Annotated in this window: 52 protein-coding genes and 2 pseudogenes (2 of these 54 running past the window's edge); 31 read left to right on the forward strand and 23 right to left on the reverse strand. The window is 57.8% G+C overall.

The genetic code is table 11. The annotated features are described in order from the left end of the window. Positions 1–630, reverse strand: the start of a protein-coding gene (locus RBB47_RS19635) for a malonyl-CoA synthase (RefSeq protein ID WP_305987576.1). The gene continues 888 nt to the left of window position 1, outside the view; only the first 630 of its 1,518 coding nucleotides appear in the window; the start codon lies at positions 628–630; its stop codon lies beyond the left edge, outside the window. 142 nt (positions 631–772) lie between these two features. Here RBB47_RS19635 and RBB47_RS19640 point away from each other — a divergent pair, with 142 nt between their 5' ends. The 12 genes from RBB47_RS19640 (at position 773) to ptsN (ending at position 11,484) form a co-directional block, all read left to right on the forward strand. Continuing rightward, positions 773–1,429, forward strand: coding sequence for a GntR family transcriptional regulator (locus RBB47_RS19640; protein WP_305987577.1), 657 nt, complete (start codon positions 773–775; stop codon positions 1,427–1,429). A 130-nt stretch (positions 1,430–1,559) separates the two neighbouring features. Next, on the forward strand, positions 1,560–3,917 hold the full coding sequence (locus RBB47_RS19645; RefSeq protein WP_305987578.1) for a heavy metal translocating P-type ATPase: 2,358 nt from the start codon (positions 1,560–1,562) through the stop codon (positions 3,915–3,917). A gap of 10 nt (positions 3,918–3,927) precedes the next feature. After that, a complete protein-coding gene (cueR, locus tag RBB47_RS19650; RefSeq protein ID WP_305987579.1) occupies positions 3,928–4,353 on the forward strand; it encodes a Cu(I)-responsive transcriptional regulator in 426 nt (141 codons plus the stop codon). Beyond that, positions 4,350–4,778 carry a c-type cytochrome gene (locus tag RBB47_RS19655; RefSeq protein ID WP_305987580.1) on the forward strand — a complete coding sequence of 143 codons (429 nt, stop codon included), beginning with the start codon at positions 4,350–4,352 and terminating at the stop codon, positions 4,776–4,778. The genes cueR and RBB47_RS19655 overlap by 4 nt, the downstream gene beginning before the upstream one ends. A 17-nt stretch (positions 4,779–4,795) precedes the next feature. Then, complete coding sequence (locus RBB47_RS19660; RefSeq protein ID WP_305987581.1) at positions 4,796–5,254, forward strand: cytochrome c; 459 nt, start codon at positions 4,796–4,798, stop codon at positions 5,252–5,254. A 142-nt stretch (positions 5,255–5,396) separates the two neighbouring features. Next, positions 5,397–6,017: a ribonuclease D gene (locus RBB47_RS19665; protein ID WP_305987582.1), complete on the forward strand. Its 621-nt coding sequence runs from the start codon at positions 5,397–5,399 to the stop codon at positions 6,015–6,017. 57 nt (positions 6,018–6,074) lie between these two features. Beyond that, positions 6,075–6,719, forward strand: a complete 645-nt coding sequence (gene lptC, locus RBB47_RS19670) for an LPS export ABC transporter periplasmic protein LptC (protein WP_305987671.1) — start codon at positions 6,075–6,077, stop codon at positions 6,717–6,719. A 3-nt stretch (positions 6,720–6,722) separates the two neighbouring features. Then, on the forward strand, positions 6,723–7,292 hold the full coding sequence (locus RBB47_RS19675) for an LptA/OstA family protein (protein WP_305987583.1): 570 nt from the start codon (positions 6,723–6,725) through the stop codon (positions 7,290–7,292). A 123-nt stretch (positions 7,293–7,415) separates the two neighbouring features. Continuing rightward, entirely contained in the window at positions 7,416–8,171 is a 756-nt protein-coding gene (gene lptB / locus RBB47_RS19680; protein ID WP_305987584.1) for an LPS export ABC transporter ATP-binding protein, read from the forward strand. An 89-nt stretch (positions 8,172–8,260) separates the two neighbouring features. After that, entirely contained in the window at positions 8,261–9,814 is a 1,554-nt protein-coding gene (gene rpoN / locus RBB47_RS19685; protein WP_305987585.1) for an RNA polymerase factor sigma-54, read from the forward strand. A gap of 551 nt (positions 9,815–10,365) precedes the next feature. Further along, a complete protein-coding gene (gene hpf, locus RBB47_RS19690) occupies positions 10,366–10,953 on the forward strand; it encodes a ribosome hibernation-promoting factor, HPF/YfiA family (protein ID WP_305987586.1) in 588 nt (195 codons plus the stop codon). A gap of 63 nt (positions 10,954–11,016) precedes the next feature. Beyond that, on the forward strand, positions 11,017–11,484 hold the full coding sequence (ptsN, locus tag RBB47_RS19695) for a PTS IIA-like nitrogen regulatory protein PtsN (RefSeq protein WP_305987587.1): 468 nt from the start codon (positions 11,017–11,019) through the stop codon (positions 11,482–11,484). Between the two features lie 116 nt (positions 11,485–11,600). Here the strand turns inward: ptsN and mdoH are convergent, their stop codons facing one another. Continuing rightward, the gene (gene mdoH / locus RBB47_RS19700) at positions 11,601–13,424 is read right to left on the reverse strand and encodes a glucans biosynthesis glucosyltransferase MdoH (protein WP_305987588.1); all 1,824 of its coding nucleotides are present in this window, start codon (positions 13,422–13,424) and stop codon (positions 11,601–11,603) included. A gap of 98 nt (positions 13,425–13,522) precedes the next feature. Between mdoH and RBB47_RS19705 the strand changes: the two genes are divergently transcribed. The 4 genes from RBB47_RS19705 to RBB47_RS19720 are packed head-to-tail and all read left to right on the forward strand — an operon-like array spanning position 13,523 to position 16,833. Further along, positions 13,523–14,536 carry a dehydrogenase gene (locus tag RBB47_RS19705; RefSeq protein ID WP_305987589.1) on the forward strand — a complete coding sequence of 338 codons (1,014 nt, stop codon included), beginning with the start codon at positions 13,523–13,525 and terminating at the stop codon, positions 14,534–14,536. Between the two features lie 45 nt (positions 14,537–14,581). Beyond that, on the forward strand, positions 14,582–14,980 hold the full coding sequence (locus RBB47_RS19710) for a 6-carboxytetrahydropterin synthase (RefSeq protein ID WP_305987590.1): 399 nt from the start codon (positions 14,582–14,584) through the stop codon (positions 14,978–14,980). A gap of 6 nt (positions 14,981–14,986) precedes the next feature. Then, positions 14,987–16,039 carry a glycosyltransferase family 4 protein gene (locus RBB47_RS19715; RefSeq protein ID WP_305987591.1) on the forward strand — a complete coding sequence of 351 codons (1,053 nt, stop codon included), beginning with the start codon at positions 14,987–14,989 and terminating at the stop codon, positions 16,037–16,039. Then, the gene (locus RBB47_RS19720; RefSeq protein ID WP_305987592.1) at positions 16,036–16,833 is read left to right on the forward strand and encodes a class I SAM-dependent methyltransferase; all 798 of its coding nucleotides are present in this window, start codon (positions 16,036–16,038) and stop codon (positions 16,831–16,833) included. Before RBB47_RS19715 ends, RBB47_RS19720 begins: the two co-directional genes overlap by 4 nt. Positions 16,834–16,882: 49 nt before the next feature. Here RBB47_RS19720 and RBB47_RS19725 read toward each other — a convergent pair whose 3' ends face one another. Both RBB47_RS19725 and RBB47_RS19730 read right to left on the reverse strand, forming a co-directional pair. Beyond that, the gene (locus RBB47_RS19725; protein ID WP_305987593.1) at positions 16,883–18,370 is read right to left on the reverse strand and encodes an oligosaccharide flippase family protein; all 1,488 of its coding nucleotides are present in this window, start codon (positions 18,368–18,370) and stop codon (positions 16,883–16,885) included. 127 nt (positions 18,371–18,497) lie between these two features. Further along, the gene (locus RBB47_RS19730) at positions 18,498–19,697 is read right to left on the reverse strand and encodes a glycosyltransferase (protein WP_305987594.1); all 1,200 of its coding nucleotides are present in this window, start codon (positions 19,695–19,697) and stop codon (positions 18,498–18,500) included. A gap of 211 nt (positions 19,698–19,908) precedes the next feature. Between RBB47_RS19730 and RBB47_RS19735 the strand changes: the two genes are divergently transcribed. The 8 genes from RBB47_RS19735 to RBB47_RS19770 all read left to right on the forward strand — a co-directional run bounded on the left by RBB47_RS19735 (position 19,909) and on the right by RBB47_RS19770 (position 29,745). Continuing rightward, on the forward strand, positions 19,909–21,015 hold the full coding sequence (locus RBB47_RS19735) for a polysaccharide deacetylase family protein (protein WP_305987595.1): 1,107 nt from the start codon (positions 19,909–19,911) through the stop codon (positions 21,013–21,015). Continuing rightward, a complete protein-coding gene (locus RBB47_RS19740; RefSeq protein ID WP_305987596.1) occupies positions 21,016–22,170 on the forward strand; it encodes a glycosyltransferase family 4 protein in 1,155 nt (384 codons plus the stop codon). It begins immediately after the preceding gene. Continuing rightward, positions 22,167–23,501: a hypothetical protein gene (locus tag RBB47_RS19745; RefSeq protein ID WP_305987597.1), complete on the forward strand. Its 1,335-nt coding sequence runs from the start codon at positions 22,167–22,169 to the stop codon at positions 23,499–23,501. The genes RBB47_RS19740 and RBB47_RS19745 overlap by 4 nt, the downstream gene beginning before the upstream one ends. Continuing rightward, a complete protein-coding gene (locus RBB47_RS19750) occupies positions 23,501–24,574 on the forward strand; it encodes an acyltransferase (protein ID WP_305987598.1) in 1,074 nt (357 codons plus the stop codon). Before RBB47_RS19745 ends, RBB47_RS19750 begins: the two co-directional genes overlap by 1 nt. Next, on the forward strand, positions 24,574–25,647 hold the full coding sequence (locus RBB47_RS19755; protein WP_305987599.1) for a glycoside hydrolase family 5 protein: 1,074 nt from the start codon (positions 24,574–24,576) through the stop codon (positions 25,645–25,647). Before RBB47_RS19750 ends, RBB47_RS19755 begins: the two co-directional genes overlap by 1 nt. Before the next feature lie 142 nt (positions 25,648–25,789). After that, on the forward strand, positions 25,790–27,493 hold the full coding sequence (locus RBB47_RS19760) for a GumC family protein (RefSeq protein WP_305987600.1): 1,704 nt from the start codon (positions 25,790–25,792) through the stop codon (positions 27,491–27,493). 232 nt (positions 27,494–27,725) lie between these two features. Continuing rightward, entirely contained in the window at positions 27,726–28,787 is a 1,062-nt protein-coding gene (locus tag RBB47_RS19765; protein WP_305987601.1) for a GNAT family N-acetyltransferase, read from the forward strand. A 184-nt stretch (positions 28,788–28,971) separates the two neighbouring features. Next, positions 28,972–29,745 carry a WecB/TagA/CpsF family glycosyltransferase gene (locus tag RBB47_RS19770; RefSeq protein WP_305987602.1) on the forward strand — a complete coding sequence of 258 codons (774 nt, stop codon included), beginning with the start codon at positions 28,972–28,974 and terminating at the stop codon, positions 29,743–29,745. Between the two features lie 16 nt (positions 29,746–29,761). On the opposite strand, the gene RBB47_RS19775 is transcribed toward RBB47_RS19770, so the two are convergent. Both RBB47_RS19775 and RBB47_RS19780 read right to left on the reverse strand, forming a co-directional pair. Beyond that, the gene (locus RBB47_RS19775; RefSeq protein WP_305987603.1) at positions 29,762–30,511 is read right to left on the reverse strand and encodes a cobalt-precorrin-6A reductase; all 750 of its coding nucleotides are present in this window, start codon (positions 30,509–30,511) and stop codon (positions 29,762–29,764) included. Further along, entirely contained in the window at positions 30,504–31,601 is a 1,098-nt protein-coding gene (locus RBB47_RS19780) for a cobalt-precorrin-5B (C(1))-methyltransferase (protein ID WP_305987604.1), read from the reverse strand. Before RBB47_RS19780 ends, RBB47_RS19775 begins: the two co-directional genes overlap by 8 nt. Before the next feature lie 143 nt (positions 31,602–31,744). Here RBB47_RS19780 and cobA point away from each other — a divergent pair, with 143 nt between their 5' ends. The 4 genes from cobA (at position 31,745) to bchE (ending at position 36,280) form a co-directional block, all read left to right on the forward strand. Then, a complete protein-coding gene (gene cobA, locus RBB47_RS19785; RefSeq protein WP_305987606.1) occupies positions 31,745–32,611 on the forward strand; it encodes a uroporphyrinogen-III C-methyltransferase in 867 nt (288 codons plus the stop codon). Then, a complete protein-coding gene (locus tag RBB47_RS19790; protein ID WP_305987607.1) occupies positions 32,601–33,923 on the forward strand; it encodes a cobyrinate a,c-diamide synthase in 1,323 nt (440 codons plus the stop codon). Before cobA ends, RBB47_RS19790 begins: the two co-directional genes overlap by 11 nt. Positions 33,924–33,970: 47 nt before the next feature. Then, on the forward strand, positions 33,971–34,543 hold the full coding sequence (locus tag RBB47_RS19795; protein WP_305987608.1) for a hypothetical protein: 573 nt from the start codon (positions 33,971–33,973) through the stop codon (positions 34,541–34,543). A 171-nt stretch (positions 34,544–34,714) separates the two neighbouring features. Continuing rightward, positions 34,715–36,280: a magnesium-protoporphyrin IX monomethyl ester anaerobic oxidative cyclase gene (bchE, locus tag RBB47_RS19800; protein ID WP_305987609.1), complete on the forward strand. Its 1,566-nt coding sequence runs from the start codon at positions 34,715–34,717 to the stop codon at positions 36,278–36,280. Here the strand turns inward: bchE and RBB47_RS19805 are convergent. The 9 genes from RBB47_RS19805 to RBB47_RS19845 all read right to left on the reverse strand — a co-directional run bounded on the left by RBB47_RS19805 (position 36,253) and on the right by RBB47_RS19845 (position 44,310). Continuing rightward, entirely contained in the window at positions 36,253–36,885 is a 633-nt protein-coding gene (locus RBB47_RS19805) for a class I SAM-dependent methyltransferase (RefSeq protein WP_305987610.1), read from the reverse strand. The genes bchE and RBB47_RS19805 overlap by 28 nt on opposite strands. A gap of 83 nt (positions 36,886–36,968) precedes the next feature. After that, positions 36,969–38,327 (reverse strand): MFS transporter, encoded by a 1,359-nt coding sequence (locus tag RBB47_RS19810; RefSeq protein WP_305987611.1) that lies wholly within the window; start codon positions 38,325–38,327, stop codon positions 36,969–36,971. Positions 38,328–38,575: 248 nt separating this feature from the next. After that, a complete protein-coding gene (cobM, locus tag RBB47_RS19815) occupies positions 38,576–39,358 on the reverse strand; it encodes a precorrin-4 C(11)-methyltransferase (protein WP_305987612.1) in 783 nt (260 codons plus the stop codon). Then, positions 39,355–41,250 (reverse strand): precorrin-3B C(17)-methyltransferase, encoded by a 1,896-nt coding sequence (cobJ, locus tag RBB47_RS19820; protein ID WP_305987613.1) that lies wholly within the window; start codon positions 41,248–41,250, stop codon positions 39,355–39,357. Before cobJ ends, cobM begins: the two co-directional genes overlap by 4 nt. After that, a complete protein-coding gene (gene cobI, locus RBB47_RS19825; RefSeq protein WP_305987614.1) occupies positions 41,220–41,945 on the reverse strand; it encodes a precorrin-2 C(20)-methyltransferase in 726 nt (241 codons plus the stop codon). The genes cobJ and cobI overlap by 31 nt, the downstream gene beginning before the upstream one ends. Further along, a complete protein-coding gene (gene cbiE / locus RBB47_RS19830) occupies positions 41,942–43,141 on the reverse strand; it encodes a precorrin-6y C5,15-methyltransferase (decarboxylating) subunit CbiE (RefSeq protein ID WP_305987615.1) in 1,200 nt (399 codons plus the stop codon). Before cbiE ends, cobI begins: the two co-directional genes overlap by 4 nt. Next, on the reverse strand, positions 43,138–43,383 hold the full coding sequence (locus RBB47_RS19835) for a hypothetical protein (RefSeq protein ID WP_305987616.1): 246 nt from the start codon (positions 43,381–43,383) through the stop codon (positions 43,138–43,140). The genes cbiE and RBB47_RS19835 overlap by 4 nt, the downstream gene beginning before the upstream one ends. A 1-nt stretch (position 43,384) precedes the next feature. After that, complete coding sequence (locus RBB47_RS19840; protein ID WP_305987617.1) at positions 43,385–44,041, reverse strand: precorrin-8X methylmutase; 657 nt, start codon at positions 44,039–44,041, stop codon at positions 43,385–43,387. A gap of 26 nt (positions 44,042–44,067) precedes the next feature. Further along, a complete protein-coding gene (locus tag RBB47_RS19845) occupies positions 44,068–44,310 on the reverse strand; it encodes a DUF6732 family protein (protein WP_305987618.1) in 243 nt (80 codons plus the stop codon). Positions 44,311–44,688: 378 nt separating this feature from the next. Between RBB47_RS19845 and RBB47_RS19850 the strand changes: the two genes are divergently transcribed. After that, positions 44,689–45,087, forward strand: coding sequence for a DUF2946 family protein (locus RBB47_RS19850; RefSeq protein ID WP_305987619.1), 399 nt, complete (start codon positions 44,689–44,691; stop codon positions 45,085–45,087). Positions 45,088–45,171: 84 nt separating this feature from the next. After that, entirely contained in the window at positions 45,172–46,572 is a 1,401-nt protein-coding gene (locus RBB47_RS19855; RefSeq protein ID WP_305987620.1) for a PepSY domain-containing protein, read from the forward strand. 52 nt (positions 46,573–46,624) lie between these two features. On the opposite strand, the pseudogene RBB47_RS19860 reads toward RBB47_RS19855, so the two are convergent. Next, positions 46,625–47,428 (reverse strand): annotated as a pseudogene (locus RBB47_RS19860) (PP2C family protein-serine/threonine phosphatase); the annotation flags it as partial. 144 nt (positions 47,429–47,572) lie between these two features. Next, positions 47,573–48,187: pseudogene (locus tag RBB47_RS19865) on the reverse strand (DUF3365 domain-containing protein); the annotation flags it as partial. Positions 48,188–48,440: 253 nt separating this feature from the next. Here RBB47_RS19865 and RBB47_RS19870 point away from each other — a divergent pair. Beyond that, entirely contained in the window at positions 48,441–48,809 is a 369-nt protein-coding gene (locus tag RBB47_RS19870) for a hypothetical protein (protein ID WP_305987621.1), read from the forward strand. Here the strand turns inward: RBB47_RS19870 and RBB47_RS19875 are convergent. From RBB47_RS19875 to RBB47_RS19900, 6 genes are all read right to left on the reverse strand, one after another. Then, positions 48,806–50,098 (reverse strand): Hsp70 family protein, encoded by a 1,293-nt coding sequence (locus tag RBB47_RS19875; protein WP_305987622.1) that lies wholly within the window; start codon positions 50,096–50,098, stop codon positions 48,806–48,808. The genes RBB47_RS19870 and RBB47_RS19875 overlap by 4 nt on opposite strands. 172 nt (positions 50,099–50,270) lie before the next feature. Next, positions 50,271–51,302, reverse strand: a complete 1,032-nt coding sequence (locus tag RBB47_RS19880; protein ID WP_305987623.1) for a GlxA family transcriptional regulator — start codon at positions 51,300–51,302, stop codon at positions 50,271–50,273. Between the two features lie 19 nt (positions 51,303–51,321). Further along, on the reverse strand, positions 51,322–52,233 hold the full coding sequence (locus RBB47_RS19885) for a DmsC/YnfH family molybdoenzyme membrane anchor subunit (RefSeq protein WP_305987624.1): 912 nt from the start codon (positions 52,231–52,233) through the stop codon (positions 51,322–51,324). Next, positions 52,233–52,982, reverse strand: a complete 750-nt coding sequence (locus tag RBB47_RS19890; protein ID WP_305987625.1) for a 4Fe-4S dicluster domain-containing protein — start codon at positions 52,980–52,982, stop codon at positions 52,233–52,235. Before RBB47_RS19890 ends, RBB47_RS19885 begins: the two co-directional genes overlap by 1 nt. Beyond that, positions 52,979–55,795, reverse strand: coding sequence for a molybdopterin oxidoreductase family protein (locus tag RBB47_RS19895; protein WP_305987672.1), 2,817 nt, complete (start codon positions 55,793–55,795; stop codon positions 52,979–52,981). Before RBB47_RS19895 ends, RBB47_RS19890 begins: the two co-directional genes overlap by 4 nt. After that, positions 55,792–56,871, reverse strand: partial view of an acetate/propionate family kinase gene (locus tag RBB47_RS19900; RefSeq protein ID WP_305987626.1) — the 3' portion only. Its footprint extends 69 nt past the window's final position; the window shows 1,080 of its 1,149 coding nt (coding positions 70–1,149); the start codon falls outside the window, past its right edge; the stop codon is at positions 55,792–55,794. Before RBB47_RS19900 ends, RBB47_RS19895 begins: the two co-directional genes overlap by 4 nt.

Genomic DNA, 56,871 nt, shown 5'->3' on the forward strand with positions numbered 1-56,871 from the left:
TCCGTGCGTGTGGAATATGGGAAGCGCGTGCAGAAGCACGTCCTTGTCGGTAAACCGCCATTCCTTGACAAGGGTCTCAGCGTTCGACAGCAGGTTGTCTTGCGTGAGCATCGCGCCCTTGGACCGGCCGGTCGTGCCAGACGTATACAGAAAGGCAGCGAGATCGTCGGCGCTTCGTTCAACCGTGGCGAAGACAGTTGGCATCCCGGCTGACCCGTCCATCAGGCTGCCGCCGCCGTCCGCGTTCAAGGTTTCCAGTTTTGCATTCAGACTTTGAGCAACGGGAGCAAGCTCGGCCTTGCTTTTCTCGTCGCAAACGATCAGCGATGCACCGCTGTTGTCGATGAAATAAGTCAATTCATCGACCGTGTAGGCTGTGTTTAGCGGCAGAAACACCAGCCCTGCCTGTGCGCAAGCCGCGTAGAGCGCGAGCGCTTCGGGCGACTTTTGAACCTGGACAGCGACACGGTCGCCGGTCACCAATCCTCTTTGCGTCAGAAAATTTGCAGTCTTTGCTGCAGTTTCCAGGAAATCCAGGTGCGTAATCGTGCTGCCATCCAGCAGATGAAGGAACGGTGTTGTCTTTCCGGCATGAACGCCAAAGAGGCTGTCATAGAGGGGATTGGACATCGGCGTTACCTTTTCTGGTCTTCTTCAGCACGAACGTTTCCGCTCGCGGCGTAAAAGACAGCAGTTGGTATTCCAAGTCAATATTTTTGTATACAAGACTTTGATTATTGCATTCCAAATGAGGCGGCGTTAGGTTGAAACCATGGAACAACGCCGTGCAGACAACATCGCCGAAGCGCTGGAAGAACATATTTTCAGCGGGACTTTTCTGGACGGAGACCGTCTTGACGAGGTCAGACTGGCGGAGCAGTTCGGCGTCTCGCGCACCCCTCTTCGAGAGGCATTTCAGCGTCTGGCACTGTCGGGACTTGTCGAGCTGGTTCCGCGCAGAGGTGCATTCGTTCGCCAGCCGGGTCCGATTGAACTCATGGAAATGTTCGAAGTCATGGCCGAGCTTGAGGCCGTGTGCGGCCGCCTCGCAGCGATTCGGATTTCGGAAGAAGCGCTCGAAGAGTTAAGGGACGCCAACGCCAAGTGCCACCAGGCCGTTGATGCCCATGACCCGGACGGTTACTACGCCGAGAACGAGCGATTCCATAAAACCATCTATCGTCAGTCGGGCAACGGTTTCCTGGAGCAGGAAGCGGCCAAGCTCAACAAGCGCCTCAAACCCTTTCGCCGCCAACAGCTGAGATTGCGTGGCCGTATGGCGCAATCCATGTCCGAGCATGAAGCAATCATGGACGCGCTCTCTAAGGGTTTACCCGAAGAAGCTGCGAATGCGTTGAGAGACCACGTCGCCGTTCAGGGTGAAAAATTTCACAGTCTCATGGCAAGTCTGAAAAGCAAGTCAGACTGACGGTGAGCGCAGCAGTCCGACGTGTGCCACGATCGCTTGTGACCCGAACTACGTGGTTTTTCAGATTGACCTTCCAGTTACTGGAAGCCCTAACTGACACCTGCACCCCGTCTTGAAAGAGCGTTCTATCATGCAGGAAACAGTCACCTCTCATATTACATCTGCCGAGCCCGGCGAGGCGACCGATCCGGTATGCGGCATGTCAGTGACGCTCGGCAAAGGCAAGCCGAGCCTGCGCTACAAGGGCCGCGAATACCACTTCTGCAATCCCAAATGTCACGACAAGTTCGACTCGGACCCGTACTTCTACCTGTCCGGCAACAGTCAAAAGAAAAAGGCAATGGAAGCCGAGCGGTCTGCTTCCGGGACGCTCTTCACCTGTCCGATGGATCCGGAGATCGTTCAGGAAGGTCCTGGAACCTGCCCGATCTGCGGCATGGCACTGGAGCCCATGAGCGGCATCTCAGATGAGCCAAACCACGAGCTGATTGATTTTACCCGCCGTCTGTGGGTTAGCGCTATTGCAGCTATTCCCCTCTTGATCCTGACGATGGGGCCGATGGTAGGGGTGCCAATCCGCCAATGGATCGGCGAAGGCGTCGCGATCTACCTGGAAGCACTTCTGGCAACACCTGTGGTTTTATGGGCAGCCCTTCCGTTTTTCCAACGGGGCTGGACTTCGCTTGTCACCCGGCATTTCAATATGTGGACCCTGATCATGATCGGGGTGGGAACAGCCTATCTTTATTCGATGGTTGCGGCTTTCTTGCCGTTTCTGTTTCCCGAAGCGCTCAGGGGACCGACCGGGCACATGCCGGTCTATTTCGAGGCGTCCGTCGTTATTGTGGCATTGGTTTTTGTCGGTCAGGTGCTTGAGCTGAACGCTCGCGAGCGAACCGGTGATGCCATCCGCGCCCTGCTTGACCTGGCGCCCAAAACAGCGCGGCGGATCAGCCCCGACGGCGACGAATACGATGCTCCGCTGGAGAACATTCTGGCAGGTGACAGGCTGCGCGTCCGGCCCGGCGAAGCAGTCCCTGTTGATGGGGTCGTCCTGGAAGGCGGATCCTCGGTAGATGAAAGCCTTGTGACCGGCGAGCCTGTTCCGGTTGAAAAAAATCCGGGCGACACGGTGACCGGAGGTACGCTCAACAAGACCGGTTCCTTCGTGATGGAAGCGCGATTGGTCGGTGAAGACACCATGCTCGCCAAGATCGTCGACATGGTCGCGTCTGCGCAGCGCTCGCGTGCACCGATCCAGGGTTTGGCCGATCGTGTTGCAAGTTACTTCGTGCCGGCAGTGGTCGGCGTCGCAATATTGGCGTTTTGCCTCTGGTCGATCTTCGGACCGAGCCCGTCCGTTGTGCATGCCATCGTGGCTGCGGTTTCCGTCCTGATCATCGCCTGCCCTTGCGCCCTCGGGCTGGCAACCCCGATGTCGATCATGACGGCGACAGGACGGGGCGCCCAGGCCGGTGTTCTCGTCAAGACGGCGGAAAGCCTGGAACGTCTTGCAGCGGTTGACACGATCGTCGTCGACAAGACCGGAACCTTGACGGAAGGCCGGCCGGCCGTCAGCGAAATAGTGCCGTCACCGGGTGTTTCGAAGGACCGGGTGTTGAAGCTGGCGGCAGCCCTTGAAAAAGGATCTGAACATCCGCTGGCGGAAGCAATTCTGGACGCCGCTGAGGCCGAACAACTGGACGTCCCGGCTGTTCACGCGTTTGAAGCTGTAACCGGCAAGGGCGTGACCGGAGAACTGGACGGCAGCCGGTTTTCGTTGGGTAACGCAGCATTCGCGCGGGAAACCGGCGCGTCTCTGGACGAACTTGAACAACGCGCAGAGGAGCTGTCCGAGCTCGGCAAAACGGTCATGTATCTCGTTGCGGACAATGAGGGCGGCGCCGTGCTACAGGGGTTGATAGCGGTTGCCGACCCGGTCAAGCCGAACGCGAAAGCGGCCATCGATGCCCTGCACAAGGACGGTGTCCGTATTGTCATGGCGACCGGCGACGCGCCGAGGACTGCCGAAGCTGTTGCCAAGACCCTCGGGATTGACGAGGTGAAGTCCGGAGTGCTTCCCGAAGGCAAACAAGCGCTGATCGAAAGCCTCAAATCCACGGGCCATACGGTTGCGATGGCGGGAGACGGTGTAAATGATGCGCCCGCGCTTGCAGCGGCCGATGTCGGTCTGGCTATGGGAACCGGCGCCGATGTTGCCGTTGAAAGCGCCGGCCTGACCTTGCTGAAAGGGGATCTGGAGGGGATCTTGCGTGCACGAACACTGGCACGCGAGACCGTGCGCAACATTCGTCAGAACCTCTTTTTTGCTTTCATTTACAACGGGGTCGGTGTCCCGATTGCTGCAGGTGTGCTTTATCCGGTTTTCGGAATTCTGCTGTCTCCAATGTTGGCCGCCGCAGCGATGAGCTTGTCTTCTGTTTCGGTCATCAGCAACGCGTTGCGATTGCGTACCCTGAAACTGTGAGGTCGAGGTGATGAATATTTCTGCTGCCGCTGAACTGAGCCACCTGCCGGTCAAAACCATCCGCTACTACGAGGAAATCGGGCTTGTCGAACCGACCCGGAGCAGCAACGGATATCGGGATTTCACGGACCAGGATGTTCAAACGCTGAAGTTCCTTCAGCGTGCCCGCGGCCTTGGATTTTCAATCGAGGAATGCCGGGACCTGCTCTCGCTCTATGAGGATCGCAATCGGGCGAGTTCGGACGTCAAGGCGCTGACGCGTGCCAAGATCGCAGAAGTGGAGCGCAAGATCGAAGAACTCGTGTCGTTGAAGCGGGTCCTGGAAACGCTGGCAGAGGCCTGTCACGGTGATGAGCGTCCCGAATGCCCGATTATTGACGACCTTGCCGGCAAGATTGCTCAAGATCCGGCACCAGAGGGGCAAGGCAGAAAGTGAATCCGATACGAGTGGCATCGATCATTGCCGCCCCGGTGGTGGTTGTGGTTGCCGGAACGATGTTTTGGCAAGCGCGGCAGTCCGCTGACGATGTTTTCGTCACACCAGCTGCTCTTGTTCAGGTGAAGGTACCTGAGCTCCCTATGCTGGCGCAGCAGGGCCTAAAGGTATTTGAGGCAAACTGCGCCGCGTGCCACGGTGATCTTGCGGATGGCCGCAGTGACCTCGGACCACCGCTCGTTCACAAAATCTATGAGCCGGGTCATCACGGCGATGCCGCCTTTTATTTGGCGGTGGCACAAGGGGTTCGCGCACATCATTGGCCGTTCGGCAACATGCCGCCGGTGGAAGGGGTCAGCGAGGAAGATGTCGCAAAGATCTTCTTCTTTGTCCGCACGCTTCAGCGGGCGAACGGAATCTATTGAGGGGATCGGTCAAGACCATGAAGACAGGCTTCACATTAACGGTTCTTCTGGCAAGCGGGCTGGGATTGGGAGCCGTCTGGGCGCACAGTGGTGCCACAGGCATCGTCAAGGAACGCATGGACGCAATGACGGAGATTGGCGACAGCGTCAAATCCGTCGGCCAAATGCTGAAAGGCGAGGCCCCCTACAACCGGGAAAAGATCGCGGATGCCGGACAAGCAATTGCAGGGCACGCCGGACAAGCGCTCACCGATCTGTTTCCCGAAGGAAGTCTGCATACGCCGTCAGAGGCGAGTCCGGAAATCTGGGCGGACTGGGCCGAGTTTTCCAAGATTGCCGGAACCTTGAAGGAATCGGCGGTCGCACTGAGCGATCTTGCCGAAGCAGGCGCGGGTGAAAAAGACATTGCTGCAGCTTTCGGTAATGTGGCCGGGACCTGCAAGGCCTGTCATGAGGCATTTCGCATCAAAAAATAGTCTCATTTGACTAATTACGCAGCGTCGTCAACGGTTCGATGCAGCATTCGGCTTGCCACAACCGGCAGCATGTTTTACCTGACGGTCAAAGCAGCCGTCGGTGAATACTTTGCACGGACAAGGCAAAAGGAGACAACGCGACATGACCATCCGGTACCACAAGGGTGACCTTCCCGATCTTCGGGCCTACGAAGCGGTGGATGCGGTTGCGGTCGATTCTGAGACGCTTGGCCTCAATCCGCACCGCGACCGGCTGTGTGTCGTGCAACTGTCTCCAGGTGATGGCACGGCCGATGTCGTTCAAATTGCGCGTGGTCAGACCGAGGCACCCAACCTTGCAAGACTGTTCACCGACGCGTCCAAGCCAAAGATTTTCCATTTCGCCAGGTTTGATGTTGCCGTGCTGCGGCACTATCTAGGCATCAAGGTAACGCCCGTCTGGTGCACCAAGATCGCGTCGAAGCTGGTGCGCACATATACGGATCGGCACGGTCTCAAGGATATCACGCGCGAACTCCTGGGTGTTGAACTGTCCAAACAGCAGCAAAGCTCGGACTGGGCAGCAGACAAATTGTCGGACGCTCAGCTGGCTTACGCCGCATCGGATGTTCTGCACTTGCATGCGTTGAAGGAAAAGCTGGAATTCATGCTGCATAGGGAAGAGCGCAGTCATATGGCTGAAGCTTGTTTTGAGTTCTTGCCGACCCGCGCTGAGCTCGATCTCAAGGGCTGGGAAGAAAACGACATATTCGCGCATTCCTGATGTGACTGTGTATCAGCGGTATCGGGAACCTCACTGTAGTTGGAGACAGGTTTGAGTGTGATCAGCGAACATCCGGGAAACATCATCCCCAGCCAGAAGTTCAGCCGTGCTCAGCGGGCTGCGCACAGGCACAGCGTCATGGTGCGCGTGCTGCGCTGGTTGTTTCCCGGATTTGGTCTTCTGATCCTCGCCGGCATGGTCGGACTGGTGGTTCTGTTCAACGTGCTGAGCAGCTTTGGCGCCGCCAACGTGATGCTCACCAGCGAGGGGCTGGTCATGGACCATCCGGAACTCTCCGGACATGACGGCGATCGCTCCTACAAGGTAACGGCACGCCGGGCCATACAAAGGCTGAGCGACCCGCGGATTATCGATCTGGAAACAATCCGGGCTGATATTGTTCTCAGCAAGGATGAAAATGCGCAGATCGTTGCACTCAAAGGCACCTATAATAATGCCGCCGAGACTTTGCGGTTGTTCGAAGGCATCCAGATTGAATGGAGCGAAGGCTATCAGGTTGACCTTGTTGAAGTGGATGTCGATCTGAAAGACGGCGGCATGACCACATCGGAGCCTGTCACCATACGCTCTGACCAGGGTCACGTGGTGGCTGGCAAGCTCTCTTACGATAAGGCCAAGGGGCTCGTCCGGTTTTCGGACGGCGTGAAGATGACCCTAAATCCGGCGGCGGAAGGACAGTAACAGATGGTTTTTTTCAAACGTTTCGTGATTGCCTCTTTCGCGACCGTTTTTGCAGCGGCGGCCCAGGCCCAGACTTTTTCAGATTCCTTTGCCGGTTTCGGATCAAACGACGGTGAGCCGATTGAGATTGAAGCAAGTGAGCTCAGGGTCGAGGACAACAACAACGTTGCGACATTTGTTGGAGATGTGGTCGTCGTCCAGGGTGAAACCAGCCTGCAAACCGAGCGGCTGAAGGTCTTTTATGCAGGATCCGGATCGGCTTCCACCAGCGCAAGTGAAGGCGAAGGTGCCGTACAGCAGCGCATTTCCCGTCTGGAAGCCGAGGGCGGCGTGTTCGTAACGTCCAAGGACCAAACCGCAAAAGGCGATCAGGCAAGCTTCGACATGAACAAGGAAGTCATGATCATGACCGGGCGTGAAGTTGTGCTTAGCCAGGGACCGAATGTCGTTGTCGGCAACAAGCTGACGGTCAATTTGAAGACCGGCCAGGCCGATCTGACGGCGGCGAATACGGGTGGTAGCAGCGGACGGGTCAAGGTTCGCATCCTGCCGAACAGCGTACAGGAAGAGTGATTTCGCAAGGCGGTGACTCGACAGCGTGCGGTGCAAACCTTATGTGAGGCTTCGGCATATTTTTGGATGGAATTTTGATAAGTGAAGAGAACGTCTTCAGATTACAATGGATTGCACGGAAACATGCCGGGACCTGCTTTGTCTGAAGAGGATCTGTCACACGCACTGGTCGTCGAAGGAATAGGCAAGACTTACGGCCGTCGACAGGTTGTCAAACATGTCAGTCTGACCGTCAAACCCGGCGAGTCTGTCGGCCTCCTTGGGCCGAACGGTGCCGGCAAGACCACAACATTTTACATGATCACCGGGCTGATCCGGCCTGACCAGGGCCAGATCCTGCTCGAGGGGTTCAATATAACCCGGATGCCGATGTATCGCCGCGCGCGACTGGGCATCGGCTATCTGCCGCAGGAAGCGTCCATCTTCCGCGGGCTGACGGTTGAAGAAAACATTCGTGCCGTTCTGGAAGTGATAGAACCAAACCGGCAGAAGCGCCGCGAGGATCTCGATTCGCTCCTGGCGGAATTCGGTCTCACGCACCTGCGCAAATCTCCAAGTATCGCGCTCTCGGGCGGTGAACGCCGCCGCGTCGAGATTGCACGTGCACTTGCAAGCCGGCCCTCCTTCATGCTTCTGGACGAACCCTTTGCGGGTATTGATCCGATTGCCGTCGGTGACATTCAGCAACTTGTCCGCCACCTGACGCAGCGCGGTATTGGCGTTTTGATCACGGATCACAATGTTCGTGAAACGCTGGGTCTCATTGACCGGGCCTATATTATCGCCAGCGGGGAAGTGCTGACCGACGGGCTGCCCAACGAGATTGTCACGAATCCTGATGTGCGCAGGCTTTATCTCGGCGAACAATTTACGCTTTGATGACCGATGGCCAGCTAGGGTATAGTGCGAGTCTGCAAGACATAAGCAAAAAGCAGACCAACAGAAGCTGACAAGCGCCCGGGAACTAGATGGCCATTTCAACCAAGCTGGAGATGCGGCAAAGCCAGTCGCTGGTTATGACGCCGCAGCTGATGCAGGCGATCAAGCTGCTCCAGATGTCCAATCTGGATCTGGTTTCCTATGTCGAAACCGAACTGGAGCGCAATCCGCTGCTTGAGAAAGGCGACGGCGAGGTTGTTGAAGCAAATGGCAGCGAGGCCGCACCGGTTGCTGCGGAACAGGCTGCCGAAGGTGCCCAAACGTCACAGGCGTCAAGCGACGAGCCGAATGCCGGAGACTGGATGCAGAACGACCTGGAGACCGGGTCGGAAGCCATAGCCTCGCGCATGGATACGGATCTTGGAAACGTGTTCCCGGATGAACCCGGTGTTCCCGCGTCTCCGGAACCGGCGCTGCTGAAGTCGGGGGACAGCTACAAGAACGTATCGAGCGGTGGTGCTTCGGAGGACTACAATCTCGAAGCCTTTGTTGCCGAAGAAGCATCTCTCGGGACGTCGCTCGAAGAACAGATGCACCTGGCGCTGAGCGACGAGGCGGACCGGCTGATCGGCGGTCACCTGATAAACTCCCTCGATGAAAACGGTTACCTCTATCTCGACCTGCAGGAAACCGCCGAACAGCTGGGTGTGGACCTGGAGCGGGTCGAAAAGGTGCTTAAGGTGCTGCAGTCCTTCGAACCGGCGGGTGTGTTTGCCCGTAATCTGGCGGAGTGCCTGAAGCTGCAGTTGATCGACAAAAACCGCTTCGATCCGGCGATGGAAGCCCTTATCGACAACATAGAGCTGCTGGCCAAACGCGAATTTCCGGCGCTCAAGAAGATCTGTGGTGTTGATGAAGAAGACCTGGTGGAAATGATCGCCGAAATTCGGGCGCTCGATCCGAAACCCGGCAGTGTATTTGGATCGTCGCTCGTACAGCCCGTGGTGCCCGATGTTTTTGTGCGTCCGGCCAATGACGGCACATGGGCGGTAGAACTGAATTCAGACACTTTGCCCAAGGTTCTGGTCAACCAGACCTACTACGCGAAGGTGATCAAGACGGCGCGCAATGAGACCGAGAAGGAATACCTTACAGAGTCTCTTCAGACGGCGAACTGGCTCGCAAAAAGCCTGGACCAGCGGGCCAAGACCATTCTCAAGGTTTCAACGGAGATCGTGCGCCAGCAGGACGGTTTTCTGACCTATGGCATCGAACATCTCCGTCCGCTCAATCTGAAAACAGTCGCCGAAGCGATCGGGATGCATGAATCGACCGTTAGCCGGGTGACGTCCAACAAGTTCATGGCGACACCGCGCGGGATCTTCGAGCTGAAATATTTCTTCTCTTCCGCCATATCCGCGACGGCAGACGGAGACGCGCACTCGGCGGAGTCGGTGCGCCACCGCATCCGGCAAATGATCGATGGTGAAGATCCCAAGGCAATCTTGTCGGATGACACGATTGTCAAAATTCTCAAGGGAGACGGGGTCGATATCGCGCGCAGAACAGTGGCGAAGTATCGCGAAGCGATGAAAATCGGCTCCTCTGTGCAGCGAAGGCGTGAGAAAAACGCAAAACTTTAGGGTCAGGACCCATTAATTTGGTTGAACTGGCGCAGCAAACGGCGATGAGCTGCCAGGAAAAGCGCGACAAGCGGGCTTCAGGCCCGGTTGAGCGGTTTGACGCGGCAGATTGAAGCCGTTTTTGCGTCCTGCAGGATAGGGTGAATTTGCCCGGCAACATCGTTGCAAATCTTTGGAAACCGGACGGTTTCCTGCAGTTTTGCGCCTCGTATCCGAACAAATTCATCCCTACCAATTCAGCCAATTAATGGGTCTTGACCCTGGTGTGCAGGCAACAAAACTGCGCGTCTGGTGACACTATGAGTTGAAGTGTTTCGAGCTTTGAGTGGAAACAATTCCTTGCTTATCCACCATTCTTCCCAAGCGGTTGCTGACCTATTTATTTAGAATTGACAGTTTGCGTTAGCGCAATTATAGCACCGCCCTCATGACGTAATCAGGGGATGGCGCCGAGGCGCTGACTGGTCCATTCTGTGGGCCTGAGACGTTTCGCGTCTCAACACCGGCAAGTGCCGGTGATTTATCGGTCATTAGAAAAAGAAGAGGTCCCCATGGCTTTGCGGATTTCGGGTAAAAATGTTGATGTGGGCGATGCACTGCGCGAGCACATTACCGACCGAATCGATGATGCCCTGTCGAAGTATTTCACGGGCGGATTCACAGGCCACGTTACGCTGAGCAGGGAGGGCACCGGCTTCAAGTCCGAATGCAGCCTGCACTTGGACACTGGAATCGTGCTACAGGTGTCTGCGCAGGATCAGGATCCGCGCAACAGTTTCGATTCCGCTGCGGACAAGATCGAAAAGCGGCTGCGCCGCTACAAGCGCAAGCTAAAGGATCACCATAGCCACAACGGCAACGGCCGTGAGGCATTTGAAGCGGCTTCTTACGTTTTGGCGTCACCGGACGAAGACGAGGAAGTCCCGGCGGATTTCAATCCGCTCGTCATTGCCGAAACGTCTGCCAAGGTGAAAACCATGACAGTCGGCATGGCGGTGATGGAGCTGGACCTGACCGAAGCCCCGGTCGTCATGTTCAAAAATGCGGCAAATGGTGGTGTAAACGTTGTTTATCGCAGGCCGGATGGCAATATAGGGTGGATAGACCCGGCGTTGGTGGCCGGAGAGGCCGCCGAATAAAAATGATGCGGAAGAAGCCGGTTTCCATGCCGAGGCCGGCTTCCGAAACTTGTAGGCAAACTAATGGATCTTAGCGATCTTCTGGGTAAGGCTGCGGTTGTTGCCGGGCTGAAAGCCAAAAGCAAGAAACAGGCAATACAGGAACTGTCCGCCCGAGCGGCAGAACTTACCGGTCTCTCGGAACGCGAAATCTTCGACACCTTGCTTCAGCGTGAGCGCCTTGGTTCGACTGGCGTCGGGCACGGGATTGCGATTCCGCACGGCAAGCTGACGCGTCTTGACCGTCTTGTGGGCCTGTTTGCGAAGCTGGACAAACCGGTTGATTTCGACGCGCTGGACGACGAACCGGTCGACCTCGTGTTTTTGCTGTTGGCGCCGGAAGGAGCCGGTGCAGACCATCTCAAGGCACTTGCACGCATTGCTCGCCAGTTGCGTGACGGTACGATCACGCAAGGCATTCGGTCGTCAATGGATGCAGAAGAGATCTACGGTTACCTGACGCAACCGCTGGCATCTTCCAACGCTGCCTAATCGGTTTAGGTCAAAGCCCTTATGGCAGACTTTGATGGCATGCCCTGATTGCCAAACAAAAAAAGACCGGCTTTTGCCGGTCTTTTTCGTTGGTGCTGCTTGCAGAGACAGCAGGATCAGATCTCGGCCGGTTCGGGATCGCCCTGAACAAGGCCTGCCTGAGCGACTGCAGCAGTCGCGCCCTTTGACAATGCGGGCAGGTGAAGATCGGCAAGCTCGGCCGGAGGTGCGGTTTCTTCCGGGATCCGCCAAAGTGTGGACCTGATCCCGAGAGTTCCGAGAAACTTCGTCGATGTCGACACAGCGATCAAGGCAGCGAGCAATGGCCCGACGGCAACCGGTATCACCGGCCAGACGAGTTCGATGGGCTGGGCTGACATCCAGGTGAGGCCTGCGAGGCCGAAGAGCGTCTGCGGCCAAAGTTTGCTCACGGCAAGCGGCACCGGCAACCGTGAGACGCCACGTGCCTGCGCGCCCCAGCCGATGGTTTTTCCGAATGCCAGACCGCCCATGAACATGGTGTGGGCAACGGCCAGGATCGGCGCCAGCATGGCCGAATAGAGGATTTCCGCAGCAACGCTGACAACAACCCTGATGGGACCTCCAAAGGCTCTCCTGAGATCCTTGCGCACGAGAACATCCGCAACGGTGGCGAGTTTGGGCGCAAACACCATGGTCAGCACCGTCGCAAACAGGATAAGTCCTGTATCCGGGCGGTAAGGTGCATAGTCCGTCGTCATTCCAAGGACCGCTGCACCGACCATGAAACCGATCCAGGCTGGTGAGCCCAGGAACATCAGGATCGCTAGAAAGAGCTGTGCACGGCTGACCGGCTTAAGGCCCTTCATGCCGAGAAGCCGGCGATACTGCAGGTTGCCCTGGCACCAGCGCAGGTCACGGCGAATGAATTCAAGCAAATGCGGAGGATTGTTTTCGTAGCTGCCGCTTTCCAGGGGCAGGACGCGAACGTGGTAACCGGCTCGGCGCATCAGGACAGCTTCGACCTGATCGTGCGACAGGATCGTGCCCGCCAGCGGGCCTTTGCCCGGCAGAACCGGAAGGCGGCAGTGTTCCTTGAAGGGCTTCAGTCGCAGGATCGCGTTGTGTCCCCAGTAAGGACCGCAATCGCCCTGCCACCAGGCGCTGCCGATCGTATAAGAACGCATGCCGAGACGCATGCCGAACTGGAAGACACGCGCGAAGGCGCTGTCCGTCGGCAGGCCGACAACGAGGCTTTGAAGGATACCGATTTTAGGATTGACTTCCATCCGGCGCACAAGTTCGACAATGGCGTCTGCGGACATGTAGCTGTCGGCGTCCAGAACCAGCGCGAAGTCGTGATCATCACCCCAACGCTCACAGAAGTCCTCGATATTGCCTGCCTTGAAGCCGGTGTTTTTCGCCCGGCGGCGATAAACGATCTCCATCTGACCGCTAAAGCGCTCGGACATTCTCGCAGCCATCTCCTGCTCGTGCAGGGCGACATCGTCGCGGGAAGTGTCGCTCAGAACATAGAGTTTGAAATGCGATGCCTGTTCTGCGCGGATCAGGTTTGTGACCATGGCGCTGAGGTGGGTCTCAAGGCTCTCCACGTCTTCGTCGCGAACGCAGGACAAAAGCGCTGTTGAACTTTTCAAGGGCTTGTCCGCGTCACCGACCTTGATCGGACACACCGCAGCGACCGGATCGCGGGAAAGGCGCATCACAAGCAATCCGATGACTGCGTTCCAGAACCCGATGATTGTCCACGGCAGGGTCACCATGAAACAGAACAAGATGAAGATATCGAGCGGCTTGAGGCCACCCGGAGAAAGCGTCACAGCCATCAAGACAGTGAGCCCGACGAAGCTCGTTCCAAGCAGAAATGCAAAGAGCAGTCGCCTGATCGTCATTTTGGTCGCTGTTTTGTCTGAAATGGAGGGGTCAGAGACTCGAAACATATTTTTGACTTCCAATCCGGGCAATCGTGGCGATAGTGCGCATGTCAAAATGTCCTAATATTGACAGCGTTTAGGCGAATAAGCGGAATTTTACGGGAATGATTGAGAACGAGGTGGTGACGGGCGGCACAGGCGATGCGCTGGCCTTGTGGTACGCGGAACGCGGGCGCTGCAGACTTGAAACGGTTCCGGTTAAGGGGCCGCAGTCTGGAGAGGCGCTTGTTCGCACGCTCTATAGCTGCGTTAGCCGGGGTACGGAAGGTCTTGTTTTTCGAGGCGAGGTGCCCGAGAGCGAATGGCTGCGCATGCGCGCGCCCTTCCAGGAAGGCGACTTCCCGTTTCCGGTGAAATACGGATATTCCAGTGTCGGAACGGTGCAGGAAGGTGATTCCGGCCTTGTCGGTCGCACTGTATTTTCGCTCTACCCACATCAAAGCGTCTATACGCTCCCATCCAGTTCCTGCGTGCCTGTTCCCGATGGCGTTTCGCCCGAACGTGCTGTTCTTGCTGCCAATATGGAAACAGCGCTTAACGCTATATGGGACGGAAAACCATCACCTGGGGATCACATCTGCGTGGTCGGAGGCGGGGTTGTCGGTCTCCTGACCGCATACGTCGCCGGCAGATTGCCCGGATCAATTGTAACCGTCATAGATACAAACCCTGAGCGCGCAGAAACTGCGCAAGCACTTGGAGTTGCGTTTTCGCTGCCCGAGGATGCACCGCAAGATCAGGACCTTGTGTTCCACACCAGTGCGAGCCCGGCCGGGCTTGAAACCGCGCTGAAATGCGCCGGCGACGAGACATCAATTGTCGAAATGAGCTGGCATGGCGCGCAAAATGTCGCAGTTCCCCTTGGGGCCGACTTTCACTGCCGTCGGTTGAAGCTGATCTCAAGTCAGGTTGGAACGATCCCCCTGGAGCGCCAGCCCCGGTGGACATACAGGCGCCGCCTGGAGACGGCACTCTCGCTGTTGACGGATCCGGCGCTTGACCGGTTGATCAGTCACAGGATCCCCTTCCGAAGCCTGCCGGACAGGCTTCCCGAATTGTTGAACAAGGCGTCAGATGTTCTGGCCGCCCTTGTTGTTTATGAGGAGCAGTCCGGCTAGACAGCCGGTACGACCGTTCGCCCAGAAATTTCAGGAACCTTGAAAATGTTTGCAGTTGAAGTTCGTGACCATGTGATGATCGCCCATTCGTTCAAGGGTGAACTCTTCGGCCCCGCCCAGGCGCTGCACGGCGCGACTTTCGTCATTGATGCGGCATTCCTGGCCCAAAGCCTTGATGAAAACGGCGTCGTGATCGATATCGGCCGCGCGCACGAGGCGCTGAAAGAGGTTCTTCAGCCGCTCAACTACAAGAATCTGGATGACGTTCCGGAGTTTGCCGGCGTCAACACCACCACCGAGTTCCTGACCAAACACATTCACGATCATCTGGCCAAAGCCGCACGCGACAATCGTCTCGGCCGACCGGGCGGCGAGCTTGATGCGATCCGGATAACAATCTCAGAGTCGCATGTTGCCCGTGCCTGGTATGAAGCGAAAATCTGACCGGCGATGAAGAAGCTGAACTTCGCCTATCCCGGCGATATCGACACCCCGACAGGCGGATATGGCTACGATCGAAAGATCATTACCGGCTTGCGCGATCTTGGCTGGCAGGTCGATCTGGTATCCCTCGGCGAGGGATTTCCGCTTCCTGACCAGGCAACGCTTGACGAGGCACAGAAGCGCCTGACGCGCCTGCCCCACGGGGAGGCACTGGTTATCGACGGACTGGCGTTTGGTGTCATGGCGGAAGCCGCCGCAGTGTTAGCAGATCAACTCGACCTGGTGGCATTGGTGCATCATCCGCTGTGTCGCGAGACCAGTCTTTCTCCCGAAACAGCAGCCGCGCTGCAGGAAAGCGAGCGAAAAGCGCTGTCCTTCACCAATCACATTATTGTGACAAGTCACGCGACAGCAACCCAGGTCATGGACCTGTTTGACGTTCCTGAACAAGACATCTCGGTTGTGCTCCCGGGCACGGAGAAGCCGGCCATGGTGGACCGCGCCGAGCGGGAAAGCTTGCGTCTCTTGTCAGTTGGCACGGTCGTTCCCCGGAAGGGATACGACCTCCTGTTCAGCGCTCTGGAAACCCTGAAGGAATACGATTGGCATCTCGACGTGGTTGGGGGGACAGACGCAGACACCGGTTGCTATCGGTTGCTTCAGGCTCAACTTGCCGATCTCGTTCTAACGGAGCGCGTTACCTTTCACGGGGCGGTCGCTCCGGAAGAGCTTTCCGGGTTTTACGGAAATGCGGATGTATTCGTGTTGGCAAGCCGTTACGAAGGATATGGAATGGCCTATACCGAGGCACTCGCGCATGGTCTGCCAGTCATCGGAAGTGGCGGTGGCGCCGTTGCGGATACACTGCCTGAAGGTGCAGCCATCTACTGCGGCACGGAAGATGTTGGCAAGCTGCGCGCTGCGCTTGAGCTGTTGATCCAGGATAACGCCAAGCGCGAAGAAATGGCGATGGCAGGGGCTCGCGCCGCGTCGGCCTTGCCGGACTGGATGGATGCAGCGACAGAGTTCGCATCAGCGCTTGAACGGACCAAAAAATGAGCGGGTTTTCGGCTGAGTGGTTGGCGTTACGAGAACCGGTTGATCTTGCCGCCAGAAACCGGGACGTCGAAGCAGCGTTCGTGGAGCAGTTGCCCGATCGCGCACCAAAGCTCCTTGATCTTGCCAGCGGTGCCGGTTCGACGGTCGCTGCTTTGAGGGACCGGATACCGGTTTCGGCAAGCTGGCAACTGACGGACTACGATCAGGCACTTCTGGATGTTGCAGCCAGGCGCTGGCAAGACAAGGTGGGCGGAGAGTTATCGTATCGCCGCATTGATCTTGCTGCATCGCTCGAGGATTTGCCGTTTCGAGACGTCGACGCAATCACGACATCCGCTTTTCTGGATCTCGTATCCGAGGCATTTCTCTCCCGCCTTGTCGATTGCATAACACAAGTCGGGAAACCCTTCCTTGCCAGCCTGACCTATGACGGCCGAGTAGCCTTCCATCCGATCGCAGGCCTGGACCAGGCCATGCACGATGTCTTGAATCGGGATCAGAAGACGGACAAGGGTTTTGGACGTGCCCTTGGTCCGGATGCAGCACAACGGGCCGTTGAATTGTTCATGGCTAAAGGGTACCGGGTGGAGCAGGGAAAATCGGACTGGCAGGCCGGGCCCGTCGAGCAAGCATTCCTGGATGAGTTTCTGGATGGCTGGGTTGGTGTCGGCTTGAAAAACGGGCTCGCTCAAGAAGACCTCGAAGAATGGCGACAGAAACGTGCGGATGATATCCTGTCCGGTGACTTCAAGGTCACAATCGGGCATATCGACTTCGCAGCCTTTCCCCGATGACCAGTAACAGTCTCGAAGGCCATTCTCGCGGTGAAGCGCTCAATTCACGCTACTGAAGGAATGCCAGTGCGCGCAATGCCACCGGCTGAACACGGCAGGGAAACTTGTCGCTGATCAGTCTTCCGAGCGCGTTCAGGTCGTTGCGTGGAAACGGTTTGATCAGTCGGAGAAATGCCAGGTAGACAAATGCCGCGCCGGGAATGGCGAGCAGCAAGCCGGGCAGTCCGTCAATGAAGAAAACAATGATGGACGCGGTCGCTGCACAGGCAACTCCGGACACCAGAAGTTTGGCCATGGCAACCAGGTTGACGCTCAGGCCAAGGGCTTTGTGGCAATAAGTGAGCATGAAAGCGAAGGCGAAAACGCCGATGAGACCGCGCACGATTGCCGCGCCCACGCCGCCATAGACCGGCACAAGCACGAGATTGAGGATGACCAGGATCCCGGCAAACACAATGTTGATCAGAAGCAGCGGCCGGTCATGCTCGAAAGCGAGCATTGCGGAAAGCATGACGGCGGAAAGCGCCTGTGGCAGAGCGAACAGAACCAGCAAGGTTCCAATCGGGATCGCAGCTGCAAAATCCTGACCGAATGCAAGTGGAATCAGGGCCGGCATAACCGCTGCGCCGCCGAGGCTCACGGGAACGAGCAAGAGCGAAAGCCATCTCAAGGCCCTGTCATAGGAAAGCTGCAGGTCCTCTCTTGCGTGATCGTCATGCAGTTTTCCAAATCCCGGTGTGAGGCCGGCTGCAAGATAGAGCGACAATTGCAATATCAGGCTGGAGAACGTGACGCCGACGGCAAAATAGCCGACTTCGGTCACCGTGAAAAAGAAGCCGATGAACAGGAATTCAACGCGCGTCTTGACGAGCGTGTCGAGCACGATCGTCAACCAGTTGCTCTGTCCGTAGCGAACCATTTGGGGCGTGATTTCAATGCCTTCGGTCCGTGAGGGGTGCTTGTAGGCACTCAATCCGAAAGCCTGTGGCAGATACCGGCAAAGGTAGCCTGCCATGGCGCCGGCCGGACCGAAAAAGACCGCTCCGGCGATTGTCACGGGGATTTGCAAGGCGCAGCCCCACGCCGTCTTCTGGGCCGTCTTGTGAAAATGTCCAAGGCCATGATCGGCTGCAATTACATAATGCCCCTGGGCATATGCAAAGCAGATCAGCCCGGCAATTCCCCAGACAAGCGCATTGTTGAGGCCTTCAAAAAAATAGTCGCCAACGCCATAAGCGAGGAAGAGTGTGCTGGCGAGCAAAACGGGCCAGAGAAACCGCCTGTAAAGCAAGTTGACGAGGCCGTTTTGCGCCTCGGCCGTGTTCTCCTGGCGTGAAATGTAACGCAGGACGATCGCGGGTACGCCTGTGCTGGAGATGATTGCAGCGGTAATCGCCACCCAAACAGCCAGTGCTGTGAGTCCGGTTCCTTCCGCGCCCAGGAGACGTGCAATGACCACGGAGCTCACGAAGCCGGCAACCAGCGACATGATGCCGGACGCAGACACGAACAGGCTGGCGTTTAGAATAGACTGCATTGCGTTCCCTGGGTGAAGGCTCAGTCCGCACGCGGCCTCCACTCGCCTTTTGGTCAATGTTACCGCCAAGACCTTAAAAAAAGGATGCCAAGTGCCTTGCAGAAAGGCGGAGCACAATGTCCCGAGGCTAGGCGGCAACCTGTCTGCGTCTGATCGCAAGAGACAGAGCGTCGGTGTAAGCCGACGCGATCTTGTCAGCCTTGTAGAGCTGCGCACTTTGCAGCGCGCCTGCCGACAAGCGCCCAAAACGATCCGGATCGCCTGCTATCCGCAGGAGGGCTTCCTGAAGCAACTCCGGATTTCCGGGCACTACCAGCAAGCCATTCCTGTCCGGCTGGACCGTCTCCGAAATACCGCCGAGATCAGATCCCACCACTGGCACGGCGTGGGCAAAGGCTTCCACCGCAACCCGGCCGAAAGCTTCCCGGCCTACGGAGGGAAACGCGAGGAGATCTATTTTGGGAAAGAACTCTTCAGGCTTCATCCAGCCCGTGAAGGTTGTTCTATCCGGCGGAAAGAGCGCGCGCGCCCGTTCGGCAAAAGCATCCCGCCCGGTTCCGGCAATCACGAACTCAATATTTGCATCTTCGGGAATGAGCGCAGCCGCCTTGCCAAGGACATCGAAGCCCTTGAAAGGCGTGTGAACGCTGATGAATCCGATGCGAAACGGCCGGTCCGTTGGAAATGACAGGGGTTCATGTGCAACGAGTGCCGGTATCGCGCCTGGAATGCGCACCGCTTCCGCGTTGCGGAAATATCCTTCCGTACGATGCCGTTCAAGGATGTAGTTGGATTCCCCGATGACAACATCGACCTGTTGCGAAAAGCGCCGCTTGCCGAGCGCGCTGACCTTGCACGTCAGGCATTGGTGCTCGCAAGGTTTGCCGTTTTTCTGCATCACGCCTTTCCAGCATAACAAAAAGGCGCTTCGTATCGTATGGGCGACCGGCACACCCAGCGAGCGCGCAGCTGCCCAAGTTGCCACATTGATGTTCTCGATGCTGTCGGTCAGAACGATGTCCGGATTGTAGTCGGCAATCTCCTTGCGCATTTCGCGATAGGCGCGCGGATTGCCGTTTTCCAGCGCGTGCCAGGCAAGCTTTTGCCACTTGGGGCGTGGCTCGTAATAGTTCCAGTAAAGGTTCAGCGAGGATTTTCGCTGAACCGGAATGCCTTCATAGTCCTCGCGCTTTTCCTCGTCAGAGACATGGACCACGCGCAATTCGTGCCCCTCGCTCTTTAAGAGCTTGGCAAGCAGTAGAGCGGAGACGGGACCACCGCCGTCGATAAACGGCGGGAAAGCGGCGCACGGCATCAGAATTCGCATCGGCTCGTCTGCTTTCGGTTTTGGCAACTGGCCCTTTGGCTACGCACGAACAATTGTCCTCATAGTGTTACAGAAACGTAAGCCCGCGCTTTCCTGCGGTCTTTGCGCTCGTTTGGGTTTCCCAAAAATTAACTGCGAAGACGGTAGAAAAAGGCAGTGAGACACTTGAGAAACACGCGGATTCGCGGTGGAAAGCAGGATCTGCGCGGCCATGCAGAGCGAATGCAATCACAAAGATGAGGACCTTCCCGTAACGAGGCTTCACGTTTCGGCGAAGGATCGTTTGCGCCGCCAGGTGAAAACCCTGGGACTTCAAACGCTGTCCAGAACCGGGCTCGCCGGGCTTGTCGGGCGCCGGTATCGCGGTCGCGGCGTCATCTTGATGTTTCACGAGTTCACGACCGAACCGGAAACAAAGCTCGGCCAGGGCTGCCGGATTCAGGACTTCGAAGCCATTATCAAACAACTCAAGGCCTCGGGCCGCGAGTTTGTCGGCATGTCCGAGGCAATGAGAAGGCTGACCGACCCCGGCGGCAAACCGTTTGCCGTGCTTACCTTCGATGACGGCTACAGGTCGAATATGGAACTGGCGCTTCCAGTCATGGAACGCTACCAGGCGCCGGCGGTCATTTATGTTCCGACCGAGGTGGTCACCAGAACCATAAATGCCTGGTGGCTCGGACTGCGGGACGCGGTCTTGAAAAACGACCAGGTTGAGTTCGAGCCGCTTGGAACCCGTTTCGCATGTGAAAACTATTCAGAGAAACTGGCGACCTTTCGTCATCTGCTTGCCTGGGTCTGGCAGGATTTCAGAAGGGCTGATCAGCTTGAGCCGGTCTTCAGACAAAGCGGCACGTCCATTCCGGATCTGGTCGATACATTCTTCATGAATGAAGCGGAGATGTGCAGCGCCGACAGGCATCCCTTGATCGAAATCGGCGCACACACGACAACCCACAGGGCACTTGCCCTACTGCCTGACGACGAGGTGCGCCGTGACGTCGGTGACAACAAGATCTTCCTGGAACAGAAGCTGGAACGCGAAGTGCCGCATTTCGCGTTTCCCTATGGCCGACCTTCCCTGACCGGCCGCCGAGAAGCCGAGATCGTCCGGTCACTCGGATTTCAGACCGCGGTCACGACGGATCCGGGATGCCTGTTTCCGGACCATCTTCAGGATGTATTCCTCCTGCCGCGCCAGGATGCTGAATATCCCGAAGACGGCTTGTCTCATGTCATTTGCGGAATGAACGGCTTCTACCGTGCGCTGTCGACGCGGGGTGGTCCGCCTGTGACTGACCTGGCCGCAGAGTTGTGAATGAACCTGACGAAAGAACATCCTTTGGCGGAATGCATTGAAGATCTCTCGGTCGTTCACGTGGTGCGCCAGTATGCGCCCATGATCGGCGGGCTCGAGGATTTCGTGCGCCAGCTCGTTTCACGCCAAAGGGGCAGATTCCGGAACCTGCGTGTCGTGACGCTCGACCGCCTGTTCACCGAACCTGACCGGAAACTGCCGATGCACGAGGAAATCGAAGGCGTCGATGTCCACCGCATTCCCTATCATGGCAGCAAGCGGTATCCACTTGCCCCCGGCGTGTTCTCCCAGGTCGCCGATGCCGACCTGGTTCATGTTCACGCCGTGGATTACTTTTTTGACGCTTTGGCGCTGTCAAATGTGTTTCGCAGGAAAAAACTCGTCGCGACCACCCACGGCGGTTTCTTTCACACAGACGCTTTCATGGCATTGAAGAAAGTCTGGCTGAACGGCCCCACCCGTTTGTCCGCGTCCTTCTACGACGCAATCGCATGTTGCTCTGCGAACGACTTTGAAATGTTCAATAAGATTGCACCGAGCAAGGTGACGCTGATCGAAAACGGTGTCGATTGCGACAAGTTTCGCAATGCCTCGTCGCAAGACCCCGTCAAGCGAATTGTCACGATTGGACGGTTTTCGAAAAACAAGCGGCTCGATATGCTTTTGAAGGCCCTTCATGATCTGGTTGCACGGGACGCTGATTGGCATCTGGACATCATTGGCTCGCCTTCTGACCTGTCCGTTGAGGATCTGAGGGCTCTCGTTGCGCGGCTCGATCTGGAGCACCATGTCGATTTCCACATTCGCGTCAGCGAAGAGGAGATGAGGCAAGTCATGTCGGCTTGCAGTCTTTTCGCCAGCGCGTCTGAATATGAAGGTTTTGGCATCGCGATGGTGGAAGCCCTCTCCGCCGGGCTGATACCTGTGGTGGCGCCGAACACCGCCTTCAAGTCACTGGCAGTCAAGCATCCGGCCGTTCGCCTGACGTCCTTTGAAAACCCGCAAGAGGCAGCGCTTGCCATAACTCGGGCTGGCGAGGATCTCGCGCTCGATCCGGACATGCGAATGGCCGCGATGACGTCAGCGGAGCAAAACAGCTGGGATGCGGCCGTCCGTCACTATGACGACTTCTATCGGAAGGCGGTGACAGCATGACCCCTTTGGCACCGAATTTGGCTGTTCCCGGCAAGTCAGGCAACGTCAACCGATATGGTGCGAGTGTCCGGCGATCCGGAAGCGATGGCATCGCATCTCGTGAAAAGAGGAACATGGCGATTGTCTTCGTTGCCTTGGCGGCAACGTTCTACAATGCCGTCCTTGCCATCCTGAACGCACATGTTGTGGATCTGCAGTTCAGCGCAGTCGCGCTCGCGGAGATTTCAATTCTGATCGTCGCGCTCCTCTTGATCCTGAGCAAGGGTCTTTACGAGCAGGACATGATCCTGTTGACCTATCTGGTCGTCACGCTCTTTCTCGCCGTCTATGTATCCGCCATCAATGGCTATGTGGTTCTCGACTATTTTCGCAACATCCTGATCATCTTCTGTTTCGTCTCACTCGGCACGTGGGCCAACCGCAGAACGATAAAATATCTGTTTCTCACCGCGACAATGCTGGTGTTCCTGACCTTGTTGTTCGAAATCTTCTTCACCGATCTTTACGGGGATCTTTTCTACCCGGCCCTGTATTTTTTCAACACGCGCGGTATCGAACTGTTCGAAGTGGTCGATTCAAAGCTGTTTCGCAACGCTCTCGGCTTTGAGGGGCGATTCAGTTTCGGGCTCATCAATCACCGAAGCTCTTCGCTGTTTCTGGAACAGGTATCGCTCGCGAATTTCTGCGGCGTGATGATGATTTTCCTGTTGTCGCTCTGGGGGCGGTTCACACCACGTCAAAGGTTCTTTTGTCTTTTGACCATCGTTCTGATTCTCCTGACAAACGATACCAGGACGATGCTGATCTTCGGTGGTATCTGCGTGGTCGGTTTTTTCATCTTCCCGCATCTTCCAAAGATCGTCTGCGCACTCTACCTGCCGGTCCTGCTGGTTCTCGGTATGCTGATCTATCTGGCGGACCCGGGTGCTCAGGGGGACAATATCCAGGGGCGGGTCGTGCTCACGATGAGCCTGTTCAAGGAGATGGGACTGTTGGCGCAGCTCGGCTTTGAAGCCGGTCTCGCACCCGCGCTTGGCGACAGTGGTTACATCTATGTGATCGTCATCGGAACAGTCTTCAGCCTGGTTCTGCTTTGGCTTTTCGTCAGCCTGTTTCCCGCTTATGAAACCGTTGAGCAAAGACGATTTGCCCACGGGATCAGCATCTTCATTTTCATGAACATGATGATCGGCGGCACGGCGATTTTCTCCATCAAGATTGCCAGCCTTCTCTGGCTCCTGGCCGGACACCTCAAGTTCGCCGATATGCGTGTGCCAACGCCTATTTTCGCCGGCGAGACCCGGCGCAGCGCGAACGGGGGGGCCGCGTGATGCTTGTGCAGCTCCAGTATGTCCGCGGTATCGCCGCGCTGCTGGTCGTTTATTTTCATAGTGTTCTGCAGTGGCGGCATGTGGATCCTGGCTCGGAATTTGCGCCGCCGTTGTTTGGCGAAATCGGCGTCGATCTGTTTTTTGTCCTGAGCGGCTTCGTCATGTGGCTGACGACAGCGGATCGGGATATGAGTCCGGTAGAGTTTTACAAACGGCGGGTAGAGCGCATCGTGCCGCTCTACTGGGTGCTGACCGTTCTGGCGGCTGGCATCGCCTTTGCGTTTCCCGAATATCTGAAGTCGACCGTCTTCGATCTGCCGCACGTTTTGGCATCGCTGTTTTTTGTTCCCTGGCTCAATCCGGCCAATACCGGTGGCAATCTGATCACGCCGGTCATCATTCCCGGCTGGACGCTGAACTATGAAATGTATTTTTACCTGATTTTCGGTGGCTTTCTGCTTGTCTCCAAATCGGTGAGACTTTGGGGCCTGCTGCTTCTGTTCCTGGCCGTCTATTTGGGTATCGAAATGTTCGGGCTGCAAAGCGTCGCAGCAAGATTTTACGGAAACGCCATCGTATTCGAGTTTCTGGCAGGCGTTCTGATTGGCGGGCTGTTTCTTCGCCAACGCACATTGCCGCAGATAGGGGCGCTCCTGCTGCTGCCTGTCGCTACGCTCGCGATCGTGGGCCTCGACATATGGAAACCCGAATGGCCGCGTTTGCTGAGCGCCGGACTGCCGGCGGCCCTGATCATACTTTGTCTTGTCTCGATCGACTTCGGCAAGATCAGGGAATCGAGATTTCTTCATCTCCTGGGCGATGCGTCGTACAGCCTGTATCTCACCCATGTCTTTACACTGGTCGCAGTGCGGATCGCCTTTATGGCGCCACCTCTGGCAGCGTTGGCAAATGGTCCGGTCTTCCTACTCTCCTGCATGGCAGCGTCTGTGCTGGTCGCCCTGATCTCTTATTGGGCGTTTGAAAAGCCGGTCGCCGATTACTTCAAGAAGCGCAGGATGCAAAAAAGGGCCTCGCGGAAATTCAGCCCCGGGCCGGAAGAGGTAAGGTCTTGATGTTTGAACAACCAAAATCGACCTGCGCTCCAAGGGCTCTGCTGGCGGCAGTTCTGGCGGCGATTTTCAGTTTATTGACTGTAGCGGCCTCCAACGCCCAATCGGCTGGGGTTTGTTATCGCGGTGTGAACCTTTCGGGAGCCGAGTACGGCGAAGCCGATGGAATTTACGGAACAAATTTCATCTATCCGTCGGAGAGCACAGTTCGGTATTTTGCCGACAAGGGCATGAAAATGATCCGCCTGCCGTTCTTGTGGGAGCGACTGCAGCCGGTGCGAAACGGCGGTCTGGAGAGAAACGAGCTTGAGCGGCTGAAGAGCGCGGTCGAACTCATCAAGACCCATGGCATGAAGGTCATCCTGGATCCGCACAATTTTGGCTACTACCGCGGCCAAAGGATGATGACGCCGGGTCTCGGGGCGCCGGAATTTGCCAATTTCTGGGTGAGATTGTCCCTCGAGTTTGCAAATGACGAAGATGTGCTGTTCGGCCTGATGAACGAGCCCTTCGACATAACGGCGGAGGACTGGCTGATTGCGGCAAACCAGGCGATTTCAGGCATCAGGGCCACCGGTGCAAAAAACATGATCCTTGTGCCGGGCACCCATTGGAGCGGAGCGTCCACATGGCTGAAAGATCTTCCCAATGGCAACAATTCAAAGGTCATGTCGGCAGTTGTCGATCCGGCCGACAACTTCATTTACGAAATCCATCAGTATCTTGACGAGGACGGATCCGGCACGCATGAAACCTGCCCGAATGCCCGGCTCGCGCTTGAAGGTCTGGAAGGCGTGACCGGCTGGCTCAAGGAACAGAATGCGCGCGGCCTGCTGGGCGAGTTCGGCGGTTCGAAGGAACAGGCCTGCCTTGATGGCCTCCGCGCGATGGTCGAGTTTATGGACGAAAACCGGGAGCAGTGGTTTGGTTGGACCTATTGGGCGGCCGGAGAATGGTGGCCGGAAAGCGAAGGCAACAACATCCAGCCAACGGCCAAAGGAGATCGTCCTCAACTTCATGCGGTCATGAAGGATGATTTTGTCGGCGGCCAAGAGGCCTGCTCAACAATAAATTAACCCTAATTCAGCAGGTTAGGGTTACGGACCCTGGGGTCTGACCAGGTTCTGAATTCCAAAACGCGCAGCGACCGAAACCGGAACCTCAACAGACCCTGGCACCAGAAACAACCAAATGGCCATTTGAGGCAAATTCGAGCGCATGAGCCGCATTGCAGACGATTGGGACCATCCCGGATGGGAACATCGCCGCCGCAGAAATCCGCAGTCCTTTGAGACCGTCTATGACCGGTGGGAGGACGAGGACCACTCGGCGCGCCGGCTCGTGAACGCTTATGTCTCCGAAAATCCGGGAAGACGGAAATATGACGGGCCCGCCTACGGGCCAAGGCACGTGGCTGACCACGAACTTGCAGACGTGGACCGCGGCGACGGGGGCAAGCCGGAATATGCCGGCTTGGTGCCCGCGCAGCGTCCCTTCGAAAAGTCTTACACGTTGCTTCCCGATACCCACGTATCGGGTGGTGCGTGGGAAAACCTGCCGTCACACAATGCGTCCGCAGAGCCGTTTTTTGACTTTCGGATTCTGCTCAGCGCAATCGTCAGGAGCTGGAAACTCATCCTGTTTCTGATGATCGCCGGCATGGTGCTCATCGGCTTTGCAACCACGATCGTGCCGTCAAAATACACCGCCAACACGAGCCTTTACTTCGATCCGGCGCGACTGACGATTGCGTGGGAGGGACAAAACGGCAGCAGCAGCAACACACAGTCGGCGGGAGCGCTGATCAACAGCCAAATTGAGGTGCTGGTTTCAAGCGTGGTGTTGCGGGAAGTTGTCGGCAAACTGTCCCTTGAAAACGACCCGGAGTTTGCCGGCGGCGCCGACGGTGACGAGGCCGTCGTGCAAGCGGCTGGTGCATTGCGCGAAGCCATCGGAATCGGAAGGGTGGGCGACTCCTATGTTGTTTCCCTGAACGCCACAACCGGTGATCCGGTCAAGTCGGCGGATATTGCGAATGCGGTCGTTGAAGCTTTCATGAACTATGAGGACACGGCCGCCACAGACAGCTATCTGAACTTCACGTCAAATCTGGACCAGAGACTGGAAGTCCTGCGCAACAAGGCTTTTGCGGCTGAAAAAGCGGTCGAGGACTATCGCGCCAAAAACGACCTGGTGACCGCAGGCGGCGTTCTGATTTCCGATGAACGCCTCGCTGCACTCAACACGGCCCTGGTGCAGGCCGAACAAAAGACCATCGAAGCGCGTGCAAAGGCCGATGCCGCCAGCCGTCTGTCGCTGGAGTCGGCTGTTGCAGGCGCCAATGATGCGGAAGTCTCGTCTTCATCGTTGCTGCAGCTCAGGCGGCAGTTTTCGACTGCGTCCGCGGAACTCGACCGGCTACGGATATCTTTGGGAGCGCGCCACCCGTCACTGGCGGCAGCCGAAGCGTCGCTGGCAGGCATTCGGCGCGAAATCGACCAGGAGCTGAAACGGATTGCCTCCACGGCCCAGACCGAGCTGTCGCAGGCTGAAAAGGCGCAGGACGAGATCGCCAGCGAACTCGCCGCGCAGAAGGCGTTGAAGCTGAGCAATTCGCCTTATCAGGCGGAATTGGACAACCTTGAACTTCAGGCGGCGACTACCCGCAGCATTTACGAGACGGTTCTCAGACGCACGCGTCAGACCAACGAGGAACTGGAAAACGCCTTCACCAATGTGCGTGTGCTGGGCAAGGCTGAGCCGCCACTGACGGCCGACGGGCCAGGGCGGAAGATGTTGCTTCTTGGCGGTATTGTCGGCGGCGCCATGCTCGGGTTTGGACTTGGCCTGGTGATCGCGATTGTAATCCGCCTTTTCCAGAACCCAGTGGTCCGCTCTTACGTGGCTTCTGCAGCGCGCTAGCGAAACCCGTCCCCATTCGAACTGAATTCATGTGAATGCTGACCTCTCCTCAAATTGGAGCAGGGCGCACTGGCCTGGCGAATCTCACCTGTGACCAAGAAAATTCAGATCGCCCAAATTAAATTCACACTTTTTGAATAGGCATGCGTTAGTAATTACTCTGTTACAGAGGCGGCGCTAAGCTTCGGCATTCAGCCGTAGCGTAATCCATCTGGGGTTTTCGGACAGCTCTATGCTTGCGTCAATTGAAGATGACTTCGATTTCAACAGCCCCGACTACACGCAATTGCTTGCAAATTCGAATGCTACCGCGTTTCAACACCCGGTATGGCTGGAGCAAATACGTAATTTCTTGTTGAAACCGCACAACGCCAGAATGTGGGCGCTGACGATCCGGGACACAGACGGATCTCCCGTTTTTGTCATGCCTCTGGTCGCGCGAAAGCGCCGCGGTCTTCGCCTGATTGAAATGCCTGATTTCGGAGTGACCGACTATAATGCACCGGTCATGTCTACCGAGCTGGCGCAGAACCAGGAGCAGCTGAATTCTCTTGGCGCCGATCTGAAGCGCTTGTTGCCGCCGCATGATGTTTTCAGAATCCGCAAAGTCCGGGCAGAGCATCATGAGGCGCTTGCTGCGCTATTTCCCGGAAAGTGGCGCAAGCACGACTTTTCCGCCCATGCGACTGACCCGTTCGAAGATCATGCCCTCTGGAGAAAGACGGCTCTTCGTCCGAGTTTCGTCAAAACGCTGGATCGCAAGGAACGCGGTTTCTTCAATTCCCTTGAGGGACGTGTTCGCAAGCTGACCAGTGTTGATGAAATCGAAAGTGCCATCGATTTTATCGCGCGAATTAGGGCCGGCCGCTTCGATGGCGACCTCATGCAGGAAGAGGAATTCAGGCGCTTTTACGCTGCCTTGGCGGGCGAATACCAATCGTTTGCCGAAGTCTACGTTCTGGAAGCACAGGCCGAAATGATCGGCGTCGTTCTGGGGCTGGTGCGAGACAAGCGGTTTTACTACCTACTGATCGGTTGCGACTACGATACCTTCGGAAAATATTCTCCCGGATACATCCTGTATGACGAGATCTACCGGTTGTTTATCGAAGAAGGGGGGCAGGTCTTCGATTTCACCGTGGGAGATGAGAGGTTCAAATCCCAGTTTGGAGCCAAGGCCTCTGAATTGTTCGAGTTTGAACAAGGTGTATCGCTTCCAGGCAAAATGGCGATGGCAGCTCAAAAGACACACCGGAAATGGAAGCGCGTCCGCGAGGACGATACCGCATCCTGAGCAGCATTTCTGAGGCACATACGTCTTTCCCTATCTGGGCACCTCCAGCTCACTTGCATCGATTGACCGCAAGACCTCGTTAACGCTGTTCAAACACAGTCGCTGACACGCTCTGATTTTAACTGTCCTAAAATCGGTCCTTCTCTATCCTGCTTCGTAAAAATGACAGTAGAAACGAGTGTGAATGCTTGTCCAGGACGTGAATGCAACCGTTGCTCTCAGCGACACGGCCGCGAAAATCGGTCCGTTCGTTATCGCGCGACTTGAACGCGATGGCGCGATTCAGCTCGTGCGCAAGGCGGTGCAATTGCGTCAGCCGCTTGATATCGGCATCTGCAACGCCCACACGATTTTGACTGCTCTGGATAATCCGGACTATGCCGCCACGCTCAAGCAGATGACGCTGCTGAACGACGGTATCGGCATCGACATGGCAAGCCGCATTCTGACAGGCAGAAGTTTTCCGGCCAACCTGAACGGAACCGACCTCATTCCGGAGATCCTCGAAAACATCGGCTTACCTTTGCGGATCTTCCTGCTGGGTGCGGAAGAAGATCATGTCGTCGAGGCGCGAAGGCACATCGAAACAAGCTATCCGATGCATCAGGTCGTTGGCCATCGGAACGGTTATTTCGATGCGAGTGAGTGCGACGACGTTTGTGCCGAGGTCAGCCGGCACCGCCCCGACCTTTTGCTGGTCGCGATGGGGAATCCGCGCCAGGAGCATTTCATCGTTGAGAACCGCGGGAAACTGGATGTCGCGGTTGCCGTCGGCGTCGGGGCTCTCTTCGATTTCATGTCCGGCTCAGTCGCACGCGCCCCCCGGTTCGTCCAGGCGATTGGTCTGGAGTGGCTGTTCCGTTTCCTGCAAGAGCCGCGGCGGCTATTCCGCCGCTACGTCATCGGTATTCCGAGGTTCTTTTGGGCCGTTTTGAAACTTAGACGCGATCAGCTGTAGCACGATCGCTGATCCGCTACGACTGGCTGAGAAGGGTCTTCACCAGGGCGAGCACAGTGGTCTTGTCTGGTGCCGTTATCGTTTCGGGCAGATTGGGCCGGTCTATCATGATTACCGGCAGCTCAAGTCGGCGAGCTGCCTCAATCTTCGCATAGGATCTTGTTCCGCCGCTGTTCTTGGAAACGACATGCGAAATGGCGTGCGCGCGGAGCAGGTCGATTTCAGCATCTGCGGTCGCCGGGGGACGCGCCAGCACCAGGTCCCAATGCTCAGGAAGCGCAGCCACGGGGGCTTCGATCATGCGGGCAAGGCCATAGATGTCGGCCCGTTCGGTAAATCTGAAAACCTCCTTTCGCCCGACAGCCAGGAAGGCTCTTGCGCCCGCAGGCAGTGCTGCCGCGGCGTCCGCCATCGATCCAACATGTTGCCAATTGTCGCCGGGAGCAGCCGCCCAGGCCGGACGTTCCAGGCGAATGAGTGGGATTCCGTTGATATCGCAGGCCTTGACGGCATTCGTGCTCATCTGGGCCGCGAAGGGATGCGTGGCATCGATGACAAGCCCCACATTCTCGGTGCGAAGATAGTCGGCAAATCCGTTCGCACCTCCAAAACCACCAATACGCGTCGGCAGCCCGAGACCTGGCAGGTCCAGGACCACACCGGCAAATGAAACAGTCAGGCGCATCTCAGGATAAGTGCGTGCCAGCTCTCCCGCGATCTGGCGCGCTTCGAGCGTTCCGGCGAGCAGCAGAATGTGGTCAGCCATCGTCAAAGCCACATTCGCCGAGCACGGTGCCCTGACGGTCTGTCACAAGCACTTCCAGTCTGACCGGCGCGTCCCGCAGGATGCGCTTGACCGCGTCTTTCGTCCGAACGGCAAGAACCGAGCTCAGATCGAGTTTTTCGTCAAGGGAGCGGTCAAGAACCTCTTTCGCTGTGTTGGCATCTGCCGCCTCTGCAATCAGGGCTTCAGGCGATCCCGCATCCCTTAGAAGATCCTGCAAAAATACGAAATCCACAGAGCTTCGGGCGGAGTGCAGGTCGAGCGCACCTTGGGCGAGCTTGGAAAATTTCGCAAAACCGCCAGCAAGGGTGAGTTTGTCGACCGGGTGATAACGCAGGTATTTAAGAAGCCCGCCGGCGAAGTCGCCCATATCCAGGTAAGCGGCCTCGTCGAGCGAATACCGGGCCCGTACGGCATCTTCCGAGGACGACCCGGTCGCACCGACGACATGCGTCAGGCCGACAGCGCGCGCAACATCGATGCCACGATGAATGGAAGCGATCCAGGCCGCACAGGAAAACGGTCGCACGATCCCCGTCGTTCCGAGAACCGAAAGTCCGCCAACAATCCCAAGACGCGGGTTCATGGTCTTGAGTGCCAGGTTGGCACCGCCTTCGATCGACACTTCGATCTCCACATCGCCGGTGCCGCCGTTTTGTTCGGCCACTTCTGCAATGGCCGATGCCATCATTTGCCTTGGCACCGGGTTGATTGCCGGTTCGCCGGGCGGGATCGGCAATCCGGGCCGGGTTACCGTCCCCACACCTTCGCCGGCCTTGAAGCGGACACCCTCGCCGGGTGCAAGCAACCGGACGGTTGAGGTGATCAGAGCACCATGAGTCACGTCCGGATCGTCACCGGCATCCTTTGTAATCGTGACGGTGGCAAAACCGTCTGACATTTCGTGGCGGGTAAGAATAAAGTCGGCGGTTCCGCCCTTCGGCAGCGAAATCTCCACAGGGTCCGGAAAAGTGCCGCTCAAGAGGGCGCAATAAGCAGCCTTGGCCGCCGCGGTTGCGCACGCTCCTGTTGTCCAGCCTCGTCTCAGTTCTGTCGGTTCGCTTGAAGACATCGACCTTCTATAGCGGATGTTGTGCACCGGCTCCATTTATGGGGCCGGGCGTTGCCCCGGCCAAGGCCCGAAATGTCGCATTTCTTTTGTTTTCCATCGCGGTAACGCTTGGCGTTCTTGTCATTGCCCGATAAACAGGATTCATGAATGGCGCTGAACAGAACAACAGGATGCCCGAAGGTCTGCCGGAATTTGAAGCCGGCTGGGTCTGGCTTGCCGGAGCAGGGCCCGGTGATCCGGGCCTTTTGACATTGCATGCCGTCAACGGTCTGCGCCAGGCTGATGTTGTTGTTTACGATGCCCTTGTCGACAAGAGCATTCTGGACTGGGTTCAACCCGGGGCAATCATGGATTACGCCGGAAAGCGTGGGGGCAGGCCGAGCCCGAAACAGCGCGACATCACGCTGAAGCTGATTGAATATGCCCGTGCCGGAAAGCGTGTCCTGCGCCTCAAGGGCGGCGATCCGTTCGTTTTCGGCCGCGGCGGCGAGGAAGCCCTGGGTCTTGTGGAAGCCGGTATTCCCTTTCGCATCATTCCCGGTGTTACCGCGGGTATCGGCGGTCTGGCTTATGCCGGAATTCCGGCAACCCACCGGGACTGCAACCAGGCGGTCACGTTTCTGACCGGGCACGACCAGACCGGGCTGACGCCGGACGCCATCAATTGGGACGGTATCGCCAAGGGATCGCCGGTCATTGTCATGTACATGGCGATGAAACATCTAGAGACGATAGCCGGCAAACTCATAACCGGTGGACGGTCTGTGGACGAGCCTGTTGGTATCGTGTGTAACGCTTCCTTAGCCGGGCAACAGTTTCTGGAAACGACCCTTGGACGCTGTTCCGCAGACGCCAAGGCCGCCGGGATAAGCCCGCCTGCCATCGTCTGCGTGGGCGAAGTTGTGCGGCTCCGCAGCGGGCTTGACTGGCTTGGGGCCATGTCGGGCAAGGTTTTGACGTCGGACCCCTTGGGCGTTCGCGCGGAAAGCCGCACGGCAGATGCCGGCTAGTCAGCAAGCCACTGCTGCAAAAGGTCTTCTGATTGCAGCCCCTTCGTCCGGAGCAGGCAAGACGACCCTCACGCTGGCTCTGCTGCGGGCTTTCAGGAACGCCGGCCGGTCGGTGGTGTCTGCGAAATCCGGCCCGGACTATATCGATCCGAAGTTTCATGAAGCTGCCAGTGGTGCGCCCTGCATAAATCTCGATGCCTGGGCAATGAGCGCTGACACGGTTCGGAGCCTGGCTGTCTCTCAGTCATTTGATCAGGAGCTTTTGATCGTTGAAGGCGCTATGGGTCTGTTTGATGGCGCGGCAAATGGACAGGGGTCAGTCGCCGATCTGGCCAAAACCCTGAACCTACCCGTTGTTCTGGTGGTCGATTGCGCAAAACAGGCTCAGTCCGTTGCCGCGCTGGTGCACGGTTTCATGAGTTATCGAAGCGACGTCAATGTAGCTGGCATTATCTTGAACAGGGTGGGCAGTGCCCGGCATGAGAAAATGCTACGCGCGGCGCTGGAGCCAGTCAGCGTAACGGTGCTCGGCTCGCTGCCGCGCTCTGATGACCTTGTCTTGCCGGATAGACATCTCGGGCTCGTACAGGCGGCAGAGCATGAGGATCTGGAAGTCTTTCTTCAAGCGGCAGCTGATCGGTGCGCACAAGCCATAGACCTCGAAGCGCTCAAGGAACGAGCCACCGGGGTGTCTTCTGCCGAAAGACCCTCGTCAAATCTGCCGCCTCCCCTCGGGCAGCACATCGCTGTTGCCCGGGACATCGCCTTCGCGTTCTCTTATCCGCATTTATTGAATCATTGGAGGGAACAGGGGGCCGAGTTGTCTTTCTTTTCACCGCTTGCAGACGAAGCGCCACACCGGGACTGCGACGCGATCTATCTGCCTGGAGGCTACCCCGAACTACATGCGGAGAAACTCTCGCACGCGCAAAACTTCAACGATGGGATTCAACAAGCCGCCGCGTCTGGAACCCTGATCTATGGCGAGTGCGGCGGCTATATGACCCTCGGAAGGGGCCTCATCGATGCGCAGGGCAACCGGCATGAAATGCTCGGCCTCCTGCCGCTCGAAACGACCTTCCAAACCCGCAAGCGTCATCTCGGCTACCGGAAAATTCGGCCACTCGGTGGATTGCCTTGGATCGGATCGCTTTCAGCGCATGAATTCCACTATGCCTCGATTGTTACGGAGGGCGGAGCAGATCGGCTGTTTGCGGCAGAAGATGCGGAAGATACCCGCTTGGCCGAGATGGGTTTGCGCGAAGGAACGGTCATGGGGTCCTTTGCGCATGTGATATCCTGCAGGGCGTAAGGCCGCGGACAAGGGATGTTATGAGATTTGTTATTTTCGGTGTCTTAATGCTTCTGCCAGCTTTCGCGGCCTGGGCCAAAATTGTCGCGCCTCAGATTGGTGTGGTGCCCAAGACGGAAGTCACAAGCAGCAACAGCTGGACCCTTCGCATTTCACATTCGAAACAGCATGACAACGTGATTGTTTTAAGCGCATCGGGAAGCATTGCGGAAAGCGGGAAACTAAGTGCTTCGCTGGTCTACTTTTGCCTGGAAAAGGACTTCTTTAGCGTGTCCTTTTTTGTTCTGCCTGACCAAGATCGGTTCAAGCTTCTGGTTGACCAGGACGCCAGGTACCTGTTGCGGGATGACATCGAAAGACAGATGCCGGTCACGCCGGTTGGAGGCTTTGCCGATGCGTATGAAAGTTATCTGGATCACCTGGAACCGTCTGTCCAACACGCCAATCTGGTGATGATCAAATATCCGGGTTTTGCACACTCTTTGCTCTACAACGCCAGAAAAGGCGGTAACCTCCGGGTCTCGATGAAAGACCGGAACGAGACGGAGTTCCATTTGCAGTTTGATGTTGATGGCCTGATGGAGTTATACGATTCCATTCGGAAAAAGTGCGGTGGATGACCATCAAATAGTCGAAAACACCGACGCACCCGTAAGGTGATTTCCTGCACCTGAGACCGGGCCTGCACAAAATCCCTGCAGTTGAAGCTAATTTTTTCTCGGTTTCCCGGAAGCTTCTGCACAACACCCTGCGCTTGTTTGCGGACCTCAAACCAGCAAGACGGGGTCCAGATGAACATTCTGATCGTAAACCCTCCTCACACGGCCATTGGCAGCCGGATTCCAGACGACCACCTGCCTCCGCTCGGCTTGTTGTCAATTGCCGGACCTCTGATAGACGACGGACATTGCGTTGACTTGCTCGATGCTGAATTCGGCCCGATGTCCCTTGAGGATATTGACGCGCTTGTCGAGGCCTCTGCTTGTGACTTGCTTTTGATCGGGCATTCCGGATCAACATCAGCCCATCCGACCGCCTGTGAGATAGCTCGCCGGGCGAAGGCCACCCACCCGGATCTCACAATCATCTATGGCGGCGTCTTTCCGACTTATCACTGGCGCGATGTTCTGCGCGAAGAACCGCAAATCGATGTCATCGTTCGCGGGGAAGGCGAGGAAACCTGCCGGCAGCTCGTCAAGGCGATTTGCACGCTAACCCCGCTGGAAAAAGTGAATGGTCTTGCCTTTCGCCGGGACGGCAAGATCCTGTCGACGGCTCCCCAACCGGTTATCCGCGATCTCGACGCCTATCGAGTTGCCTGGGAGCTGATCGATTTCAGGAACTATTCCTACTGGGGCCGGAAACGCGCCGTGGTGGTGCAGTTTTCAAGAGGGTGCCCGCATCCCTGCACCTATTGCGGACAGCGGGGGTTCTGGACACAGTGGCGCCATCGAAACCCGGAAAAATTCGCTGCGGAAATCGCGTGGCTGCATCGGGTACACGGCGTTGAGGTATTCAACTTTGCCGACGAGAATCCGACCTCTTCGAAGAAAATGTGGAAACGGTTTCTGGAGGCCATCATTGCAGAAGGAATTGATGTGACGCTTGTCGGGTCGACGCGCGCAGACGATATCGTGCGCGACCGTGCGCATCTTCACCTTTACAAGAAGGCCGGTATCGAACGGTTCCTGATGGGGATGGAGCACACCGATGAGGACATCTTGAAAAAGGTGCGCAAGGGTGGCTCCACAAACACGGATCGGGAGGCGATCCGGCTCATGCGGCAACATGGAATGCTGTCGATGGCAACATGGGTTGTCGGGTTTGAGGAGGAACGGGATCGTGACTATTGGCGGGTGTTGCGCTTGCTGCTCTCCTACGATCCCGACCAGATCCAGTCGCTTTATGTAACGCCGCACCGCTGGACACCGCTATTTCCGCAGATACGCCACAGGAAGGTCATTCAACTCGATCAGAGAAAGTGGGACTACAAGCACCAGGTGCTGGCAACCCGGCACGTGCCGCCCTGGCGCGTCTTCTTGTGGGTGAAGGTTATCGAGTTTGTTGTGCAATCCAGGCCGAAGGCCCTCTGGCGGCTTATTGCGTTGCGCGATCCGAAACTCCGACACGCCCAACGCTGGTACTACCAGATGGGCAAGCGCGTCTGGTTTCACGAGGTCTTCGGTTTCCTGTTCCGCGACCGGCGCGTTTCCGATGGCCCGACCGTCGCCGGGTTCTGGGGAGACAACCTCGAGGACGAAAACGCGATGACGCGCACCGTCGCCGGAAAGCCTATCAAGACCGTGGCAATGGAAAGCCAAAAACGGCGTCAGATGACCTCCAGCACCACAAGCTGACAGAAGACTTCCTGCTTGGGATAAAAGGCGATCAGGCTGACATCCAGTGTTTTCGTTTTCCCCTCGGTTTCCAATGTCTCGATTTTCTCGTTGAAACCATCGGCCTCGAATGAAGCCTCAAGAACCGCGAAAACAATAGGCGCGCCGGGTTTGGCGATGCGGATGAGCTCATTGAGGCCGCCTGGACCCACGTGACCGTGGCTGAAGATGCCGACGCAGACAACACCGTCATATTTGTCGTCCTCGATTTCATCCAGGACGGTGAATAGATCGGCGACGTTCAGGGTCCGGTAGGCGCCTTTCTTGCGGGCATGCTTGAGCATCTCCGGTGTCAGGTCGATACCGTCGATCTCCACGTCGAACTTGCGCTTCATGATTTCCAGGCCCACCAGCCCGGTTCCACAACCGACGTCCAGAACGAGGGCGGTATCCGAGATCCGCTCGCAGAGCGCTTCAGCCGCAGCTTCGTGTCCGGCATAGCCAATGGCCATCAGGAGGTCTGTGTCGTAGGTCTTGGCCCAGTCCGTATAGAATTCCCGGATCGCATCGGCATCGGCGCCAAGTGAGTGGGCTTCCTTCAGTATGAAATAGTCGGTCTCGATCATAAGAGCCTCGATAGCGCTAACTGCCGCGGGAACATGGCAACGTCGCAAGATGCCGGTAAACACTCACTTAATGGGTCCATACCCTAGTCTGATTGTGCGACCGCCTTGCGAAACAGGAAGAAGCAGACCACCGCAAAGAAGAAGAGCAACGCTGAGGTCGACGCAAAAACAAGTGCATAGTCCTTGTGGAACGCGAACAATGTGCTGGAGACAGCAAGGCCGACCGTTCCTCCGATCATCTGTGAGGTCATGGATATGCCGCCGCCCTGGCCGTGTTTGTGTTCCGGCAGGGCGGCCATGATGGCTGTCTGGGTTGGAACGAAAAGGAAGGATGTCACAAGTCCGGCAATCACCAGGCCGATGGCAAACAGCCAGACATTGTCCATTGGCGCGGTGATTGCCATGAGGGCCATGGCGACACCCAGCCCGACCATGCCGCCCGTTGCCAGCAAGCCGGGCTCGTGACGGTCAGTCAGCTTGCCGCAATAAGGAGCGACGAAGGGCTGTGTCACAGCGGCAAGCATGATCAGCATGCCGGCACCCAGGGGTGACAGATCAAGAACCTCCTGGGCATACATGGCGGCAAAAATGAAGATCGGCATCTTGGAATATTGCGCCACGAAGATCGTCAGGTTGGAGGCGGTGAAGGCCGGGTTGACGAACAGATCGACCTCGATCAGGGGCGTTGCCACGCGCAACTCGTACCAGACGAAGACCGAAAGCAGGATCAGTCCGGCTGCAAACAGACCGTAGATCACAGGTGATCCCCATCCCCAGACATCAGACTGCATAAGCGCAAAAATGGTGCAGAACATCCCCGAGGCGATCAGCGCGAGACCGGTCCAGTCGATAGGGGGCGCCGCGGGACGTTTCAAATCTCGCCATGTCAGGAAAGTGACAACGCCAATCAGCACAACGATCGGCGGATTGACCCAGAAGATCCAGCGCCAGGACAAAAAGTCGGTGAGAAGCCCGCCGACCAGCGGGCCGATCGCGAGAAAGATCGTGCCGATTGCACCACCTATTCCGAGAGCAAAGCCGCGCTGCTCACGCGGGAACGTCATTGCTATCATGGCAACGAACAATGGAAAAATGATCGCCGCACCGACCCCCTGAACAGACCGCGCCGCAACAAGGATTTCGCCGCTCGGTGCGAAACCCCCGATGACGGAGCAAACGCCAAAGATTACGAGCCCCGTCAGGAACATCGGCAGCATGCCGAATTGATCGCCAAGCTTGCCTCCAACCGCGACGAAACAGGCGAAGACAAGCAGATAGGAATTCACCACCCAGTGCGACTGGTTCACGCTCAGTTTGAGTTCGTCTTCAATTGTCGGAAGGGCGACCCCGACGACGGTTTCATCCAGAAGCACCAACCCGAGAACGCAACTCACCGCGACCAGCAGCCACCACTTGCGATTGTCTTCTGTGATCAGGCTCATGCTGCCCCCTCCAGCAGGTGTCCGGCAAACGATCGCCGTCCGTACCCTAAAGGGTAGGCTCAGACATGCGACAAACACAAGAAGGGGCAGCAAGTTCACCAAGCGGAGTGTGGGTCCGCTTCCGGCCCTATCCTTCGAGACAGCTTTCCACACACTGTCTCGGGCCGAGGTCGTTAAGCTCGAACAACTGTTTCCGAGAGGCTTGTCACCTCTCCCATTGGGAGAAGGGAACATGCGTTGCCGGCGCTTCAGCCGTTCGAACCCGCGCTCTTCTTCTTCGGACGCAATACATGCACGTGGTCGGCGTCATAGAGCGCGCTGTCGCGGAAGTCCTCGCCAGGCTTCAAGGCGTGGCCGACAAAGATCAGGGCGGTCCGGGTAATCTTCGACTTTCGCACTTTGCCGGCAATGGTCGATAGCGTTCCGTGGATGAACGTTTCGTCGGGCCAGCCGACGCGATAGGCGACGATCACGGGACAGTCCGGGCCATAGTGCGGCACGAGCTGCCGTTCGATTTCACGCAGGTTCCGGATCGACAAATGGATGGCAAGCGTTGCTCCGCTTTTTCCGAGTGTATCGAGATCCTCGTGATTGGGCATGGCGGACGATTGCATCGCCGTACGGGTCACGATTACCGTTTGGGCAACTTCAGGAATGGTCAGTTCCGTCTTCAGCGCCGCTGCAGCCGCCGCAAAAGCGGGGACGCCGGGAGTGACGTCATAGTCGATCCCGAGCGCATCCAGCCGGCGCATCTGTTCTGCCGTTGCACCGTAAATGGACGGGTCGCCGGAATGGACACGGGCAACATTCAATCCCTTGTCATGCGCTGCCCTGATCTCGTCGATGATCTCCTCGAGCGTCATCGGGGCCGTGTCGATCACACGGGCGCCGTCCGGAGCGGCTGCCACGATCTGTTCGGGAACCAGCGAACCGGCATAAAGACAGACAGGACATGACTGGATCAGCCGCAATCCACGGACGGTAATGAGGTCAGGGTCCCCCGGACCCGCGCCGATGAAATGAACGGTCATTGGACTTCGGTTGCCTCTTCAGTTGCCACATCCGTCTCCAGATCCGCCTCTGGCGGAGTGTCTATGTTTTCTGGTTTCGGCGCATCGATCCGCTTGGCATAGCCGCGCGGGGTGTAGACGAAAATACTGCCATCGCCTTTCATGATCGCCCGTGTGTTCGAAGAGCCGACCAGGACGGTGGTGAGCATGTCGACTTCATCAACCGTCAAGGCGTCGAGCGTCGTGACCTTCAGCGTTTCTTCCGGTCGCCCCAGATTGACGCCGAGGACCACCGGCGTTGTCGCGGGCCGGTGCTGCAAAAGGATCTCCCTCGCAGCGGCCAGTTGCGTGCGGCGGCGCTTGGAGACGGGATTGTAAAACGCAATCACGAAGTCGCCTTCGGCAGCTGCCTTGAGCCGTGCTTCGATCGCCTCCCAGGGTGTCAGCAGATCGGACAGGGAGATCGCGCAAAAGTCATGCCCGAGCGGAGCCCCGATCCGTGCCGAACAGGCCTGCAACGCCGAAATGCCTGGCGCATTGGTGATACTGACCCGCTTGGCCGCATCGCTGACGCCGCCGAACTCCTCATTGCGGTGGAGCAGCTCATAGACCAGTGATCCCATGGCGTAGATACCCGCGTCACCGGAGGAAATCAGAGCGACATTCTTGCCCTTGCCGGCTTCTTCCAGTGCGAAGCGGACCCGGTCCTCTTCCGCCCCGAGCGGAAAATTGTGGTGCTTCTTGCCGGTAATGTGAGCTTCGACAATGTCGAGATAAAGCGAATAACCGACAACGTCTGTTGCTTCGGCCAGAAGCCGTGTTGCCTCGGGCGTGCGCCATTCGTCTTTGCCGGGTCCAATCCCGATCACCGAAAGGTGCCCGCGGCCGCGGCCGACGGCTTCAGGGTCGATGGCTTGCGGCGCTCTTGCGACCGCGCAGGTGGCGTTCTCGGTTTTCTGTTTTTCAACGACCAGCGACCCGAAGGCTCCGGAAGCTGCCAGCGAGGCTCCTTCTGAAACACCGTGGCAGCCGACTTCCTTGAAGACCACGTTAGACGGGTTCTTGAGCCTGGGCGTTTCGCGCTGAAGTTCGACAGCCGAATAAAGGCGTAGCGGAACACCCAGGTGATCGGCAAGCGCGTTGATCGCCGCTTCATCCGCCTTCAGCTCGATCGTCGCCACACAGGCGACCGCTCCCTTGGCGATCCGGGCCTCGGCGAGCTGGGTTTCGACCAGCGCAATAAGTTCCTTCGGTTCACAATGACGGGCACAGCCGACCCCAACGGCATATTTCTGCGGGTGGTAAACCAGTTTGGTCGGGCCGCCTTCAACGGGCTTTTCAGTGGAGACCAGCGAAATCGCGGCATCTTCGCCTAGCTTGAGATCCGCTTCGCTCAGCCAGTCTGCCGGACCTTCGATGCGGACCTCTGCACCCGACAGAAGTTCGGCCATGACCGGTTTGGCGTCTTCCGGATTGGCAAGCCGCCATCCCTTTGGCGGGACATCGAGGGCAATACCGAGCTTGGTGTCACCGGCTGTGGTGATCGCGGCGTGACCGCCGAGCGACTTGGCGAGGATCCTGGCAAGCTCGTTGGCCCCGCGGTGCCCGCCAAGAAGGGGCACAATGCTCGACCCGTCTTCCGAAACGGCGATCACCGGCGGTTCGGTGCGCTTGTCCGACAGGATCGGCGCAAGGGCTCGGATCAGAATGCCGCTGGCGCAAAAGCCGATGATCGGATGGCCCGCCTTGAACAGCAGCTGCAAGTGTTCGATCGTTTCGTTGAACTGGGTATCCGCCGTCGGAACCCGTCCGGCAAGCCCGTGGATCCGCGCGGTCGAAAATCGTCTCGCGACTTCTTCAGCAGCGTCAAGACCGGCCTGGTTCAGGACGAAAAGGATGGGGGAAGCGTCCACGCTTCATCTCCCTTGTAAATGAGAATCATGGAGAAATAGGGGGCCTTTTCGCTGTTAAGGTCAACGAGGCGGTGAACCTTCTGCTCAGCCAGACTGGCACGCTCCACATACCCCGCCTTTTCCAGAAGACCCATCCGGTCCAGAAGCGCCCTGAGGCGGGACAGATGCCGGCCGACTTTCATGATGGCAACAGCCTGTGCTTTTTCGATTTTCTGTTCGATCTCGGCATCCGGCAGCGGACCTGGAATGACGGTCAAGACGTCATTTCTGGACGTGAGCGGGCGCTGCAACTGGGCCGCACAAGCAGTCAGGGAAGTCACGCCCGGCACGATTTCCACGGAAAACCGGTCGGACAGACGCTCGAAAAGATACATGAAGGAGCCGTAAAAGAAGGGGTCGCCCTCACAGAGGGTGATGACATCCTGCCCGGCGGCGAGAACTTCTGAAATCTCACCCGCTGCCTTGTCGTAGATCTCCTGCGCGGGAAACCGGTCAACCCGCATCGGGACGATGATCGGGATTTCGCGCGCACCTGCAGGGATCGTCGCGGCGGCAATCGAACGGGCGAAGCTTTCGCCTGTATCCGGCGCCGGGTAGGCGACGACCTTTGCCGACGATATCAGGCGGTGCGCCTTCAGCGTCATCAGCTCCGGATCGCCGGGGCCAAGGCCGATACCGTAAAGTGTTCCGCTCATGATCGGGTGAGGCTCCATTGCGTCACCGGCATGAGCGGGCGCCAGCCGGTAAGACCACCGACTGCACTCGCGCGGTGCACGGAGATTTTCTTCAAGTTGCCTCCAAGTTTTCCATAAGCCGCCAAAAGGACTGCTTCGCTTTCAAGCGTGACCGCATTGGCAACGAGTCTTCCCCCCGGCCGCAGCGCGTTCAGAACGGCCTCGATGACGCCCGGAGCCGTCAGGCCTCCGCCAATAAAGACCGCGTCCGGTGGAGGCAAGCCTTCAAGGCCGGCAGGTGCACTGGAATCGATCACCTCCAGATGCGGTACACCGAGGGCAACTGCATTTTCCAGGGCCATCTGCCGTCGCTCCGCGTGCGGTTCCAGACCGATTGCGCGTGTCCTGTTTGCCGAGCGCAGCCATTCGATGGCAACAGAACCGCATCCGGCGCCGATATCCCAGAGCATTGCTCCCGGATGCGGCTTCAGTTCGGCCAGTGTTGCCGCGCGAACTTCCTGTTTGGTCATCTTGCCGTCGTGGCGAAAGGCATCATCGGCAAGGCCGGGCACGCGTGCGTGGAAACGGGTACCGCGATCGGCGGTCACCTCAAGTGCAAGGGTGTGGAGAGCCGCGGCGTCCGCCGACCAGTCTTCGGCGGTTCCACTGACATGCCGTTCCTGGTCGCCGCCAAGATGTTCCAGAACGGTCATCCGGGTGCGCCCGTATCCTTCATTGACGAGAAGATCTGCAATCTCAACCGGTGCCGCAGCTCCGCTGGTCAGAACAAGCATCCGGGCACCCGGGTAGAGCGCGCTGCGCAACAGATCGACCGGCCGTCCGTGCACCGAAAGGCATTCGCAGTCCTGCACCGGCCAGCCCATGCGCGAGGCCGCAAGCTGGAAGGCGGACAAGGCGGGCAAAGCGGCAAGCTCACCGGCGTCAAAGCGTTTTGTAAGCGTAGCCCCCATGCCGAACCACATCGGATCACCCGTGCAAAGGATGGAAACTCTTCGACCCTTCAGCTCGGCCAGTTCCGTGTAGACCGAACTAAAGGGAGATGGCCAGCATCTCGTTTCGGCGGAAAGCGTGCCGGCGAGCGTCAGATGGCGCTCACCGCCATAGACGATCTCGGCGCGTTCCAGCGCTTCGCGCCCTCCGGGCGCGAGAGCCCCGTCTTCACCAATACCGACGAGCGTAAGCCATGGCGACGTCATGTGTCCTCCAGGCGGTAAGGCTTGATCGAGGGCCTGGGAGACAGCGTCTGTGGCTTTCCGTCAGCGGAAATCGAAACCTGACGCGCGCCGCGAGACTTCTGGTTTTCGGGATCACGCGCTGCCTTGTCCTGCGCCGCACCCGGCGCAGCCCGTCCACCCGGTTGTGACAGGAAGCCGCGCGAGCGCATCGGTTTGCCCGCGCCGAGGGATATCAGACCTTTTTTCTTTCCGGTCACGGTCATGTCAGCTTTCCTCCGGCAAACCGGCGGCAAGGGCATTGACAGCCGCTGCGGCCATGGCTGACCCCCCGCGTCGCCCCTTGACCGCCAGATAGGGAATTCCGAACGGGTTGTCGATCAGAGCTTCCTTTGACTCTGCCGCGCCAACGAAGCCAACCGGAAAACCAAGCACAACGGCCGGTTTAGGCCCGCCCTTGGCGACTGTCTCGAGAAGATGAAACAACGTCGTTGGTGCGTTGCCGACGGCGACAATAGCGCCTTCCAGCCGGTCCTGCCAAAGGTCGACGGCAGCTGCGGAACGGGTCGTGCCCAGTTGTTGGGCGAGGCCTGGAACCCGTTCATCGTTGAGTGTGCAGACGACACGCGTTTGTTCAGGCAGCCTGGACCGGATGATACCGTGCGACACCATCTCAACATCGCAAAAAACAGGCGCGCCGCGCCTGAAGGCACTGCCGGCAGCGGCAACCACGTCGTCGGACCAGGCCAGGTCCCAGGGCAGGTCAGTCATCCCGCAGGCATGGATCAAGCGCACGGCAACCGGTCGCAAACCTTCCGGCACACCTGAAAGGTCAGCTTCCTTGCGCACGATCGAGAAGGATTGCCGATAGATTGCCGCCGGGTCTTTTTCATACTTGTAGGCTGGCAGTGGTGGTTCCGACAAAGGCCGTTCCTATTCCTGCTCGTTGTTTATTGCGCCGCTTCACCGGTGGTTTCTTCAGCTTCCCCGTCCGCGTCAATGACCTCGTCGTCCTGCTTTTTCTTGCGGTCCTTGAGGGCAACGAGACCGGCAACAAGAGCAGCGCCTGCAACGGCAGCAACGCCGATCCAATGAGAGTGACCGGCCAGTTCGCCGAGATGACCACCATGGGCGAATGCCGTTGAAGGCAGGATTGCGCCGGCAAATCCGGCGAGGAAAACTCGGTAGGTCATGTTTCGCTCCCAATGGCAGGTGCCCGAAAGGCGTGATGGTCGGCGGCGAAAGGGGAGACGAAAGCAAACACATTCGCGGCCAGTGGACCACCAGCCTCATCACGTGCCTTGGACAGCTCCGGCCTTGGTCCCCTGATTGGGTCAACCGCATCCGGAATCGCTTTCAGTCCCATGAACAGGACGCCGTCAGATCGCGGCAATCTAGGGGAGCGGATTTCTTGGATCAAGCCGGAAAACGACATGCATTGGCCCATTTACCAACATATCGGATATGCATATCCGATGATGTATTTGCACGTGTGCGATCAGGCAGATAAATCAAAAATTGTGTTTCGGCGAAAAGTACACTAGAGACCTTGGAGCACAGAGGGGTTGGGCGTGCGGCGTTTTCGGACAGCAAAGACGGAAGTCAAACAGGCAGTGGTGTCACTGCTTCTGTTGCCGTTCCTGTTCGCCGCGCTTCTGCCGCAGGGCTATATGCCTTCGGTTGCGGAAGACGGGACCTTTACGGTCACGCTCTGTACGACGGATGGTCTGCGCACCGTTACTCTTGATGCCGATGGCAACGAAGTTCCGGCTGGCACCGGCGAAGACGACGCACATTTCGGTCATTGTATTTTTGCCAGTGTGGCGACATTTGCTCTGCTGCATCAGGCAGCGGATCTGCCGGATGCGGGTTCAGACAGCGCGCCGCTGTTCGCCCGGCAGATACCCGGCCTTCGCCTGAAGGCCTATTCCAATTTGCCGGGCGCCCGCGCGCCGCCGGTTTTGCTCTGATTTTCCCTCATCCAATCTGAATTCAGTTTGATCCGGAAAACGTGCCGGCCACAGAAGGCGGTGCCACTCCGGTGTGGAGATCCCATGAGCATACTCTCTTCGGGCGCTGAGACTGCGTCCACCCCAAGCCGTTTCTACCTTGCCGCTTGGCGCTGGCACTTTTACGCCGGGATTTATGTCGTCCCGTTCCTGATCATGCTGGCCGTGACCGGGCTCGGGATGATGTATATTGCCGCCATTGACGGGCGTGACGGCGAGAAAATCACCGTCGCAGTCAATGGTAATCCGATCAGCCTGTCACAACAGTCAGATGCCGCACTTTCCAGGTTTGGCGGCGAAGCAGCGTTGGTTGAGTGGATCGGCGCAAAGACCGCCAACGGCGCAAATGTCTTTCGAGTCAATGATGCGGGCACCAATCACATGATCGCCGTCGATCCCTATACGGGAACCGTCATTGAAAGCTGGGTCCGGCGCGACGGCTGGTACGATCTTTTCAATGACATACACGGCACCTTGCTGATCGGGACGGTCGGGGATCGTCTCATCGAAGTGGCGGCCGGTCTGAGCATCGTGCTGATCGTCACCGGCCTGTACCTCTGGTGGCCGCGCACCGGCAGCGGATCGTCTTTTGTGCCGGACATCAAAGCGCGGGGTCGCGATCTCTGGAAAAACCTGCACAAGGTAGTCGGTGCATATGTGTCTTTGATATTGCTTGTGTTTCTGGTCAGCGGCTTGGCCTGGGCCGGTATCTGGGGCGAAAAGTTCGTCCAGGCCTGGAGCACGTTCCCGGCGGAAAAATGGTCCGATGTCCCGCTTTCTGACGAAACGCACGCCTCCATGAATCATGGTGCGATGAAGGATGTGCCGTGGGGGCTTGAACAGACACCGATGCCGGCTTCCGGCTCGGATGCGGGTCGGGACGCGATCACGGAGGGGACTGCGATCAACCTTGACAGCGTTGCTGCCTTTGGGCGGACGCTTGGCTACGAGGGCCGCTTTCGCGTCAGTTATCCGAACGGGGAAACTGGCGTCTGGACACTCAACCAGGATTCAATGAGCAACGATTCTGAAAACCCGATGGTGGATCGCACGGTGCATCTCGACCAGTACACCGGCAAGATCCTGGCTGACGTCGGTTTTGACGACTACTCCCTGGCTGCGAAGGGTATGGCGGTCGGCATCGCCTTTCATGAGGGAGATATGGGCCTCTGGAATATCGTCTTGAACACGGTTTTCTGCCTGTCCGTGATTTTCCTCTGCATGAGTGGGCTTGTGATGTGGTGGCTGCGCCGTCCGAGGGGTGCTGCCTTGCGCATCTTCGCACCGAAAACACCGGAGGATCTGCCACATTGGCGCGGGGCCATGATCCTGATGCTGTTCCTGTCGCTGGCTTTCCCGCTGGTCGGGATCACGCTCTTGACCGTGCTTGCGCTGGACTATCTGATCGTCAAGCGCGTACCAATGCTGCGCCGGGCGCTGGGCTGATGAAAAACGCCTCCGGACGCCGCATGGAACGGTGTCCGGAGGCATCTGTTTCTCAGGTATGGCGGATTACCAGCAAGGTGATGTCGTCATGTACGGTCTGGCTGCCGATGTGGTTTTTCACGTCGGCGATGATGCCCTTGAGGACCTGGGATGCCTGTGGCGCGGCGTTGCGGCGGGCACTCTCGACAAGCCGGTCCATGCCATAAAGTGCACCGTCCGGGCTTTCTGCTTCCGTCACGCCGTCGGTATAGAGAATGATCAGGTCGCCGGGTCCGAAGGGAACGTCCTTTGTTTCGATGAAGGGCGCGATGTCTTCGTCCAGGCCGATTGGAAAGCCGAGATCAACGGTGTCGATGATTTCGCATTTTCCATCTTCGCGCAGCACGATCAGCTCCTCATGCTGGCCGGAGAGCGTCACCTTGTCATGGTCGAAATCGAGGAAGGACAGGGTCAGGTGCTTGTCCGTCTTGGTGCGCTTGATGTTCCGGCAAATGGCGCTGTTCAAGGACACCAGAAACTGCCGAGGGTCCGTCGGGCCGCGTTCCTGCAGTGCCACGGCGATCGACTGCACCATCAACATCAGCACGCCGCTCTCAAGACCGTGCCCCGTCACGTCGCCGATCCCGATCTTGATTCGGCCATCCAGTTGCAGGACGTCATAATAGTCACCGCCGACTTCGTCCGCAGGTTCCATGAAGGCAGCGATTTCAAGCTCGTGAATGCCGCCCAGTTCGTCCTTGGTCGGCAGAACCATCATCTGGATCTGGCGGGCGACCTCGATCTCCGCACCGAGCCTCAGGTTTTCCGACGTCAGCTGTTCATTGAGATGCGCGATTTCCGTATTGGCCTGCTCCAGGTTTACATTCATCTTGTGGAACCGGGTTGCCTGGTGCCATTGAAGACCCGTGACGGCTGCGCCGATGGCGCCGGCGCCGGCAAAGTACATCAGTAGAAACTTGAAAGACCAAAGGTTGGTCGCGATGGGCTGGCTGATCGTGATCGCCTGGATGCCCCGGATGTCACCGACATTCCAGTCCGTCTTGGGGCTTTCGGGATGCGAGTTGTGACAGGAGACGCACGCTTCGCCCAGGAACACAGGCGAGGCGATCTGAATGCTTCGGTCGAAGATCGAGCCCTCGTAGCCGATTGCAAGGTCGGCGGGATCACGGGTTTTCCGGAAGTCTTCAAGCGCCTGTTTTTCGAAATCGTTCAGATCATGCGATTCCCGTTCTTCGAACGGCAGGTCGGACACGAACCTGTATTGCAGGTTCCGGCCTTCACCACCGACAACCTGGCCGAGCTCGATGGAGAGCGTCGCCGGAATGGGAATGCCGCCTGGCGTTTCGTCATAATCGTGGGTCGGAATAATGTCTCCGTCGCTCGACAGAACCCGTCCCACGACATTCTGGGAGTAGTAGTTTCTGATCTCACTGATGGCGTCGTCCAGATCGAGGGCCTGGGACTTCAAAGACGTATCCGAAATCGCTCTGAGATCCAGCCAGACGGCGACTGGCAGCAGCGCAAGGCCGAGCAATATCAGCAGAAGAAAGACAAAGGGGCGTTCGATCAGCTTGAGCCAGAATCTGTCGACACGGCGGTGTTCAATCTGCTGCATTCTTGTTCCTGATTCGACTTACTGTCGGGCAAACCTATAGGTTGTGGGGCGCAATATCGGAATACCTTTACGTTGTCTGCATTATGGTATCCGATTGCAGCACTTGCTACATCCCTGCGGGAAAATTTCAACGCTGTTATGAATGATCGGTTATTGGGAGAAGGTGGCGACACGAAGGTAATGATACGCAACCTATCTGGCGCAGTATCTTGAGACAAAAGTCGACCAAAATTGAACGAGTTGGAATAACACCATGTCTGCGCATGAGTTTAAAAGCGAAAACAAGACAATTTCTGGCCGCGAGTTTCAGTTTTGGCACTTTAACGTAAGCCACGGATCTTTGCTTGTCAGAAGCCCTAAATCCAGTGCATTCAAATCAAACGTTGATCTGATTTTTGCCGGCGTCGAATTTGTTTCTCTCCCAAGGTACTTGAATGAAATTACAATGGATTGGGCCTCGTTTGAGGAACTTGAGCTGATTGGAAATCAGCTTGCGTCGCAGCTTGAACCATCTTCAAAGGCGTATGTGATACAAGACCAATTCGCGAGGCATCTAATTGTGGCGGTTGGCTTTAAGCTAGAAACGAATGAGCGAGATTTTATAGATACAGGTTTCGGCTAAGCCGCGATCACCCAACCACCGGCATCTTCTCGTGCACCGATTAGGGCAAGACCGTTGGCGACAGACGTCAACTCGTTGCCACCGGAAATCTTCTCGGTTCCGAACCGGTTGGCAAACTGACGGCGGACGGCAGGGACGAAAGACGTGCCGCCTGTCATGAACACCCGGTCGATATCGGTCTCGGCAATCGCTGCCTTTTGAAGGGTGGCATCGAGCGCCTTGTCCATCTTGGCAAGATCTCCGGCAATCCAGGCTTCGAAATCGGACCGTGGAACGGAGGCGCGGAAATCCGACCCGAGTGGTGCAAAGGAAAACTCCGCTTCGTCTTCGGAAGACAGAAGCGCCTTTGTCTCCGATACCGACTTGTAGAGTGGATAGCCTTGGTCTTCCTCGACGAGTTCGACAAACAGCTCGATCTTCTCCGGCTCCAGGCACCAGCGCAGCAGCTTTTTCATTTCCTTGAAATCGTCCGAGGTCTTGAAGATCGACAACATGTGCCAGCGGGCGAAGTTGGAAAAGAGATTGGGTGGGATCTCAAGGACCTTGCCCATGCTTTTGTAACTCGATCCTTTGCCGAGTTTGGGCAGGACGACATTGTCGATGATGCGGTAGTCGAACGTGTCACCGGCAACGCCGATGCCGCCACGCCCGAGCGGCGTCGCCTTCAAGTGTCCGGCCGCAGTCTCGAAGCGCATGATGGAATAGTCTGTCGTGCCGCCGCCAAGATCGGCGACCAGTATCGTGGTGTCCCGTTCGAGCGACTGGGCATAGGAAAAGGCCGCGCCGACCGGCTCCATCACGAACAGGATGTCCTCAAAGCCAACCTTGCGAAACGCCTTGCGATACCGCTCCATGGCCAGATTTTCGTCCGGATTATGGCCGGCAAACTCCACCGGACGTCCAACGACAAGGCGGGTTGTCGACGGATCGAAAGTGGTTCCGGCACGCTCGAACGCGCAGCGCAGAAACGTTGCCATCAGGTCTTCAAACTCGAACCGGACACCGTAGACGCCCGTTCCCTTGAAAACGCGGCTGGCGGCAAAGGTTTTCAGTGACTGGATGAAACGCACATCACCAAAGCTTTCCAGAAATTGCCGGATCGCCCAGGGACCGACTTCCGGGTGAAGCGCTCTGGCAGCGCCGCGATCAAGAAAGCTCAGGACCGTGGGAAGCGATGTAAAGGCATCATCCCTGTCCTTGAACCGGACCGGCTCAGTCGCAGCAGCACCGGTCGCCGCCACCGCGACCGTGTTTGAGGTTCCGAAATCAAGTCCGATCGTGTCAGTCATTTCAGCTGTCCTCATGATGCGACGTGCAATCGACCCGCGATCCGAAAGGGGCAGTTCGGGCAGGCGAATTTCAGTCTGGAATCAGGAATGGCCGCGCTGAATACGGGCTATTGATCGGAAATGCAAGCTGGAAGGGGATATTTTCGCGACGGATCACCGCGAGCCGCCAATATCAGTGGTGCTCGAGTATCTGGTTGTCGTCCGAGACGTCCTTGGCAACAGGCGTGCGGACCACCGGAGGCGTAACGCGGGTTTTCTTGCGCCGCTCTGTCGGGGAAAACCCGAACTTCTCCCGGTAGACGCTCGCAAAATGGGCCTGGTCGACGAACCCGGTTGAGAACGCGACCTGTGCGACGGCCATCCGGGTCTTGCGCAGCAGCTCGTCTGCCTTGTGGAGCCGGATGTCCATGTAGCAGCGCATCACGCTGATCCCGAGATCGGACTTGAAGTTGCGCTGCAGCTTGCGTGAACTGACACCGGCCAGCATCGCGATCTGATCGAGCGTCAACAGGTCGGTGACATGGCTTTCCATGAGTTCTACAGCCGCTGCGACACAGCTGTTCAGGCTGCTGTTGCTGCCAAGATATCGAGAGCGCAGCGGCTCGTCCGCACCGCGCATTCCCGTATGAACGAGCCAGTCGCTGACCGTCGTTGCAAGTTCTGCCCCGAGTTCCGACTTTACCAGCGCAAGCATCATGTCCAAGGAGGCGACGCCGCCGGCACAAGTGTAGCGGTTGCGGTCGATTACAAAGATGCGTCTTTCAAGGAAGTAGCCGTCGGAGAGTGCGTTCAGCTCTTCGAAATACTCCCAGTGCACCGTGAACCGCCGGTCCTCCATGAGACCAGCCTTGGCAAGCAGCGCGCCCCCGGCCGAAATTCCGCCAAGAGCAACCCCATGTGCCGCAAGCCTGCGAAGCTGGGCGTAAAGCGCGGTGTCGTCGGTGTCCGGCAATGTGCCGCCAGCAACAACGAACAGAATGTCGACCTGATTGCTCAGAATCCCGAGCGGCTCGGTTTCGAAATGGGCGCCGCACGAGGCGCGCACCTTTCCGGCATTCTGCGAGAAAAAGCTGAAACTGAAATGGTCTTTCCCGCTAAGCAGGTTCGCAGACCGAAGGGGTTCGACCGCCGAGGCGATCGACATCAGGCCATAGCCCTCGATCAGCAAAAATCCTATTTTCCGGCGCTTTGTCTCGCTCTTCATTCCCGTACCTTAAGAGGATTCAGCGAGAGTGGCTAGGTTGATAGGGAGCTTCGGTGGCGGTTCGGCCATAGTAAAGACTGACCACGTGCTCTGCTTCGGCAAAAAACAGCCAACGGGAGGCGAAGGCGCCGACGAGATAAAACAGCGTCGCGATTGCTGCGGTAAAAGGGTTCGTCGGCAACAGTGCCACGAGCACGAGCGGCACCACGATCATGGCCCCGAAAGCGATAATGCGCAGCTTTTGTGCGTGCTTGCGCCCGACTACGTGAACCATTTCCTTCAACAGGTAGTTTGAGCCTGTGTGAGGTGGTTCGAACAGCCTTGCCTTGCCGCGATCGCCAAGACCTGTTGCCGTTTCGATTGTATGACCGCGCTCCGCAAAGCGGCGGTCCCCCAGAACCCACTGCAATACCTGAACGGCACCGGCAACAAGCAGGAGTACGAGAGCGGCAGCAGTCTGCTGGGCAAGAATAGCGCCGCCTGCAAGCGACAGCGTCAGAAGGTGAAGCGGGGTCAGCCAGTGATTCCAGCGCGGCACGGTTTTAAGTTGCGCATAGATCATCGCCGTCGCGATCACGGTCGCAAGTGACAGAAGACCACCGAGCCAGCCGAGCACTGCAATCGTGACGCCGAAAAAGACTGCTGCAAAAGCATAGATCCCGAGCACAATCAGTGCCGCTGTGGAAAGGCAGGCTTCGCGGGAAAGCCAACTCGTCTGCCATTGGGTAAAGGCTTTCAGGGCGCGCTGGGGATTGCCGAGGTGGAAGGTGGATGCCACCAGACCGCCGACGGCAAGGCCGAAGCCGATCGCGAAATAGAAGAATGCTGCCCAGCCGGTGACCGCAGGTAATCCGAACCCGAGAAAGGTCAAAAGGCCGAACCCAAGCCCGGACAGGACCGTGAAAATGATGACTGAGGGGGCCGGATGCATCAGAGCGCCTCCAGTTTCTTGTCGAGCCAGGCAAGGAAACCCTTGGGCTCCTCGCAAACGGGCTCAAGCAGCGGTGAAAGGACATCCATGTCCTGCATCTGGTCCTTCGGCCTGGGCGGCAGGTATTTGTTAACCGGCTTGGTGCCTTGTTCCGGCATCAGGTCGATACCGCCGCGCTCGGCAACAAGCTTTGAAACGTTGCTGTTCGGGTCGGCGAAGTCGCCGAAGTGACGGGCACCTGCAGGACACGTGCGCACACAGGCCGGCACGCGGTCCTCTTCCGGCAGGTTGTCATTGTAGATCCTGTCGACGCAGAGCGTGCATTTCTTCATCACGCCGGCTGCCGCGTCCAGTTCGCGTGCGCCATAAGGGCAGGCCCAGGCACACAGGCCGCAGCCGATACAGGCGTCCTCGTTGACCAGAACAATGCCGTCCTCGGAGCGCTTGTAGCTCGCCCCCGTCGGACACACCGTGACACAGGGCGCGTCGTCGCAATGAAGACAGGATTTGGGGAAGTGCACCGTCTGGCTGCAGCCTCCGCCCTTGGGTTCCACCTCATAGCTGTGGATCCGGTTGAGGAAGGTCCCCACGGGGTCGGCGCCATAGGCATCCTCATCACTGAGCGGAACGCCGTAATTCTCCGTGTTCCAGCCCTTGCAGGCGGTGACGCAGGCATGACAACCGACACACGTGTCAAGATCGATGACGAGGCCGAGTTTCTTGTCCGTCGTTTCGGGCAACTGGGTCATGACGTCACCTTCTGGCGCACAATGGCCGGCCCTTTGCCGACGGGTGATTTCAAAGCATCGAACTCCGGCTGGCTCTCGTCTGGCGGAGGTGCCTTCTCGATGCGGACCCTGAGATCGAACCACGCGGCCTGGCCGGTCACCGGGTCGGAGTTGGACCACCTGAGGCCGTCGCCCTTGGGCGGCAACAATTCGTGGATCAGGTGGTTGAGCAGGAACCCGCGGGTTGCCTCGGGTGCATGTTCATCCAGTGCCCAGGCGCCCTTGCGTTTGCCGATGGCGTTCCACGTCCAGACAGTGTTCTCGTTGAGCCCGGCCATGTGGGCAACCGGCACGGTGATTTCGCCATGAACCGAGGTGACCTTCGCCCAGTCGCCGTCCTTGAATCCGTTCTCCTGCCAGATCTTCGTCGGGACATAGAGCGGGTTTTGCCCGTGAATCTGCCGCAGCCACGCATTCTGGCTGCCCCATGAATGGTACATGGCCATCGGACGTTGCGTGAGGGCGTGGACGGGGTAGGCATCCGTGTCAACCGCAGCATCCTCAAGCGGTGCGTACCAGATCGGGAAGGGATCGAGGCGATCGATGATCTGCTGGCGCAGATGATCCGGTGGCTGCCGGTCGCCGTGCCCTTCCGCGGCGAGCTGCAGCCGGCGCAGAGGCTCCACATAAAGCTGGAAGAGATAAGGCTGCGGCTTGTCGTAAAAGCCCAGTCCGACCGCCCAATCCTGATAGCCCGCGTTCCAGGGCTTGTAGAAAGCAGCCTCAGGCGGCACGTGTTCGACAAAGAAACTGCCGTTCTCGATATAGCGCTGCAGCTGGTTCGGGTTGACTTCGCCGCGACCCGTATCCGTTCCATTGCCCCGGAAACCGGCAAGAGGTCCGATGCCCGGACGCCGCTGGTGGTTGACCATGTAGTCGGCGTAATCCTTGTAAAGCGGATCGCCGTTCTCGTCGGTAAAGCCGGGAAGTTTCAGACGGGCGCCCAGATCCACCAGAACCGACTGAAAGCCCCGGACATCGCGGTCCGGTTCAACCACAGGCCAGCGGATCGCATCTGCCGCCGCGTCCGCTTCACAAATGGGACGGTCCAGCAGGGAAATGCAGTCGTAGCGTTCCAGATAGGTCGTGTCGGGCAGGATCAGGTCCGCATAGGCGACCATCTCGGAAGAATAGGCATCGGAATAGATGATGCGCGGGATGACATAGTCACCGTTTTCATCCTTGTCCGTCAGCATCTCCATGACGCCGCGGGTGTTCATCGACGAGTTCCAGGACATGTTGGCCATGTAAAGAAACAGCGCATCGATCTTGTAGGGATCACCCGCATGGGCGTTCGAAATGACCATGTGCATCAGCCCGTGGGCCGACAGCGGGTTCTCCCAGGTGAACGCCTTGTCGATACGTGCCGGCGAACCGTCTTCCTTCAGAGCCAGATCCGCCGGTCCACGCACAAAGCCAAGATGCGGCCCGTCCAGCGGACAGTCCGGTTTGGAATGGCAATGCGGGGTCGGATGCGCTTCAACCGGTTTCGGGTAGGGCGGCTTGAAGCGGAACCCGCCAGGCACTTCAACCGTGCCGAGGAGAATCTGCAAGATGTGCAGCGACCGGCAGGTCTGAAAACCGTTCGAATGCGCCGAGATCCCGCGCATGGCATGGAAACTGACCGGGCGGCCAAGCATCTTTTCGTGTCGGTTTCCACGGAAATCCGTCCACGGCTGGTCAAGTTCGAACGCTTCTTCGAAAGCAACCCTGGCAAGCTCCGCAGCGATCGCCTTGATGCGTCCGGCACTGACACCGCAGCGCTCGGCAACTGCTTCAGGGCTGTAGTCGTCCGAAAGGTAGCGGTCGGCCAGATGCTGGAAGACGGTCTTATGAGACACACCATCAATGTCGATCTGCGCGGCAAGGTCGGGTTTGACACCCTCTTTGTCGAATGGCTGGAGTGTGCCGGTTGCGCGGTCGACCACGAGTGGCTTGTCGTCGCCGTCGCGCAACAAAAGCCCTTCCTCCGCCGTGCCCGTTGCGGCGTTGAGCAGACAAGGCGCATTGGTGAACTGGGCAAGGTAGTCCAGGTCGATCTTGCCGGCCTTCAGAAGAACGTGGATCAGCGCGCAAATGAAAAGGCCGTCCGTACCAGGCGTAATCCCAACCCATTCGTCGGCGATGGCGTTGTAGCCGGACCGGATCGGATTGACGCCGATCACCTTGCCGCGGCGCGCCTTCAGTTTGCCAAGACCCATCTTGATGGGATTGGAGTCATGATCCTCGGCAACGCCGAAGATCATGAAGAGCTTGGTGCGTTCCCAGTCCGGTTGGCCGAATTCCCAGAAGGCACCACCCATGGTGTAAATGCCGGCGGTCGCCATGTTGACCGAACAAAACCCGCCATGAGCCGCATAGTTCGGCGTACCGAAATTCTGTGCCCAGAAACTGGTGAAGCTCTGCGATTGATCGCGGCCGGTAAAGAAAGCGAGCTTTTCAGGGGCGCTTTTGCGGATCGGTTCCAGCCAACTCGTGGCAAGTTCCAGAGCCTCGTCCCAGCTGATCTCCTCGAACTCGCCGGATCCGCGAGGCCCGGTTCGCTTTAGCGGTGCCCGCAGTCGCGACGGCGCGTTCATCTGCATGATGCCGGAAGACCCTTTGGCGCACAGGACACCCTTGTTGACCGGGTGGTCCCTGTTGCCTTCGATGTAGGCGACCTTGCCGTCCTTGAGATGGACATTGATGCCACAGCGGCAGGCGCACATGTAGCAGGTCGTCTTGCGAACCTCGTCCGATACTTTCGGTGACGTCTCGAGCACTGGCTCGTTCATTGCCATCGATGGCCCTCCATAATCGCTTGCGCGCTACTTGCAATCATCCACTCTTCCTCGGCGGGCACGATCCATGCCGTAACCTGCGAGGACGAAGCGTGCAGCTTGCTGGCTCCCGACGCATTTGCGTCGAGGTCGAGATGGACACCGAGCCAGGCCAGACCGTCAAGGATCTTTTTCCGGACAACAGCGTCATTTTCACCGATCCCGCCGGTAAAGGCGACGGCGTCGAGACCGCCCATGGCGGCAATCATCGATCCTGCGTGGCGCACTGCCCAATAGCAGAAATGGTCGATCGCAAATCGCGATCTGTCGGTTCCAAGTGCGTGCAGCTTCCGCATGTCGGATTGTCCACCCAGCCCCAGGAGACCGCTTTCCTTGTTAAGGAGATCCGAAGTGCGGTCAAGGCCATGATCGGCCACCATTTTCAACACCACGTTGGCATCAATGGATCCCGAGCGGGTTCCCATGGTCAGACCCTCAAGCGGCGAATAACCCATCGTTGTCGCAACGGACTTGCCGCCCCGGATAGCACACAGGCTTGCGCCGTTGCCAAGGTGCAGTGCAAGCAAACGCTCCGGCAAGGCATCACCGGAGAGTTCAGGCTGTTTCCGCACCAGGCTTTCATAGGAGATACCGTGAAAGCCGTAACGTTGCAGGCCGCGTTCCAGTTCACTGTCGGGGATCGCATAGCGCCGCGCGAGGTCGGAATTTGTCGCGTGGAATGCCGTATCGAAACTGACGCATTGCGGCAGATCGGGCGCAAGTTCCAAGACCGCGTTGATCGCGGCGAGATTGTGCGGATTGTGCAGGGGCGCAAGCGGCGCGCAGCGCTCGATCTCCGTCAGGACATCAGGTGTGACCAGGCACGGAGCGCGAAGACTGAGGCCGCCATGCACAACGCGGTGCGCGGCGGCCATGAGACTTGAGAGGGAGACACCTGTCTCCCCCAGGGCACGGAAAATTGCGTCAAGTGCCGCGACATGATTTGGAAGCGACATGTCCCGTCTGCGGTCATTCAGGTTCAGACTTGAAGCGCCGCCGATCTCGACGGCGCTTCCAAATGTCTTTTTCGA

The sequence above is a fragment of the Roseibium sp. MMSF_3544 genome (assembly GCF_030732845.1).
Lineage (GTDB): Bacteria > Pseudomonadota > Alphaproteobacteria > Rhizobiales > Stappiaceae > Roseibium.

Excerpts from the sequence above, each read along its gene's own strand:
- RBB47_RS19780 (WP_305987604.1), bottom strand. The coding sequence starts at position 31,601 with ATGTCTTCAAGCGAACCGACAGAACTGAGACGAGGCTGGACAACAGGA.
- RBB47_RS19765 (WP_305987601.1), top strand. The coding sequence starts at position 27,726 with ATGCTTGCGTCAATTGAAGATGACTTCGATTTCAACAGCCCCGACTAC.
- RBB47_RS19720 (WP_305987592.1), top strand. The coding sequence starts at position 16,036 with ATGAGCGGGTTTTCGGCTGAGTGGTTGGCGTTACGAGAACCGGTTGAT.
- cbiE (WP_305987615.1), bottom strand. The coding sequence starts at position 43,141 with ATGACGTCGCCATGGCTTACGCTCGTCGGTATTGGTGAAGACGGGGCT.
- RBB47_RS19895 (WP_305987672.1), bottom strand. The coding sequence starts at position 55,795 with ATGAACGAGCCAGTGCTCGAGACGTCACCGAAAGTATCGGACGAGGTT.
- RBB47_RS19810 (WP_305987611.1), bottom strand. The coding sequence starts at position 38,327 with ATGAGCCTGATCACAGAAGACAATCGCAAGTGGTGGCTGCTGGTCGCG.
- hpf (WP_305987586.1), top strand. The coding sequence starts at position 10,366 with ATGGCTTTGCGGATTTCGGGTAAAAATGTTGATGTGGGCGATGCACTG.
- RBB47_RS19855 (WP_305987620.1), top strand. The coding sequence starts at position 45,172 with ATGAGCATACTCTCTTCGGGCGCTGAGACTGCGTCCACCCCAAGCCGT.
- RBB47_RS19880 (WP_305987623.1), bottom strand. The coding sequence starts at position 51,302 with ATGAAGAGCGAGACAAAGCGCCGGAAAATAGGATTTTTGCTGATCGAG.
- RBB47_RS19660 (WP_305987581.1), top strand. The coding sequence starts at position 4,796 with ATGAAGACAGGCTTCACATTAACGGTTCTTCTGGCAAGCGGGCTGGGA.
- RBB47_RS19745 (WP_305987597.1), top strand. The coding sequence starts at position 22,167 with ATGACCCCTTTGGCACCGAATTTGGCTGTTCCCGGCAAGTCAGGCAAC.
- cobM (WP_305987612.1), bottom strand. The coding sequence starts at position 39,358 with ATGACCGTTCATTTCATCGGCGCGGGTCCGGGGGACCCTGACCTCATT.
- RBB47_RS19790 (WP_305987607.1), top strand. The coding sequence starts at position 32,601 with ATGCCGGCTAGTCAGCAAGCCACTGCTGCAAAAGGTCTTCTGATTGCA.
- RBB47_RS19675 (WP_305987583.1), top strand. The coding sequence starts at position 6,723 with ATGGTTTTTTTCAAACGTTTCGTGATTGCCTCTTTCGCGACCGTTTTT.
- RBB47_RS19795 (WP_305987608.1), top strand. The coding sequence starts at position 33,971 with ATGCTTCTGCCAGCTTTCGCGGCCTGGGCCAAAATTGTCGCGCCTCAG.
- cobI (WP_305987614.1), bottom strand. The coding sequence starts at position 41,945 with ATGAGCGGAACACTTTACGGTATCGGCCTTGGCCCCGGCGATCCGGAG.
- cobA (WP_305987606.1), top strand. The coding sequence starts at position 31,745 with ATGAATGGCGCTGAACAGAACAACAGGATGCCCGAAGGTCTGCCGGAA.
- RBB47_RS19730 (WP_305987594.1), bottom strand. The coding sequence starts at position 19,697 with ATGCGAATTCTGATGCCGTGCGCCGCTTTCCCGCCGTTTATCGACGGC.
- RBB47_RS19740 (WP_305987596.1), top strand. The coding sequence starts at position 21,016 with ATGAACCTGACGAAAGAACATCCTTTGGCGGAATGCATTGAAGATCTC.
- RBB47_RS19715 (WP_305987591.1), top strand. The coding sequence starts at position 14,987 with ATGAAGAAGCTGAACTTCGCCTATCCCGGCGATATCGACACCCCGACA.
- mdoH (WP_305987588.1), bottom strand. The coding sequence starts at position 13,424 with ATGTTTCGAGTCTCTGACCCCTCCATTTCAGACAAAACAGCGACCAAA.
- RBB47_RS19665 (WP_305987582.1), top strand. The coding sequence starts at position 5,397 with ATGACCATCCGGTACCACAAGGGTGACCTTCCCGATCTTCGGGCCTAC.
- RBB47_RS19710 (WP_305987590.1), top strand. The coding sequence starts at position 14,582 with ATGTTTGCAGTTGAAGTTCGTGACCATGTGATGATCGCCCATTCGTTC.
- RBB47_RS19885 (WP_305987624.1), bottom strand. The coding sequence starts at position 52,233 with ATGCATCCGGCCCCCTCAGTCATCATTTTCACGGTCCTGTCCGGGCTT.
- RBB47_RS19705 (WP_305987589.1), top strand. The coding sequence starts at position 13,523 with ATGATTGAGAACGAGGTGGTGACGGGCGGCACAGGCGATGCGCTGGCC.
- RBB47_RS19775 (WP_305987603.1), bottom strand. The coding sequence starts at position 30,511 with ATGGCTGACCACATTCTGCTGCTCGCCGGAACGCTCGAAGCGCGCCAG.
- RBB47_RS19725 (WP_305987593.1), bottom strand. The coding sequence starts at position 18,370 with ATGCAGTCTATTCTAAACGCCAGCCTGTTCGTGTCTGCGTCCGGCATC.
- RBB47_RS19755 (WP_305987599.1), top strand. The coding sequence starts at position 24,574 with ATGTTTGAACAACCAAAATCGACCTGCGCTCCAAGGGCTCTGCTGGCG.
- lptB (WP_305987584.1), top strand. The coding sequence starts at position 7,416 with ATGCCGGGACCTGCTTTGTCTGAAGAGGATCTGTCACACGCACTGGTC.
- cueR (WP_305987579.1), top strand. The coding sequence starts at position 3,928 with ATGAATATTTCTGCTGCCGCTGAACTGAGCCACCTGCCGGTCAAAACC.
- RBB47_RS19770 (WP_305987602.1), top strand. The coding sequence starts at position 28,972 with ATGCTTGTCCAGGACGTGAATGCAACCGTTGCTCTCAGCGACACGGCC.
- bchE (WP_305987609.1), top strand. The coding sequence starts at position 34,715 with ATGAACATTCTGATCGTAAACCCTCCTCACACGGCCATTGGCAGCCGG.
- RBB47_RS19645 (WP_305987578.1), top strand. The coding sequence starts at position 1,560 with ATGCAGGAAACAGTCACCTCTCATATTACATCTGCCGAGCCCGGCGAG.
- RBB47_RS19875 (WP_305987622.1), bottom strand. The coding sequence starts at position 50,098 with ATGACTGACACGATCGGACTTGATTTCGGAACCTCAAACACGGTCGCG.
- RBB47_RS19760 (WP_305987600.1), top strand. The coding sequence starts at position 25,790 with ATGAGCCGCATTGCAGACGATTGGGACCATCCCGGATGGGAACATCGC.
- RBB47_RS19890 (WP_305987625.1), bottom strand. The coding sequence starts at position 52,982 with ATGACCCAGTTGCCCGAAACGACGGACAAGAAACTCGGCCTCGTCATC.
- RBB47_RS19640 (WP_305987577.1), top strand. The coding sequence starts at position 773 with ATGGAACAACGCCGTGCAGACAACATCGCCGAAGCGCTGGAAGAACAT.
- RBB47_RS19835 (WP_305987616.1), bottom strand. The coding sequence starts at position 43,383 with ATGACCGTGACCGGAAAGAAAAAAGGTCTGATATCCCTCGGCGCGGGC.
- rpoN (WP_305987585.1), top strand. The coding sequence starts at position 8,261 with ATGGCCATTTCAACCAAGCTGGAGATGCGGCAAAGCCAGTCGCTGGTT.
- RBB47_RS19870 (WP_305987621.1), top strand. The coding sequence starts at position 48,441 with ATGTCTGCGCATGAGTTTAAAAGCGAAAACAAGACAATTTCTGGCCGC.
- ptsN (WP_305987587.1), top strand. The coding sequence starts at position 11,017 with ATGGATCTTAGCGATCTTCTGGGTAAGGCTGCGGTTGTTGCCGGGCTG.
- RBB47_RS19845 (WP_305987618.1), bottom strand. The coding sequence starts at position 44,310 with ATGACCTACCGAGTTTTCCTCGCCGGATTTGCCGGCGCAATCCTGCCT.
- RBB47_RS19735 (WP_305987595.1), top strand. The coding sequence starts at position 19,909 with ATGCAGAGCGAATGCAATCACAAAGATGAGGACCTTCCCGTAACGAGG.
- RBB47_RS19750 (WP_305987598.1), top strand. The coding sequence starts at position 23,501 with ATGCTTGTGCAGCTCCAGTATGTCCGCGGTATCGCCGCGCTGCTGGTC.
- RBB47_RS19805 (WP_305987610.1), bottom strand. The coding sequence starts at position 36,885 with ATGATCGAGACCGACTATTTCATACTGAAGGAAGCCCACTCACTTGGC.